The sequence below is a fragment of the Thalassolituus marinus genome (genome assembly GCF_020320395.1).
Classification (GTDB): domain Bacteria; phylum Pseudomonadota; class Gammaproteobacteria; order Pseudomonadales; family Oceanobacteraceae; genus Venatoribacter; species Venatoribacter marinus.
The window spans coordinates 1-57225 of record NZ_JAEDAH010000104.1; the positions used below are offsets into that span (position 1 = coordinate 1).

Below are 57225 nucleotides of genomic sequence, written 5' to 3' on the forward strand. Positions count from 1 at the left end.
GTTCCCCTGGGAGGCAGCAGGCATTGCGGATTTAAAAGTCGTTTATAGAAAACCGATATCTTTAAAACTGTGGGACAGCAGTGGAGCATCAGCTCCGTTTTTTTATTGCACTACAGGACGTTCCATATACACCGCATCTGTGCCATAACTATCACAGATGCGCGCCGTCTCATCTTCGATAAATCCCTGACGCCGCCAGAAAGAATCCGCCCCCTGCACTGCTACCAGACTGATCTTCTTTACGCCCATGGACTTCGCTGACGTCAGCACCGCGTTAAATAATTTAAGCCCCAGTCCTTTGCCCTGCGCACGCTGATCTACTGCAAGGTCGTGCAGATACAAAGTATCAGCACTGGAGTGCGAACTGACATCATCGATAACCTCAGACAGCGAAGGTGGATTACGGCCCGCCCAGCGGTGCGCCAGTACGTAGGCCTCAATAGCACCCTGCTCCGACACACTGACGAAGCAGCTTTGTGGAGTAATTGAGCGTTTGCAACGCAGAACTTCAAGAGGTTCAGGTGTTACTTCGGAGTAGGCACTCTCCTGCACCGACATAATGCCGGACCAATGATCATCAATAATGCGCGAAACAGACACAATACCCTGCAGCAGACTGAAAAATGGCCGGCAATACTAGCACACCCTTATTCAGCCGCTGTTGTTGTTTGGTATCTTCAGGCAGCAACCTGGGTTTTAAGGGCTTGTCTGAGCAGCATCTGACTGCTCTGGGCTTGCTGCGGGAACTGACTGCGGCCAAGTTTCCAGCGAATGCCACGAATACCCCGGTCAGTGGCATGCGTGCGCACCAGCGCGAGTAATGCTGAGTCTTCCATTTCATGCTCGTCGCGCACAACAAACGCAAAGGTTGAGTGAGAATAGCGCCCGACATAAGCATTCTCTGGCGCAATGGAACGAATGATATCGCCAAGCTGTTTCATCATATGCTGTTGCGCCCAGCCAGTCTGCTCACTGTTCAGCTCACGCGCATTGGATACCTCAAGCATCAGCACAGTAAATGGACTCGCCACCCCCGGTCCGCCGACCAGTGACTCCAGCATAAAGCGTTCAATCCCCGAGCGATTAGGCAGACCTGTCGATTCATCAATAAAAGCTTTGGTTTACACCCACTCTTCTTCCTGACGCATGCGCTTTTCTTCGACCAGACGCTCAGTTACATCGGCATACACTGTGAGCATGGCAATTAGACTGAAAACAACGGTAACCAGAACCACCGGAATGCCCAGTGCCATGCCTGACAACTCATTGTCCATTGCAGGCATAGACCCGGCCGGTACCACGACAGCTTCCATTCCGGAGTAACGCATACCACACACCGCAGCACCCATAACCAATGCAGCTGCGATCTGCAACCATGCCGCACGACGTCCACGTACCGTTTGAATAAATCGGCAGATCGCTAACGCTGCCGCCGACGCTCCAACTGCGATGGCGATGGATACTGAAAACCACAGTGGATCATAGCTGACTGCAGGCGTCATCTTCATCGCTGCCATGCCCAGATAGTGCATCAGACCGATACCTCCGCCCATCACCAGGCTACCAGAGGCCAGCGTGAGCACACCCACCGCCTGATGGCTGATCAGATACAATGCCAGTCCGGATGACAGCACAGCGGCGATGGCAGAAATAACCGTCATCGTCAGGTCATAACTCATTGGCATGCCCATTTTATAGGCGCCCATACCGGTAAAGTGCATGCTCCAGATACCCATGCCCATGGATATCGCGCCAAGTAACAGCCAGACTCGGCGTTTACTGCCAGAAACGCGGGTTAACTGAGTGCCGAAATACAGCGCACAATAAGAGGCCAGAATCGCAATCAGGTAAGAGACGCCTACCAGGGTCAGGTCGTAACCAGCATTCATATCCACATCAAAAGTAGTTGATTAATTTACTCAGGTATCATGACGTAACAAGCCATATCGGAGAATGTGACCTTACATAACTTATCGATTTAGTCAGGTATTTTGCGTCGATCTGAACAAAGTCTGATCAATTCGTGGAATAACGGCGGCGCAAAAACATTCGCAGAACGGATGCCCGAGAGCAGACAAGCCACCAGGAAAGAAAGAATAACGAGAGGAACAAAGCGTAAATTGGTCGGGATGAGAGGATTCGAACCTCCGACATCCAACACCCCATGCTGGCGCGCTACCAGGCTGCGCTACATCCCGACAAAGACTTCAGACGCGCGTCTGAACGAAGCTGAGTATACCTAAGACACTGAAAAGATAAAGATTTTCAGTCGCGACCATCAGGGCCCAGAAGATCGGCAAGCTCTTTCAGTTCGTTGATCATATTCTTGATCAGCGCCTGATCCATCGCTACCGCATTGGAGTCGCCTTCTTCCGACAGGCGTTGTCGGGCTCCACCAATGGTGTAGCCCTCGTGATAAAGCAATGCACGGATTTCACGCACCAGGATCACATCCTGACGCTGATAATAACGGCGATTACCACGGCGCTTGACCGGGCTGAGCTGAGGAAACTCCTGCTCCCAGTAGCGCAGAACGTGCGGCTTAACATCGCACAGCTCACTCACCTCACCAATGGTGAAGTAGCGCTTGGCTGGAATAGGAGGAAGCTCGTTATTGTGGCTGGGTTCCAGCATAAGCTTCCACACGCACCTTGAGTTTCTGTCCTGGCTTGAACGTCACAACCCGGCGGGCAGAGATGGGAATCTCTTCACCGGTTTTCGGATTGCGACCTGGTCTCTGGCGCTTATCACGCAGATCAAAGTTGCCGAAACCCGACAACTTCACCTGCTCATTGCGACTCAGGCTATCGCGAATCTCATCAAAAAAGAGATCCACCATATCTTTCGCCTCGCGCTTATTCAGACCAAGATCTTCAAACAGTTTTTCTGCCAGTTCAGCTTTGGTCAAAGCGGACATGCTAACCCCTTAGCGTTGCTCCCAGGCTATCTTCAAGATGAGCCAGTACTGATGATACAGAATCGTTCACTTCTTCATCAGTCAATGTGCGGGAAGGATGCTGCCAGGTCAACCCCAATGCGAGACTTTTTCTATCAGGATCAATGCCTTTGCCGACATACACATCAAACAGGTTGAGCTTTATCAGGTACTCCCCTGCTTTTGCACGAATTCCTGAAAGAACCGCATCAACCGGTACATCCTGAGCAACAACCAGAGCCAGATCACGACGCATTTCCGGGAACTTGGAGATGTCTTCATACGATGGCACGGCGATATCACGAATGGCTTCCAGATCCAGTTCGGCAACGAACAGTGCCTGTTTTACGCCAACTTTCTTCTGTGTCGCAGGATGCAGCGCACCAATCCAACCTATTGGCTGGCCGTTTTTCAGAATACGAGCGCTCTGTCCTGGGTGCAGTGCCGGATGCTGAGCAACCTCAAAGCGATAGGCAGAGGCGTCACCACCACGAGCCAGCAATGCTTCTACATCGCCTTTCAGGTCGAAGAAGTCGACCGGAGCTTCCTGTTCACTCCAGCTCTGAGTCAGACGATTACCACAAACCAGCATCGCCAGGGTCGGGATCTGCTTCAGGCCATCAGCCTCAGGTACAAAACGCAGGCCGGTCTCGAACAGGCGCACACGTGGCTGCTGACGCTTGAGGTTGTAGCTGGCTGCTGACACCAGACCAGTGAGCAGCGTGGTACGCATCACGCTCATTTCCGCCGAAATCGGATTGAGCAACGCCAGTGCTTCGCGCTCCGGGTCGAGGGCTTTCTGCAATTCTGGTTCTACGAAGCTGTAGGTAATAGCTTCCTGGAAACCACGAGCAATCATCTGACGACGCAAGTCGCGGATGGCCATGCGGGATTCCGGCGCTTTTGCCAGCGGTGTTGCTGCCGCAGGAGTACGTACTGGCAGACGGTTATAACCGTAAATACGCGCCAGTTCTTCGATCAGATCGGCTTCGATCGCCATATCGAAACGGTAAGACGGTGCAGTCACTGCCCAACCTTCTTCGCTGGCTTCGGTGTTCATACCAAGGCGAACCAGAATATCGGTCACTTCGTCGTCGGCCATGGTCAGGCTCAGTACCTGCTCAATGCGCTTACGACGCAGAGTGATATCTGCTGCTTTTGGCAGGTCCGCTTCGGAAGCGACTTCAGTCACTGGGCCTGGCTGACCGCCACAGATGTCGAGTACCAGTTGAGTGGCACGTTCCATCGCGGTACGGGCAATGTTGTAGTCCACGCCGCGCTCGAAGCGATGCGAAGAATCGGTGTGCAGACCGTAGTTACGGGCACGACCAGCAATAGAGATAGGGTTAAAGAACGCAGCTTCCAGCAGCAGATCCTGAGTTTCTTCGTTCACGCCTGAGTGTTCGCCACCCATGACACCGGCCATAGCCAGTGGTTTAGCGTGATCGGCAATCACCAGCGTGTCGGCAGTCAGTTCAACTTCCTGACCGTCGAGCAGAGTGAGCTTCTCGCCCTGCTCTGCCATGCGAACGCGGATACCACCTTCAATGCGGTTCAGGTCGAACGCGTGCATTGGCTGGCCCAGTTCGAGCAGTACGAAGTTGGTGATATCAACCACCGGGTCGATGGAGCGGATACCGCTACGACGCAGTTTCTCTACCATCCACAGCGGCGTTTCGGCCTTAACGTTAACGCCCTTAACAACACGGCCCAGGTAACGAGGACACGCATCAGATGCTGATACTTCGATGCTGGCAACGTCGTCGATGGCTGGAGCAACAGGAGCAAACTCTGGAGCCGTGACAGCAGTACGGCTCAGTACGCCGACTTCACGGGCCAGGCCTGCGATGCTCAAACAGTCTGCGCGGTTAGGCGTCAGATCCACTTCAATCACAGTGTCGTCGAGGTTCAGGTATTCGCGAAAGTCCATGCCGACAGTCGCGGAGTCAGGCAGCTCCATCAGGCCGTCAGAGCTTTCTGCCATACCGAGTTCAGCTTCGGCACACAGCATGCCGAATGACTCGACACCACGCAGCTTGGCTTTTTTGATTTTGAAATCACCCGGAAGCACCGCACCAATTTTGGCGAACGGAATCTTCAGGCCTTCACGTACATTGGCCGCGCCACATACGATCTGGAATGTTTCGGTGCCGTCAGTCACCTGACACAGACTCAGTTTGTCGGCATCCGGGTGCTGTTCGCGGGTAACCACCTGACCCACAACAATACCTGAGAACTTACCGGCAACCGCTTCGGCGCCATCGACTTCGAGGCCGGCCAGGGTCAGCTGATCGACCAGTTCCTGAGTATCAATCTCAGGGTTTACCCATTCGCGTAACCACTGTTCGCTGAATTTCATTTCTTATATCCCCTGAATTACTTGAACTGCTGCAGGAAGCGCAGGTCGTTTTCGAAGAACAGACGCAGGTCATTTACGCCGTAGCGGAGCATCGCCAGACGCTCAACGCCCATACCGAAGGCGAAGCCTGTGTATTCTTCAGGGTCAATGTTTACGTGCTTGAACACTTCCGGGTGAACCATGCCGCAACCGCCGACTTCGAGCCAACGACGCTTGGTGCCCTCTGGAGTTTCAATCACCCATTCAATGTCGATCTCGGCAGATGGCTCAGTGAACGGGAAGTAAGATGGACGCAGACGGATCACCAGATCACGCTCGAAGAACACACTCAGGAACTCCTGAATAGTGCCCTTCAGATCGGCGAAGCTGATGCCTTTATCAACCAGCAGGCCTTCAACCTGGTGGAACATTGGCGAGTGAGTCTGATCGTAGTCGCAACGGTATACGCGACCCGGACAGATAATGCGGATCGGCGGTTGCTGTGACTCCATGGTACGCACCTGTACCGGCGAGGTATGGGTACGCAGCAGCGTCGACGCATCAAAGTAAAAGGTATCGTGCATCGCACGCGCTGGGTGGTGCGATGGAATGTTCAGAGCTTCAAAGTTGTGGAAGTCGTCTTCCACTTCCGGGCCTTCAGCAACCTGATAACCCGCATTGGCGAAGAAACCTTCAATGCGCTCAAGTGTGCGGGTAACCGGGTGCAGGCTGCCTTCCTGAACGCCACGACCAGGCAGAGTCACGTCGACAGTTTCAGAAGCCAGCTTGGCATTCAGTGCTTCTGTCTCGAGGGCCGTTTTGCGCTCGTTCAGTGCATTCTGAACCTGATCACGGGCCTCGTTGATGACGGCACCGATTTTCGGGCGGTCTTCCGGCGCGACGTTACCAAGATTTTTCATCAGGGCTGAGATTTCACCCTTTTTACCCAGATACTGAACACGTACCTGATCCAGTGCGGCAATATCGCCTGCTGCGGCGACTGCGGCCAACGCCTGTTGCGTCAGGGCCTCTAAGTTTTCCATCGTTTATGATCCTGAAAGGTCATCTTTTGAATTAGCTCTTACCGCAACGGCTTCATACACAACCAGCGGTAGAAAGGCGCTCTGGTAAGAACTAACGGCTCTAATATAAATCGGCAAAAAAATAGGGGAGGTCTTTCAAAGAAAGCCACTCCCCTATCCTCGATCAGACACTAGCGTATCTGATCAGCGCTGTATTCCCCTCAGGGAATCAGTGAATTACAGGCTGGTCTTGGCTTTTTCAACCAGAGCCGCAAATGCTGCCTTTTCATTCACTGCCAGATCAGCCAGAACCTTACGGTCGATTTCAACAGCGGCTTTTTTCAGGCCGTTGATGAACTTGCTGTAAGACAGACCGTTCTGACGTGCACCGGCGTTGATACGCGCGATCCACAGCTGACGGAACTGACGCTTACGCTGACGACGGTCACGGTATGCGTACTGACCAGCTTTGATCACAGCCTGTTTAGCTACACGGAATACACGGCTACGAGCACCGTAGTAACCTTTAGCCTGCTTCAGAATTTTTTTGTGACGACGACGAGCGATCACACCACGTTTTACACGAGCCATAATTTATCTCCTGAACAGTACCAATTAAAGGTTAGGCAGCATGCGTACTACCAGCTTCACATCTGAGGCATTGAGCTGAGTCATGCCGCGCAGATGACGCTTACGCTTGGTGCTTTTCTTAGTCAGGATGTGGCTACGGAAAGCTTTGCGGTGTTTAAAGCCGTTCGCAGTCTTCTTGAAGCGCTTAGCTGCGCCGCTCTTAGTTTTGATTTTAGGCATTTTGTTACTCCAAAAGTTAATGGCGCGTACAGAAACTAAGACCCTGTACAACACCTGCCGCTTCAAACAGAAGCTTAATGCTCCTGTAGTGCCTGGCAGAACGTATAAACCCCGGACCAGGTCCGGGGTCTGGGCGTCCGTTTGAAAGCCAGACTACTTCTTCTTGGAAGGGGCGATTACCATCACCATCTGACGACCTTCCAGTTTTGGACGCTGTTCAACGCTGCCGAGTTCTTCAAGATCTTTCTCGACACGCATCATCAGTTCCATACCAATGTTCTGGTGCGCCATTTCACGGCCACGGAAGCGAAGAGAAATCTTCGCCTTGTCGCCCGCTTCCAGGAAACGTTTCAGATTACGCAATTTAATCTGATAGTCCCCTTCCTCAGTGCCCGGACGGAATTTGATTTCCTTAATCTGGACCTGATGTTGTCTTTTCTTGGCTTCGGCCTTTTGCTTTTTCTCTTCGTAAAGCTTCTTACCGAAGTCCATCACCTTACAGACGATTGGATCGCCGTCTGAAATCTGTACCAGATCCAGCTCAGCTTCGGCTGCCGCTTCAAGTGCCTCTTCCAACGAGACGACGCCAATCTGGCTGCCGTCTGCGCCAATCAAACGAACTTCGCTTGCACGAATGTTATCGTTGATAGCGGCTCGGTTGTCTGGGCGGCCGCCTTTTCTGTTATCGCGTCTGATGATCAGTTCTCCATTCCAAACCGGCCGCGCTGTGCGATGGCGCCTTCAAGCAGTTCTTCGAAGGCTTCTACGCTCATAGTCCCCAGGTCTTCACCTTTACGGGTACGCACTGCGACGGTGTTTGTTTCTACTTCTTTATCCCCTACCACCAACTGGAAGGGTACCTTGTGCAAAGTGTGCTCGCGGATTTTAAAGCCGATCTTCTCGTTTCTCAAGTCCGCCTCTGCCCTGAAGCCCTTAGATTTCAGGCTTTTGGCAAGATTTTCGCAATACTCGGCCTGATTGTCGGTAATATTCAGTACAGAAACCTGCTGTGGAGCCAACCATGGCGGCATCGCACCCGCATAGTGTTCAATCAGAATACCGACAAAACGTTCGAAAGAACCCAGAATCGCACGGTGCAGCATCACTGGTGTTTTACGCTCGCCATCTTCATCGACAAACTGTGCACCAAGGCGCCCTGGCAGCATGAAGTCCAGCTGCAGCGTACCGCACTGCCACACACGATTCAGACAGTCACGCAGTGAGAACTCGATCTTAGGGCCGTAGAATGCACCTTCACCCGGCTGCAGATCCCAATCCAGGCCTGCTTCATTCAACGCGTCTTCCAGTGCCGCTTCTGCCAGATCCCATTGAGAGTCATCACCGATACGACCTTCCGGACGAGTCGACAGCTTCATTTCAACCGCGTCAAAGCCGAAATCTTTGTATACATCCAGCGTCAGCTTGATGAAATCCGAGGCTTCCTTACGAATCTGCTTCTCAGTAACGAAAATGTGCGCGTCATCCTGAGTAAAACCACGCACACGCATAATGCCGTGCAGTGCACCTGATGGCTCGTTACGGTGACAGGAGCCGAACTCCGCCAGACGCATTGGCAGGTCACGGTAGCTCTTCAGCCCCTGATTGAACACCTGAATATGACACGGGCAGTTCATTGGCTTAACAGCATAGTGGCGTTTTTCAGACTCAGTGGTGAACATCGCATCGGCGTAATGTTCCCAGTGGCCTGATTTCTCCCACAGAGTACGGTCAACCACCTGCGGAGTCTTGATCTCCAGGTAGCCAGCATCGCGCTGCACCTTACGCATGTACTGTTCCAGCACCTGATACATGGTCCAGCCATTCGGATGCCAGAACACCATACCCGGCGCTTCTTCCTGCAGGTGGAACAGATCCAGCTGCTTAGCCAGTTTACGGTGGTCACGCTTTTCCGCTTCTTCGATGCGTGTGATGTAAGCTTTCAGGTCTTTCTTGTCGTTCCAGGCAGTACCATAGATACGCTGCAACTGTTTGTTCTGCGAATCACCGCGCCAGTAGGCGCCCGACACACGCTGCAACTTAAATACGCGCATCACGCGGGTGTTCGGTACGTGCGGACCGATACACATATCGGTGTATTCTTCGTGGTGATACAAGCCGACTTCGGTTTCGCCCTTCTCAATCAGACCATCAACCAGTTCGACTTTGTAATCTTCCTGACGATCAACGAAAACGCGACGCGCTTCTTTAATAGGCGTCATCTTCTTGATGACGTCGTAATCTTTCTTGATCAGTTCTTTGATACGCGTTTCGATCGCCGTAACGTCTTCCGGAGTGAAAGGACGCTCATAGTCGATGTCGTAATAGAAGCCGTCCTCAATCACCGGACCAATCGCCATCTTCGCAGTCGGGTACAGCTGTTTAACGGCATGACCGACCAGGTGAGCAAAGGAGTGACGGATTACTTCCAGACCTTCCTGATCACGACCGGTGATCAGAGAAACTTCGGCGTCTTCCGTAATGATTTCACAGGCATCAACCAGCTTGCCATTGATACGACCGCAAACCGTCGCTTTCGCCAGACCAGGGCCGATATCTTCAGCGACCTGCATCAGGGTTACGGGTTGGTCGAATTCGCGCTTGGAACCATCAGGAAGGGTAATAACAGGCATATCAGATCCTTGTCAGTGGTGGCCCCCACGACAGGCCACATGAATTTAAAAGAGGACGTACTCTACAGACCCTCGCGGTGACTGTAAACCTCTGTACTGCCGCTGTTTTTCTGCTCGCGCAGCCAGCGCGCAGGCGGCAGACCAGTTACTTTACGGAAGGCTCTATTAAATGCACTCTGCTCGGAATAACCCAGCAGTAAGGCAATTTCGCTCTGCGTTAAGCGCCCTTCCAGCAAGTATTCCCTGGCCAGCTGCATACGCACGCTGGTGAGTACATCGGCAAAGCGCAGGCCTATCGTACTCAGGCGACGAAACAGCGTCCGTACCGACATGCACAGATACGACGCAACAACATCAGCCTCCGGCTGACCCTGCTGTATGGACGCCAGCAGCGCCTGACGCAAACGAACAGTGAACGGATCTTCCTGCGGCAAAACCGACACCAGCGCCTGCGCTTGCTGTTCAAGCAAGGAATGCAGCCCTGAATCATGGGTGCTGACCGGCAGGTTCAGTTGCCAGGGCTGCAGATAAACAGCCGTACGTGCCTGAGCGAAACTCACAGGACAACCAAGATCAGCGACCAAAGCATCCGCTTCAACCGGTTGCGCAAAGGTAAAGTGCACTTCCGCCGGAGCCAGCAAGGGGTTAGTTACCATACGGCGCACGAAAGCTATTAATCCCACCAGCAGCACTTCATCCGACAGTCTTGATGATGGACCAAAATCCGTGGTCCAGCTCAGACACACCAGGCCGCGCTCAAAGCTGGCTTCCGCCCGATCACCATCGTGCAGCAAACGCTGATAGCGCTGAAAGCCCTGCAAAGCGTCGGCAAGGGTGCGCGAAGACAACAACAGATGTCCCAGCACGCCGACATACTCGGGGCCAACTAACCGCCCCAACTCAACCGCCACAGCCTCCTCCGGATAGCGGTCATCAAGCGCCTGCAACAGATCCCACCACTGGCGAAAACTGATACGCGAATTCGGTTGAAACGACTGCAGGTAGCGATACAGCTCATTATCGGTATCCGCCCGATCTTCCATAAAGCGTCGCGCCAACCCGGCAAGGTCGCCACTCACCTGCAGATTCGCCAGCAATCCCATTGATCATCTCCATCTGAATGGCAGTTATTGTCAAAATGATGGCAGATATTGTCAATCAGAACCACAACTGCAGGCGTAGCCTGTATGTAATCCAAACGATCAGAATAATAACGAAGGAGATCACCATGCAGGACGTCATTCACGCTCTGTTCTTTATTGCCGCCTTCGGCGCACTGTTTATCGGCATTATGGTTGCCGAAAACCTGTATGCACGCTCTAAGGGACGAACCATTTATCGTATGAAGGAAACCATTGCCAATCTTGCAACCGGTGCTTCCTACAAAATCGTCGACGGCATCGCTATCGCCCTGTTTATCCAGACCTTCTATCTGTGGGTATACGACTATGGCTTCCAATGGAATCCGGAACTGTCCTGGTGGAGCGTGCTGGCCCTGATCCTGTTTATTGATCTGTGCTTTTTCATTGCACACATTCTGATGCACAAGGTGCGCTGGTTCTGGAACGTGCATGTAACGCATCATTCTTCAGAGCACATGAACTTCTCCACTGCCCTGCGTCAGAATTTCACCTTCGCCTTATCCGGCACCTGGTTAGTTTGGTGGATTCCGGCCGCCATCGTCGGTTTTGATAAAGACTGGGTATTAATCGCGATCGAAGGCAATCTGGTGTATCAGTTCTTCCTGCATACCGAACAGGTTGGGCGTCTGGGCTGGCTGGAGAAAATCTTTAACACGCCATCCCATCATCGCGTACACCACGGCAGCAACCCTGAACAGATTGACCGTAATTTCGGCGGCATATTTATTTTCTGGGACTATCTGGCCGGTACTTTCACCGATGAAAAAGATGCAGGGGTTATTAAGTACGGCGTCAGCCGCATGCCAGAGCAGCCGTTTAACCCATGGCACCTGCAGGTACACGACTGGATCGCGATGTTCCGGGACGTATGGCGCTACAAAGACCTGCGCATCATGGTGAAACACCCGGATTGGGTACTGGAAAAATACGGGGATCAGATGGCCCAGCAGAATCTAAATCGCCAGGCCGAGCAGAGCTGACCAGCGTCAGCCCTGCGCCAGGAAAAATCAGATGTTGGCCAGCATGCCCTGGCCAACTTTGCGAGCCGTTTCCGGACCCATTAATTTGCCCACCAGCACCAGAGCAAAACGCAACGCCGTTGCTGGCCCGCGACTGGTAATCACCTGACCATCGACGATAACGTCCTGGGTCATACAGAAACCTGCCGACTCAAGTAATTCCGCCTCAAAGCCCGGATAACAGGTCGCCTGCTTACCATCCAGCAAGTCATGCTTAGCCAGAACAATTGCCGGTGCCGCACAGATAGCGGCGATAACACCGTCTTTTTCCTGTTGCTGCTTCAGCAAGCGGGTGAAGGTTTCACTGGCCGCAATATGTTCCGAACCAGGCATGCCGCCGGGTGAAATAACGGCATCCCAGGACTCGCCGGTACATTCGTCAATTAACGCATCAGCTACGATCCGGGTACCGTGTGCACAGGTTACCTGAGCCGTTGGCATCACCGACGCCAGGGTGACGTCCACTCCACCACGACGCAGAGTATCGACGATGGTCACGGTTTCAATATCTTCACTGCCATCGGCAATGGCTACCAGGGCTTTGGCCATGTTGTTTTCCTCAGTGTCATTATTGCGGCAAGTTTGCCACCTGCCCGACACGGAAAAAAGCGTCAGCTGGCTTTTTCCAATACGACCTCCCGACATCGGGCCGCCACAGCCACCATAGCCTCAAGTGCCGGAACCACCTCTTCCCAGCGCCGGGTTTTCAGACCGCAATCCGGGTTTACCCATAAATCCTCCGCCCTGACCAGCGCCAGTGAGCGTAGCAGGATATCTTCCATCGCCTCAGCTGAAGGCACATTCGGACTATGAATATCGTAAACACCAGGACCAATACCGTTGGCATAGGGTGTCTGCGCCAGTGTCTTCAGCAGTCCTGATGCTGAACGCGCGGTTTCCAGCGTGATCACATCGGCATCCATCGCTTCAATAGCAGGAAGAATGTCGTCAAAATCGGCATAGCACATGTGCGTATGAATCTGAGTACTATCCGCCACACCACTGACGCAATAACGGAAACTGTTTACCGCCCAGTTCAGATAGGCCTGATGCTCTGCACGTCGCAGTGGCAAAGCTTCCCGCAGTGCCGGCTCGTCGACCTGAATAACAGAAATGCCGCTGGCCTCTAACTCACTGACCTCATCACGCAAGACAGCAGCGAGCTGATAAGCGGTCGCGGACCAGGGCTGATCATCACGCACAAATGACCATTTCAGAATCGTTACCGGGCCAGTCAGCATGCCTTTCACCGGGCGTTCAGTCAGCGACTGCGCGTAGCGACTCCACGCAACGGTCATGCTGTTCGGACGTTCAATATCGCCATAAATAACCGGTGGTTTAACACAGCGGGAGCCATAGCTCTGTACCCAGCCATTGGCCGTTGATGCAATCCCCTGCAGTTGCTCGCCGAAGTATTCCACCATGTCGTTGCGTTCGGCTTCACCATGAACCAGTACATCCAGACCGATCTGCTCCTGCACGCGAATACAACGGGCAATTTCGCTCGCCAGCCCGGCACCGTACTCCTCCGGCGTCACCCTGCCATTGCGATAGTCGCGGCGCAGCGTACGAATCTCCTGAGTTTGCGGAAACGAACCGATGGTTGTCGTTGGTAGCAGTGGCAAACGTAACACCTCCTGCTGCAGCTTTAAGCGCTCACGATACGGCGTATTTCGCCCCCAGGTGACAGCCGCTGCCTCTGTTGCCCGCTGCTTTGCCTGCTGACGATTAACCGCCGTCGACTGACGACGATGTTGAATGAGCGCTGCCTGTTCGCGCCAGCGAGCGGACGCGACAACCTCCCCATCGGCCAGGGCATTGCGCAGCAGAGCACATTCATCCAGTTTCTGAATGGCGAAGGCCAGCCACTGCTGCACCCCATCAGTTAATACAGGCTCAGTGCTGGCATCGACCGGCACGTGCAGCAACGAGCACGAAGGCGCAAGCCACAAACGCTGGTCCAACTGCTGAGCCAGCGGTTTAAGAACGGCAAGACAGGCATCCAGATCGGAGCGCCAGATATTGCGCCCATCAACAACACCAAGCGAAAGAACCTTATACGGGCCAAGCAAATCCAGTGCGCGTGACAACTGCCCTGCGCCACTGACCAGATCCAGATGCACACCATCCACCGGCAAGCTGAATGCCAGACTCAGATTTTCATTGAGGTCGCCGAAATAGGTGGCCAGCAATACGCTCAAACCGCTCTTACGCAGCGCGAAATAAGCTGGCTCGAAAGCAAAGCGCCAGGCCTCTGGTAAATCGAGAGCAAGCACCGGCTCATCCAGCTGCACCCAATCCACACCTTCCTGACTGAGTTGTTCGAACAACTCGCTGTAGAGCGGCAGCAGACGCGGCAACAGATCCAGGCGATCACTACCATCCACACTGCGTCCGAGGTAGAGGTAGGTCAACGGCCCCGGCAGCACAACTTTAAGACGCTTACCGGTTTTTCGCGCCGCACGCACTTCTTCCAGCAGCAACTCTGGTTGTAAGTGGAACTCGTCTGCAGCGCTGCATTCCGGTACCAGGTAGTGATAATTGGTATCGAACCACTTGGTCATTTCACCGGCAGCAACACCACAGCCACACTGACTGCGTCCGCGACCCGCCAGAAACAGCTGATCATAAACCGGCAGCGAAGAATCCACCCGTTGTGGCAGATGGCCGAACAGGTAACTCGCGTTCAGCATATGATCGTAGAGGGCAAAGTCACCGACCGTAAGTAAATCTGCACCATGGTCGATTTGCTGCTGCCAGTTATCAACACGCACCTGAGCAGCGGTATCCAGCAACTCATCGAGTGACGAATCGCCACGCCAGTAGGATTCCAGCGCCCACTTCAGCTGTCGCTGAGCGCCAATACGAGGAAAACCAAGAATATGAAAATAACTCACCGTAAATACTCATCATTTGAAATCAGCTCACATACTGACAGCTCTCAAAGATGAATAAAAACGATGTTTTTTAATATTAGATTGAGAATTTCTAATGAATGTCAGCCGGAGACGGACGCAGCACGACACTGAGATTCGTCTGCCACCTTCTGAATCGTCAATAACACCTGACCAACCTCGACACCCCACTTGATCATACGGGTCTCATTTACCAGCAGGTTTTCCGTCACCAGAAACATACGGTCATCCATGGTCAGCGCAATGGTATCGTCACCCGTGGCGTATTCCAGCTGGTAGCGCATGGCGATTTCATTACCGGAGAAGTTCATTGGCACCGCTTCAGGTACATCGGTTGCCGATGCCATATACCCGCCATTCTGCCGTTTAATCGTCCAGACCCGGGTTTCCGTCACCACCGAATCTCCCGGCTCATCAACGAAGTAGAAAACCTCGTCCAGTGTACCAACGCCGGCATCGGTCCATGATGCCCTGATCAGTGCATTGAACTGACGTATCTGATCGCCGGTATAGTCGCGAACAACCCCATCAGCGCACAACACTCCATCGAAAAAGCGCTCGGGTTCGAGTGCCGGCGTCCTGCCAGCCGACTGGCGGATATCCGCCGCAGAGCATCCCAACAGAATCACCGAACTTACGCACAGCAACAGACTACGCATAACCCACCATTTACTTATACAAAACCTATACAAACAAATATCACGCCTGACAGAGTGGATCAACTGTGTATTGCCGGATTTCAAACTGGCGGTAAACTGAAGCCTTTATTTTTACAGTGAATAAGCCTCATGCCTCGTCTGGAAGTGTTTTCTCAGGATCACATGAAACTCGCCTATGGCATTTACCTGTTCACCAGCAAACATCCGCTGGTACGGAAGTTAAAGCGCATTGCCCAACCCAGCGTGCATGGCCACAAAACCTGGTCGTCGAGCTATCTGATCATGGACTACCTGACAGAACAGCCGTTGCCGGAAGGCTCAAGGGTGCTAGAACTGGGCTGTGGCTGGGGACCAGCGTCCGTTTACTGCGCCAGCCAGCAAAAGGCCAGAGTTACCGGGCTTGATGTGGACGACAGCGTCTTCCCTTACCTCGACATGATGGCGGCGGCCAACGACTGCAAGGTCAAGGCGCTGCACGCGTCCTTTAACGATATGAAAGTCGCACAACTGGAAAAGTTCGACTGCATCATCGGTGCCGATATCTGCTTCTGGGAATCACTGACGGATGATCTGTTTCGTTTATTCAAGCGCGCGAAAAAAGCCGGGGTGAAAAAAATCATTCTGGCTGACCCGGGCCGCTCAACCTATGAAGAGTTATTGCAGCGCTGTGAAAAAACCTGGCCAGGTGCGTTCTCCCACAACTACTGGTACGCTCTCGAGCCCAAACGCTTCGAAGGCCAGCTGATGGTATTGAACTTCCAGTAATTACTGTGCTGAATAAGGCATTTCAGTTCACACAAAAAAGCCGCGCCAATGCGCGGCTTTTTTACATCTGCGTCAATCAGACACCAGCGATATTCATCAGCCAGCCAATTAACAGCACCTGTGGCACCGTAATCAGCGGCAGGAACAAAGCAATTTTCCAGCTTTTGGTTGTGTCTTTCAGCGACATGATTTCCGTGTAATCGGTTGCCGCCCCCGCCATCAGAAAGGTAAAGGCATTACCCGGTGCTGCGGCACGATTAAACAGGTCTGCAGCAATCGGACTGGAGCCCTCTGAGCACACTTCAATCACGGTGGTGGCCAGCAGAGTCAGTATCAGACCGCCAAACGAAGCACCAAACCATACGCCAAAGCTGTCTTCCGGCACGAAAGCGCGAATCAACGCCACCAGCACGACGCCGAAGAACACCCAGCGCAGTACCATTTTTGACTCTTTCAGGCCTTGCCAGAACATACGCAGCAACGATGGCAGCGACCAGTCCTGCTGGCGCCAGGTGTCTTTCAGCGCCGGCAGAAAGGCGACCTCTGTAATCTCGGTGGCATACGGATTAGCCGGCAGCGAGCCTGTCGCCACCAGACGATCGAAAATCATGCCACTGATCCAGGCAATCACCAGAGATGCCAGAATAAACAATAAGGTCCACTTCAGACCAATCAGGCCGACCAGAATCAACGTCAGCGTCAGCGAATTCCACGGACTGGCGATCAGGAACGCCATCACCTGGCCGATACTGGCGCCACGCTCATACAGCTTCATTCCGACCATCAGAATGCCGTGATTGCACAGATCCAGCAGCAAGCCAGCGAGGGTGGCGCGAAAGACACCACGTTTACTTCCTCCCTGCCCCAGAACCGACATAACCAACTCGCGGGGAATACGGCCCAGCAGGCCAACAAAAAACGCTGCACTCAGAATCCCCCACCACATGGCGTTCACCATTTCATGGGCGGTATGCACCATGGTCGACAACCATGGCAAGGTAATGCTGTGCCCCTGACCACTGATCCAGTACCCCAGATAGCCGAGCACCACGGCGCTGCCGCAACCCCACAGAATCCAGTCGGTGCGCTGCTTTGATTCGCTACCGCAGCAACCACCCGCCGAGGATTCCTGAACCGCCGCACCACCACAGCAGGAGGCCGTGGAAGCAGTCACTGGCGTTGAACCACAGCAGCCGGCGGAGCTATCGGCAACCGCCTCTGAAGCACAATATGACGACTCGTTTTTCTTCTCACTGCTTTCTCCGCAGCAGGATGTTTGCTTCTCGCTGGCTACTGACTCAGCAGAGCAGCAACTTGCTTTTGCTGGCTCAGACTTTCCACCACAGCACGATTTTTCCTGATCACTCACAGCATGCTCCCCCTTTATCGAATAATTGCTCACTGTCACCTTCAATCAGGTGACAGATATGATCTCCGCATGGTTCACAATCTGGCAGAGAACTCCACAGAGTGACCGCAGACTCCATACGTTCAACCAGCGCCTGCATATCCGCCAGGCGCTTACGGGCCTCACACAGACGCGGTTCAATCAGCTCACGAACCACCGGACAAGGTGATTTCCCTTTACCAGCTTCATCCAGAATCAGACGTATATCCTCCAGCGTAAAACCCAGATCACGCGCATGAAGGATAAAACGAAGGCGGCTGACATCGTGGCGATTGAAGGTGTGATAACCACTGCCATCCTTCTCCGGCACAAGCAGCCCTACACGGACATAATGTCGGATAGTATCGGCACTGACCGATTCCAATCTGGCAAGCTCTGCAACTTTCATAACCTTCTCTCCTCGACCTTTGAAACAAGGTTAAACCTGCGAGCTACTCACAGGTCAAGCAGCACAGTCCATTTAATTTTCCGGGCATACAGAAACCGGCACAGCCACCACTGGCAGAATCATCATCAACAGTTCTTAACACTGCCAATTGACACCGTTTATGGCGCAAAAAGAGGTATAAATAGCTTAACGTTTAAAACAAAACGTCTGATCTGAACTAGTCTTTATACAGGCAAGTCTATATCCCGGAGTGGGGCCGATGTTCACAATCCGCCAGCTATATACAGTGATTGCAGTGATTTACACTCTGCTGTTGCTGGTTGGCATTATAACCATGCGAGTGTTGTGGTTTTTTCCTGCAGAATACGATGACGCTCTGGCCGTGCAGCAAAGCGAAGTGAACGGCCTGATTTCGGCATTGGCGCTCAAGCGTAATCAGCTCGAAGCCGTTACCCAGGACTACGCCGCCTGGGACGACACATTTGAATACGCTGCTGGCGACAATCCGGAATACACCGATGAAAACTTCATTACGGACACCTTCGATGCCCAGTCTCTCAACGCCGTTGTCATTGTTAATCCGGACAGCGACATTCTCTATGGTGGCTTTTATGCAGGCGAAGATATTCACGCCCTGCCCGATGAGCTTGCCGAATGGACTCGCCTTGCCAGCAACGAGTTCTTTTCAAATCAGGTGACCAGTGGCTTTCAGACCATCAACGAGCGCATTTACCTGATCGCATCCAGTCCGATCACACCCACCGGTGAGAGCAATCCTATTGGTGGCTGGTTACTGTTCATGCAGGCAATTGATAACAATTACCTGACAGTCCTGGCTGAGGTTGCGCGTCTGAACATGACATTAAAAATACCACCCTACTCTGTTGATAGCGTGAACCTTAAAATGCCAATCAACGAAGTGATGGCCATTCGTCAGGGGTGTTTATTCGATGACATGAAGCATCCTTCGCTGTGCGTTAACCTGCGCCATTCCAATGGCAGTGGGCCACAAATGTTCAGCTCCAGATTGTTACTAACACTGTTGATTTTCAGCCTGATTCCCGCAGCCCTGTTCCTGACGCTGCTGAACTTATTGATAGATCCGATCAGCAAAGCAACCAAACTGCTGGAGCGCAGCAACTCCGACCATACGCTGCACCCTATTCTGTACACCACGCCGGTTCGCATTCTGGAACTGCGCCAGTTGCGGAATGCCTACAACGAACTGGTTCACACCATTCGCCAGCAGCAGGCGCGGCTTGAGCAGCTTTCCAATACCGACCGCCTGACCAACATTCCCAATCGGCGCGCGTTCGATGAAGCGCTGGAAACTTCCTGGCGCCGAATGCTGCGCCACTCGCATTCTGTTGCACTGGTGCTGGTCGATATCGACTACTTTAAACGCTTCAATGACCATTATGGTCATCAGACTGGCGATATGGCCTTGCATCAGGTCGCTCAGGCCTTGCATGCGTGCGCGCGCAGAGCCGACGAAATGGCCAGCCGCTTTGGCGGTGAAGAGTTCGCCCTGATCCTGCTGGCCGATGATGCGCGCTCTCTGGATGCAATCCGCACACGCCTGCACACTGCCATAAGTAATCTGCACATTCCCCATGGCTACTCCGCGGCAGGAAAAGAGCTGACCGTCAGTATTGGTATTGCATGGGTAAAGGACTCTGGCCAATGGCTGGAAAGCATTGGCAAGGAAGAATGGCTGAGGGCAGCGGATACCGCCCTCTACGAGGCCAAAGCAGCGGGTCGTAACACCAGCATGCTGCAGGTTCTGAGCGAAGAAATACCGCTTACAGAGTCACCTGTATTGAGCCGATTACCCGATTCGCTTTAGCCCGGGCCTGATCAATATTTTCATCACGTGCCAGAGCAACACCGAGACGACGCTTACCACTCACTTCTGGCTTACCGAACAGGCGCAGCTGAGTGTTTATCTCTGCCAGCGCTTTATCCAGCCCGGCAAACTGCATCTGACGTGATTCACCTGCCACCAGCAAGACACTGGAAGCAGACGGGCCATGCTGCACAATATTAGGAATTGGCAGTCCAAGAATCGCCCGCGCATGCAAGGCAAATTCAGATAAATCCTGAGAGATCAGCGTTACCAGGCCAGTATCGTGTGGACGCGGTGACACTTCGCTGAAAATAACGTCGTCACCTTTTACGAACAGCTCAACACCAAACAGCCCCAACCCGCCAAGGTCTGTGGTCACTGCTTTTGCGATATTCTGTGCCTTCGCCAGTGCATCATCTGTCATCACCTGCGGCTGCCAGGACTCCTGATAATCTCCGTCTTCCTGTCGATGGCCAATGGGGGCACAAAAACTGGTGGTGATATCACCATTAGCATCTTTATGGCGAATAGTCAGCAAGGTGATTTCAAAGTCGAAATCAACAAAGCCTTCAACAATAACCTTCCCTTTCCCCGCACGCCCGCCTTCCTGCGCATAATCCCACGCAGCTTTCAATTGGGACGCTTCACGCACAAAACTCTGGCCTTTGCCGGAAGAGCTCATAATCGGCTTCACCAGACACGGCAACCCGATTTCGTCAGCAGCCTGCATAAAGGCCTCTTCGCTGTCGGCAAAGCAGTAGCTTGATGTTGGCAAGCCCAGTGTTTCTGCGGCCAGACGACGGATTCCCTCACGGTTCATGGTCAGCTGCGTAGCGCGCGCCGTTGGAATAATATTGACGCCTTCCTGCTCCAGCGCAGCCAGCGTGTCGGTGGCAATGGCTTCAATTTCAGGAACAACCAGCGCGGGCTTCTCTTGCTCTATCACCGCCCGCAACGCATCGCCATCCAGCATGCTGATAACATGGCTACGATCCGCCACCTGCATAGCCGGTGCATTTTCGTAGCGATCCACCGCAATGACTTCACAGCCAAGACGCTGCAGTTCGATTACAACTTCTTTACCCAGCTCACCGGAGCCGCAAAGCAGCACACGGGTGGCAACCGGGGAAAACGGAGTACCCAGAGTGGTCATATCAGATTCCATTAACATGGCTTCAGGAAGGAAGCCGGATAAAATTGCTGGCCGCCTGCTCTCGCTCAGCAACCTTTTTTAAAACTTCGCGGCGCTCGTCATCGCTGAAACGCCCCCAGGAAGAGATTTCCTGGCCGGTGCGATAGCAGCCAACGCAAACGTCATTATCATCGAGAGCACAAATACTTACGCAGGGAGAACGTACCGGCGTGGTCACAACGTAATCTCCTCAAGCTCGGTCATATAACGACTCGCGTTGTGCACGTAATGTGCGGCACTGGCTTCCAGCATACGACACTGCTGTTCACTGAGCTGGCGTTTGATAACCGCCGGAGAACCGACCACCAGTGAGCCGTCCGGAATTTCCATTCCCTCAGGAATCAGTGCATTGGCACCGATAATACAATGACGACCAATTTTTGCTTTATTCAGTACCACGGCGCCAATGCCAATCAGTGAATAGTCGCCGATATCACAGCCATGCAGCATCGCCTGATGACCTACCGTTACACCCTTACCAATAGTCAGCGGAATACCGCCATCGGTATGCAGCACGGAGTTATCCTGAATATTTGAGGACTCACCAACAGTAATCTGATCGTTATCTCCGCGGATCACCACGCCGAACCAGACACTGCTGTTAGCACACAGTTCAACACTACCGATGACTCTGGCGCCATCCGCGACAAACACGTTTTCGCCCTTAACCGGCACACGCTTCCCTAACTTATAAAACATACACATCTCCGGATATGCGTGGCTGACAGCCTTATATGGAATACGAGATATCGCAATCCCAAAGATCATTCATCATTTCGGTAATCATCATCGAGGTAAGCCCCCAGATGTGAAAACCCTCGTAGTCGTAGCTGGGCACACGAATAGTACCGCGCTCGAAGTAGCCGCTTGGTTTACTGCGAAAGTGATCGAGTGGCACTGAAAAAACGGCATCCAGCTCATCGGGATTAGCAACAAAGGTTACATCCGGTGGAATAATGGCCAGTACCGGCGTGACCAGGTAACCAAAGCGTGACACTACCTGACTCAACTGACCAACCACCCGCACCTGAGCGGAGGTCAGAGCAACCTCTTCTTCAGCCTCGCGTAATGCGGTTGCGATAATTGACTCATCCTCAGGGTCGCGCTTGCCTCCGGGAAATGCGACTTCCCCCTGATGCGACGACAGATTTGACGAGCGCAGCGTCAGCAGTATCCTTGGCTCGGCTTCATCAGTAATAGCAACCAGAACACCGGCTTCCGCCAGACCTGGTTGACTGATCTGGCGCGCCTGATAACCCTGCAGGCGCGCACTGAGGTATTCGTAAAGAGGTGGTTTTGTCATAACGCCATTGTACTGATCCATTCTGCAGCGTGCTATTAACAATGGCTGAAGAAAGCGTGGCGCAGAGTCTGCAAAGAGGCACCAACTCTTAGACTTTTTTCTTATAAGAAACAGTGATTATCCGTTCCGGCCACAAATCCAGAGCTTTATCGTTCACTTAACACTTTGTTTTCAAACGGTTTTTTCATGACCGGGCACGGCCCGAAAAATCAAAAGCCCTTCGTTTTCAGTAAGTTACAGAACCTGACAAAGCTGACCGGGGGAATTCGTCAAAGCAAAGTCATGAAGTAGACTAGTTTCCAGAAATTGCAAACCAACTCGCGAGTTTTTTTATGGAACTACCCAGCTTTGATGAAATGATGCGCCTGGCCGCCGAAGATCCGGCAAGTCTGGAATCGATCCGGGCTCAGGCTATTGAAAGCTTCATCGGCAACGCGCCGCTGGACCTGCAGCGTCGCCTGCGTGGATTGCAATTCCGTATTGATGCAACGCGAACCTGCTCATCGAACCCAATGGCAGCCTGCCTGAAAATCTCCCAGATGATGCATGACCAGCTGCACCACCTGCTGGACACTATCAATGGCAACGAGTCACCAGCCAAACCTGTTGATCATCATGCGGATGCCGACAGCAAGATTATTCCCTTCCCGTTACTGGCAACCATCTGAAGCCGTTATACTGGGCGCAAAGGATTACAGAGTACCTCCATGAAGTACTGCAGCCATTGCGCCACCGAACTCGAATTCCGCATTCCCGCTGGCGATAACCGCCAGCGCTTCATTTGCCCCGCATGCGATACCATTTTTTATCAGAATCCGCGCATCGTTGCCGGTACCCTGCCCGTTTTCGAAAACAAAATACTGCTTTGCCGACGGGCGATTGAACCGCGCAAAGGCTTCTGGACCCTGCCAGCTGGCTTTATGGAGAATGGTGAAAGCACAGAAGAAGCTGCTCTGCGCGAAACAATGGAAGAAGCCGGAGCACAGGTGGAACTGGTATCACTGTTTTCTGCTGTGACGGTGCCCATGATTGATCAGGTACACATTTTCTTTCTGGCCAGCATGCCAACGGCAGACTTCAGCGCCGGCGAGGAAAGCCTGGAAGTCGCCCTGTTTGATGAGCACAGCATTCCCTGGCGCGAGCTGGCGTTCCCAACCGTCAGCCAGACGTTGCGGCGGTACTTTGCCAATCCGTCGCCGACGCAACCAACCCACGTATTTGATATTCGCCCGCCATTCGCAGATGCCTTCTGAACAACAGAACGCTTAAAACGACTCCAGCCGCCACACATCGTATGCCGGCTCTTCATATGGGTGAGCCTTACGCAGGGCGGCCACCGCTGCGCGGATGAGGTCGTCCTCACAAACCATCTCAATTCTCAGCTCACTCACCCTTTCTGTTTCGCCACAACGGCCGATAAAAGGATCAGAGCCTGCCAGCGGCCGGAATTGTCCGCTGCCAGACGTTTGCCAGCAGCAGTCGGCGTAATTACCTATCTGACCTGCACCAGTGGCAAAAATGGCTTCTTTTACTCGCTCGGCAAATTCATCCGGAACGAAAAAAACGAGTTTATACATACACTTAGTTCACTCTTTGTAGCGACTCGGTGGAATTGGTCTATGCTTTTACCAACGGGTCCATATTTAAGACGTTATCAGGGACATTGCATGAAACTCAGCAACCTGTCGATTCAGCACAAAGTTTACCTGGCACTAGGCACCATATTCCTGTCTGTGCTGATCGTTGTCATCAGTGTTGCTGTGTCAGCTGAAAAGAAAATGAGCAGTGATATGGTGCACAGCCAGTTAAAGGACAAGGCATCAGGCTACCTTGATACCATGAACATGCTGATGATCTCGGGTGCCATTGGCAACCGGGAAATGGTTCGCACCAAAATTCTGTCAGACAACAATATCGTCGAAGCACGAATGCTGCGCAGCCCCAAAATTGATGCTCTGTACGGCAAGGGCCTGCCTCATGAGTACCCCCAGGATGATCTCGACAAACGAGCTCTGGCCGGCGAAGAAATTCTGCTCGACGAACATACCAGCGACGGTCACATGATGACGCTGCTGACGCCTGTTTACGCCCACGAGAACTACCGTGGTACCAACTGTCTGGGGTGTCATCAGGCTAAAGAAGGCGACGTGCTGGGTGCCATCCGTATCAGTTACTCACTGGATGAACTGGACTCCGGCATCATGGCCAACATGATACGCATGGGCGCTATTCAGGCTGCAATGTTTGTCGCCGCTCTGGTGGTCCTCTCCCTGCTGCTGCGCCGCGTCATTGTTTCACCCGTTCGTCGCATGCAGCGAACACTGGAAAACATGGAAAAAGACTCCGACCTGACGCAAATGGTGGCTGTCAGCAACGAAGATGAGATTGGCCGCGCAGGCTCTGCACTTAATCGAATGATCGAACGCTTTTCAGACTCCCTGCGCCATGTAGTCGATTCAGCCAGCGAACTTGAAAAAGCCGCACAAAACATTGACAGCTCATCACGTAAATCACTTGATGCCGCACAGGCACAGAAAAAAGAAACCACAGGCATTCATCGAGCCATTGAGGAGTTGCATGAAAGTATTCAGCTGGTGATGGCTAATGCAGAACAAAGCAGTCAGGCTTCCGGAGAAGCTCGCACTGCTGCCCGCGACGGCGTTAAGAAAACCAATGAAGCAACGGCCAGTATCGAGTCGATGAACACCGCCATTCAGTCGACTGCGGAAGTTATCGCAACACTGGACAACCGCAGCAACAACGTCGGCAGCGTGCTGGAAGTGATCAAAGGCATCGCAGAACAAACCAACCTGCTGGCACTGAACGCCGCCATCGAAGCAGCCCGGGCCGGCGAATCAGGGCGTGGCTTCGCCGTGGTAGCCGATGAAGTTCGCACCCTGTCGCAACGGACGCACGAATCCACGCAGGAAATCGAAAAAATGATCGAGCAGTTGCAGTCGGAAGCACGCCGCGCGGTGGATTCGATGCATACCGCTCAGAGTGTGGCAGAAGAAGGCCTGAACCGTGTCAACGATGCTGCTAACGCACTGCATCGCATGACCGAACAGGTCGACCGCATGAGCACCCTCAATGACGAAACACTGAAACGTATGCACGAGCAGGTTGAAGTTGGTCGCAATGTTTCTGGTGGGATAGAAAGCATCAGTGAGCATTCATACAACACATCACTGAATGCGGAGCGTACCGCCCAGGTATCAGACCGCCTGGTCAACATGGCCCATCACCTGAGTACACTGGTGCGTAAGTTTAAACTCTGATTCAGTTACTGACGGGCAATAATGCCCGTCAGCCCTTCCAGTTCAGCGATGGTTTGCAGCGCAAAATCGTTGGAGTCTCCGCACACAGCCTCATCCGCTTTGAATTCATGACAAACCCTGGGTCGGGATGGCTGACCGAATATCCTGCAGAGGTTATTGTCGTCCAGCTGAATACAGCGAACGCCGGCCGGCTTGCCCTGAGGCATGCCCGGAATCGGTGATGAGATAGACGGCGCTATGCAGCAGGCTCCGCAGCCCAGTCGGCATTCCACATTAACTCCAGTGAATACGAATTCAGTAACGGTAACGAAACGCCTCATCGCGACGTTTCTTTTCCAGCGCCTGCCACAAGGTCAGATTGTAACGAATACAATAACTGCGCAAACGCTGCAGTTTTGCCGGATCATGTTCAACGTTAGCAAAGGTTTGCCAGTGCCGGTTCAAGGGGCGAATGCGGTACTTCGCCTCCACCTCACGAATCTGAGCTTCTTTAAGACCCGGCAATTCTAACGTATCTGCCAGCTGAATCCCTACAAACTCATAATGTCCCTGAGCGAAGTCAGCCCGCGCATCCTCCACCGGGTAAGACAGCGTCGGGTCCGCACTGACTGCAGCCACAGGGACCAGCACCAACGCTGCTGCTGCCAGTAAGATTCTGCCTGATCGATTGAGCACACTCACCTCCGGTTAATAGAGTTCTGCTCAACAGTGTAGTTGTCATCTTGCCATCCCCCAAGGGCTGGGATAGCCTTGCCCGGCTGATATTCGTAAAAAGGACAAGTGGATGTCTCTGACCAGCAGAGCTCTGATTAGCCTCGTCGCAGGACTGGCATTAATCCAGCCGGCACAGGCCGAACCAACCAATTTCCGCGTAGGCACCGGCCTGTTTCAGACAAGCTTTGATAATGCTGCAGCGTGGATGCCTGAATCCTCCGATCAGGGCTTTACTCTGTTCGCGGAGTTTCCGCAAAGTGCCCATGCCGGTTCGCGTTTCATGCTTTACCGTATTAACGGTGAGGATGGACGACGCATCGAAGGTGGAGAAACTCAGTTGATGTGGGGCCTTGGACTCGACGCGCCTGGATTGCGCCTTTACACGGGCCCCGCCTGGCACTACGAGAACATCCGCGTTGCCCGTGCCAGTGGCAGCAACACCCGCCGTTTCAATGGCTGGGGATGGCATGCTGGAACCGGCTTTCAGTACAAAGCGGTGACGATCGATCTGACAACAACCTGGCGTGTTGCTGACGATTACACCAGCGAAGCCGAGCGTGACGGCAAAGATGGCGGCGACGTCTTCACCTACAGCCTGCTCGCCAGTTACCGTTTCTGAGGATTGACCATGACCACTACCGTTGCCGTGCGTTACATGTCCCGGGCGGAAATCGAGCGTCTGATGTACAGCCTGAATGCATCTGCAGACAACCCGGAAGCCCAGTTGTTTGAAGCACTGGTAAGACGCCTGCTGGAACTGCTGGAGCAGGAAAGCCGCTGAGTGACATCCATACTGTCTGTTATTGCCCGCCATCCGGACTGGCTGGCGATTTATAAGCCCGAAGGACTGGGCATGCACAGCGAAGGCGACGAACAAGGTATTGTCGTAATTGCCGCTGAGCAGTTTGGCTGCCGGTTATGGCCGGTTCACCGTCTCGATAAAGTCACCTCAGGTGTTTTGCTGCTGGCCACCTCAGCCGAGGCAGCGGCACGCCTGTCAGCCCTGTTTGCAGAGCACCAGATTCAGAAATACTACCTCGCCAGCGCTGCCGGCAAACCGGCGAAGAAACAGGGCTGGATCAAAGGCGATATGCTTAAAACACGAAACGGCAGCTGGAAGCTTGCACGCAGTCAGAACAACCCGGCCATCACTCGTTTTATCAGCCATTTTGATGCTCAGCACGGCGATCGTCTGTACCTGCTGAAGCCTCTGACCGGCAAAACCCACCAGTTACGTGTTGCTCTGAAAAGCCTGGGCTGCGCCATTCGCGGCGACCAGCGTTATGGCGGCGACGATGCTGACCGTACCTACCTGCACGCGATGACTCTGCGCTGGAGCGACGACGACGGAGCACACATCATCAGTGCCCTGCCACGTTCTGGCCACTGGCCGGAGATGCCTGCTGACTGGACTGATCCCGATCAGATTATTCCGGATTAACCCGTCGTTTTCCGGCTTCCGTCCTCTATACTGAAAAGATCATTTGCCAGGAAGCGATGGCCTTATGTCCCGGGCTTGCAATTCAAATATTAGTATATTCTAATACAGTAATATTTGAACTCAGCCACGGGTCCGTTCGGCCTGTTTAAGAGAGGAAGCACCCATGTCCCGCCAGTCACCATTCAATCACCTGCAGATTCTGCGTCAGTCACTGCGTGTTGCTGTATTGAGTGCATTGCTGCCTGCTACTGCAATGGCCCTCGATGCAGAGCCGCTGAACGCGGTCAGCGTGCCGGTGTACTTTGATCTCGAAGCCACGCTGGAAGCTGTTCATCAGAGTACAATCTCGGCGCAGACCAGCGGTGCGATCAAGGCGGTCCATTACGATGTGAACGACCAGGTTGAAGCCGGTGCTCTGCTGCTGGAAATTGATGACACTCAGCAACAGGCTGCACTGCAACAGGCTCGCGCAAATCTGGCTCAGGCTCAGGCGCAGAACGAAGATGCTCAGGTACTGCTGCAGCGTAACGAACGTCTCTACAAACAGGGCACACTTTCCAAAGGTGAAATGGACAGCACTACCGCTCGCGCCAAAAGCGCAGCCGCCGCGGTGAAAGCTGCGGAAGCCGCTCTGACTCAGGCGAAAGAACAACTGACTTACACCAAAGTACGCGCCCCTTATGGCGGTCTGGTCAAAGCCCGTCATGTAGAGATGGGTGAACTGGTTAATCCGGGGCAGCCTTTGATGACTGGCCTGTCTCTCGACAAACTGCGCGCCGTCGCCGATGCACCACAACGCATTGCCAGCCAGTACCGTGACGCCAGCCAGATCAGTGTACAGCTGGAAAACAGCAGCATCATCCCTGATAGCGTTGTGCTCTACCCCTATGCCGATGCCAGCCACCACAGCGTACGCCTGCGTGCCAACCTGCCAGCGGGTGCTACCGCCGCTGACAACCGTCCGCTGTACCCGGGCCAGTGGACCAAGATCCGCGTTCAGACCGGTGAGCGCCAGGCACTGCTGGTGCCGGCGTCCGCCATTCTGCGTCGTTCAGAGCTGACCTCGGTATACGTTATGGACGAAGGCCAGCCAGAGCTGCGTCAGGTGCGTACCGGATCAACCTATAACGGCATGATTGAAATCCTGTCCGGTGTTCGCGCTGGTGACCAGGTAGTTAATGACGCGCTGGCGCAACTGGCCGCCATCAGCAAACAGGGAGAGTAATTCATGTCTCTGGGTATTTCCGGTCTCACTGCCAGGGCCTTTCAGAACTCAGCCATCACGCCACTGCTGGCGCTGGTTGGTTTGTTGCTGGGCTTCTTTGCCATTGTGGTAACGCCGAAAGAGGAAGAGCCTCAGATCGACGTCACCTTCGCCAACGTATTTATCGGTTTCCCCGGTGCCAGCGCCCGTGAAGTCGAGCAACTGGTCGCCGTTCCGGCCGAACAGATCCTGTCCGAAATCAAAGGCGTGGATGACATCTTCTCCATCAGCCAGCCGGGTCAGGCGGTACTGACGGTTGCCTTCGAGGTGGGTATTCCGCGCGAAGAAGCCATTCTCAACCTGTACAACCAGGTGCACATGCACAATGACTGGTTTCCGCAGAATCTCGGCGTAATGGCTCCGGTGATCAAGCCCATGGGCATTGATGACGTGCCGATTATGGCCATCACCCTGTCATCAGCATCTGCAGATGTTACAGCCGCGCAACTGACCCAGATCGCCCATGCACTGGAAGTCGAGCTCAAGCGCATTCCCGGTACCCGCGATATCTACACCATTGGTGGCCACAATCAGGTGGTTGAAGTGGAACTGGATCCGGCACGCATGAATGGCCACAACCTGGCTTTTGACGATGTACGCAATGCCCTGCTGAGTGCAAATGCCGGTGGCTATCGCCAGTCACTGGTACAGAATAATCAGGTGATTCAGATCGAGGCAGGTAACTTCCTCAAAGACATCAATGAAGTCGGTCAGCTGATCGTCGGAAAAAGTGATGGTGGCCTGGTCTATCTGGCCGATGTCGCCGAACTGCGTCTGCAACCGGATACACCAGAGAAAGCGGTATTTACCCGCAAACTGGGTGACAGCGTCAGTGTTCCGGCGGTTACCCTGGCGGTCGCCAAGCAACCAGGGATGAATGCCATCGACATCACTCTGGCCATCAGTGAACGTATTGAGAAACTGCATAACCGCCTGATTCCGGCCAATGTTGATGCCGATATCACCCGTGACTATGGCGTCACCGCCAAAGCCAAGTCTGACAAGCTGATCGGTAAGCTGTTGTTTGCTACTGCGGCTGTTGTTGTGCTGGTACTGGCGACCATGAGCTGGCGCGAAGCGGTGATTGTCGGCAGCGCCATCATCATTACCCTGGCTATTACCCTGTTTGCCAGCTGGGCGTGGGGCTTCACCCTCAACCGGGTGTCTTTGTTCGCTCTGATTTTCTCGATTGGTATTCTGGTCGACGATGCCATCGTGGTGGTTGAGAACATCCACCGCCATATGCACATGGGCAGTAAGAAACTGCTGGAAATTATTCCGGTGGCGGTTGATGAAGTCGGGAGCCCTACCATTCTGGCGACCTTCACAGTAATCGCAGCACTGATGCCAATGGCGTTCGTATCCGGCCTGATGGGGCCATACATGAGCCCGATTCCGATCAACGCCTCTACCGGTATGCTGATCTCTCTGATCGTTGCTTTCGTGGTGACGCCATGGCTGTCATATAAGCTGCTGAAGCACCACGAGCCTCACGGTGCTCAGGCACACGATGAAGAGAACCCAACGTCCGGAAAACTCTACGACTTCTTTAACCGTGTGATGCGTCCATTCATAGAAGGCGCCGATGCCGGCAAGAAACGCATTCTGCTGTTCGCTGGCGTTAGCGGGCTGATTATGTTTGCCGTCGCTCTGCCGGTGTTCGAGCTGGTAGTACTGAAAATGCTGCCGTTCGACAACAAGTCCGAGTTCCAGATTGTGGTCGACATGCCAGAAGGTACACCGGTTGAACAAACCCTGTCGGTACTGGAAGAGCTGTCCGATGAGCTGATGAAAGTGCCTGAAATCAAGGACATTCAGCTCTACGCAGGTACGGCAGCACCGATCAACTTTAACGGTCTGGTGCGCCAGTATTACTTGCGCGGTCTGCCAAATCAGGGCGACATTCAGGTTAATCTGGTGGACAAGCATGAGCGTGATCGCCAGAGCCACGACATTGCCCTGTCGGTACGCGAACCGTTACAGGCAATCGGCAAAGCAATGAACGCCAACGTTAAAATCGTCGAAGTGCCACCGGGTCCACCGGTAATGGCTCCTATCGTTGCCGAGATCTACGGCCCGGATTACGACCGTCAGGTTGAAGCGGCTAAACAGCTGCGGGCGTTGTTCGAGAACACTGCCGATATCGTCGATACGGACGACTGGGTAGAAGCCGATCAGGAGAAATGGTTGCTGGATATTGATCGTCAGCGTGCGGCCATGCTGGGTATTGCTCAGGCCAGCATCGTACAGGCCATAAACACGGCGCTGGGTGGCGAAGATGTCAGCTACCTGCACACCGAACACAACAAATACCCGCTGCCTATTCGTCTGGAGCTGAATGAAGGCGACAAGGTGGATCTGAATCAGCTGCTGGTCATGAAAGTACGTGCCGCCGATGGACGTTTTATCGCTCTGTCGGATCTCGTGCGTATTCGCAAAAGCACTACTGAGAAAAACATCTACCACAAGAATCTGCAGCCAGTGGTCTTTGTTACTGCCGATATGGCTGGCGAGCTGGACAGCCCGTTGTACGGTCTGTTTTCCATTGCCTTTGGTATGGCTGATGCGGGTCTGAACTGGGAGCAATGGTTTATCCAGCAACCGGCACTGGCAGACGACATCAGCATGAAATGGGACGGCGAGTGGCAGATCACCTACGAAACCTTCCGCGACATGGGCATCGCCTATGGGGTTGGCATGATTCTGATCTACCTGCTGGTGGTTGCTCAGTTCCGTTCGTATCTGGTACCGCTGATCATCATGGCGCCTATTCCACTGACCATTATCGGTGTAATGCCGGGTCATACGCTGTTTGGCGCACAATTCACGGCTACCTCGATGATCGGCATGATTGCGCTGGCCGGGATTATCGTGCGTAACTCCATTCTGCTGGTCGACTTTATCAATCAGCAGACGGCAGCGGGCATGCGCTTTGCTGACGCGGTGATAGTGTCAGCCGCGGTGCGGGCTCGCCCGATTGCACTGACGGCAGTTGCCGCCATGATCGGTGCTTTCTTCATTCTGGATGACCCGATTTTTAACGGTCTGGCGATCTCACTGATCTTTGGTATTTTCGTCTCCACCGTCCTGACACTGGTAATCATTCCCTTGCTGTACTTTGCGGCCTTCCGTAAGCAGCACGAGCACTAAGACAAAAGCCCGCTTCCTGCGGGCTTTTTTATGTCTTCCTCTTCCGGCGAGCCCGGTCTCTGCTAAACTGATAAAACTTCCACGCTTCAGATCAGGGTACCCCGAAGACTCATGGATCAGAACAACACCGAACAGGGATTTCAGCAGAGTAGCCCGGTACACCACTCCATTCTGTGGCGCATCATTCTTTACTTCGCTCTGGCTTCCATCGCCCTTTCCATCGCCGCGTCCATCATCACTGTACTCTGGCATTACGAACAGCAAACCGAATCATTCCAGCAACGGCTGGAAGATATCCGTCTGAGCTATTCCGAATCGTTAGGCTCCAGCCTGTGGTTTTATGATGAAATTCAGATTCGCAGCCAGGTCAAAGGCATCATGAACCTGCAGGCTATCAGCTATGTGCGGGTGACTGACAACCTCAACATCAATATCGAAAACGGCAAACGTCCCCATCACTCCGATATCGATACCCTGCCAATTTCCTTCAACGGGAAAGACATTGGCGTACTGGAAATTGCCTTTGACCGTGATGCCGTTATTGCTGAGGCATCACGCGCCGCCATCACCACCCTGATTGCCTTACTGGTCAGCCTGGCGTTACTGGCCACCATGCTGGGAATTATTGTTCACCGCCTGATTAACCGTCGAATCAGTGAAATGGCCGGCCAGGTAAACGAACGGGTCACAGCCAATCGCTATGCCCCATTGTCCATCGACAGCGACGGTAAGCACGATGAAATCGATATTCTGATCTCCGCTTTCAATGAACTGAGCCAGCAAATGAACGATCAGCTGCAGCAGAAAACCGCCGCGCAGCAGCAACTGAAGACCATCAACATTGAACTGGAAGACCGGGTTAAAGAGCGCACCCAGAATCTGCAGAAAACCGTAGATGAGCTGAACCAGACACTGGAAGAACTGCACTCTGCGCAGAACAAGCTGATCGAAGCCGAGAAGCTGTCATCACTGGGGGGGATGGTTGCCGGTATCGCCCACGAAATTAATACGCCACTGGGCCTGTGCATTACTATCCATTCGTACATCAACGACCACTATGTCGCTGTACGTAAGACCTTTGAACAAGGGGAAATGCGTAATCAGGACTTCGTTGAATTTATCGGCATGATGGAAGAAAGTCTGGCGATTCTGGATAAAAACCTGCAGCGCGCTGCGCATCTGATCAAGAGCTTCAAACAGGTTTCCGAGGATCAGACCGGCGAGCACATCCGTCGCTTTAATCTGCTCGACTACATCAACGAAATTCTTGAAACCCTGTCGCCTAAGTTCAAACAAAACAAGCACCGGGTGGAAGTCGACTGTTCAGATAATCTGTGGATGGAAACCTTCGCCGGCTCCATCAGTCAGGTGATTACCAACCTGATCATGAACTCGCTGCTGCACGGCTTTGAGCACATCGAAGAAGGTATTATCCGTATTCAGGCGGCAGAAGAGCGCGGCAATATCGTGATCCGTTACAGCGATACCGGTTGCGGCCTGTCAGCAGAAGCAAAAGCCAAAATTTTCGAGCCGTTCTACACCACCAAACGCGGTCAGGGCGGCACCGGACTGGGCATGCATCTGGTATACAACATCGTCAGCCAGCGCCTGAACGGTGAAATTCAGATTGATAACAGCGAATCCGGAGCGGCCTTCCGCATGGTGCTACCGAAGGTGACTGAAGAAAAACCCGAGCACGCCTGACGCACAAACAGTCCCATAAAAAACGGCTCCCGTGGGAGCCGTTTTTTTTTATGACTGCATCAAGAACCGCCTCAGGCCAGCTCATCCAGCGCCATGCGATATTTCGGATCTTCGATCACATTTACATCACACAGATTGCCAGCCTTTTTCAGCATCCCCCGGCACTCTTCGCTCAGGTGCAACAGGTGCAGCTCTTTGCCGGCCGCCAGGTAGCGCTCGGCGATGGTATCAATGGCTTCCAGTGCCGAATGGTCGGCAACGCGGGATTCCTTAAAGTCGATATAAACCCGGGCAGGATCATTCTCAGGATCAAACAGATCTTTGAAGTTCGCTACCGAACCGAAGAACAGAGGGCCGATGATGTCATATACCTTACGGTCTTCGTCTTCACGGGTACGCGCAGTGATGTGCTTGGCATGCTCCCAGGCGAACACCAGCGCAGCCACAATCACCCCCACCACGACGGCAATTGCCAGGTCGGTTACCACAGTCACCGCTGACACCAGTACCAGAACGAAGGCGTCATGCTTTGGTACTTTGCGCAGGATACGGAAGCTCGACCACTCGAAGGTACCGATCACCACCATAAACATCACACCCACCAGCGCAGCAATCGGAATCTGTTCGATCAATGGTGAGGCAAACAGAATAAAGCTGAGCAGGAAAAGTGCAGCAGCAATACCTGACAGACGACCGCGACCACCGGAGCTGACGTTAATCATGCTCTGACCGATCATCGCGCAACCACCCATACCGCCGAAGAAACCGGTAACAACGTTGGCAGTACCCTGAGCAACACATTCCTTGTTACCGCGACCACGAGTACCCGTCATTTCGTCAATCACGGTGACCGTCAGCAGGGATTCAATCAGGCCGATAGCCGCAAAGATGATGGAGTAAGGCAGAATGAACCACAGGGTATCCAGCGTGAATGGAATCGCCGGTACATTGAACTGCGGCAGACCACCGGCAATATTAGCCAGATCACCCACCGTTTTGGTATCCAGCTGCAGGCCCCAGGCTGCCAGACTAACCACCAGAATAGCCGCCAGCGCCGATGGAATGGCCTTGGTCAGCTTCGGCAGATAGTGAGTAATAAACATGGTGGTAGCAATGAGCCCCAGCATAATGAACAGCGCAGCGCCGTTCAGCCAGTCACCTTCGGTCCAGCCCCACTTACCTACCGGGGTAAAGCTTTGCAGCTGCGGTAACTGAGCCAGGAAGATCACAATCGCCAGACCGTTTACAAAGCCAAGCATCACCGGGTACGGCACAATACGGATGAATTTACCCAGTTTCAGGGCACCCGCGGTAATCTGAATTGCCCCCATCAGAATCACCGCCGCAAACAGATACTGCGGACCTGTTCCTGCCCCCAGATTGCGCTCGGCTTCGGCCACCAGTGACACCATGACCACTGCCAGCGCTCCAGCAGCACCTGAAATCATACCCGGGCGACCACCAATCACAGCGGTAATCAGACCAACCATGAAGGCAGCGTACAGACCAGTCAGCGGGTGAACACCAGCAACAAAAGCAAAAGCGACCGCTTCCGGCACCAACGCCAACGCCACAGTCAGACCCGACAGCGTGTCGTTTTTAATATTCGGGGAAAAAGTTTGCATGAACTCGCGCAGCAACAGCATAAGGCGCAACTCTCCGAGGCTTGAAAAGAAAGCTGCGCACTATACCAGCGAGTGCCGACAATTTCAGGTTTTATGCCCGCTCTGTCAGCACAGTCTCTGCTGAATTCGTTTCTGCCGCTGCCAATCCCAGCACCCGATGCGCTTTATCCAGCAGCACATACAGCGCCGGCAGTACCAGCAGGCAGATAAAGGTGGTGAACAGGATACCGAAGCCCAGCGACACTGCCATTGGCGTAATAAACTGCGCCTGACGGGACGTTTCGAACACCATCGGCGATAAGCCACCGAAAGTAGTCAGCGTGGTCAGCAAAATCGGGCGGAAACGACGAATACCTGCTTCACGTACCGCCTGCAACGCCGTCAGACCACTGTCGGCACGACGACGGTTGGCATAGTCAATCATGATCAGACTATCGTTCACCACCACCCCCGCCAGCGCTACGATGCCCATAATCGACATAATCGACAGGCTGTAGCCCAGCATCAGGTGGCCGATAATCGCCCCCACCGCGCCGAAAGGAATCACCATCATAATCAGCAACGGCTGACTGTAACTGCGGAACGGAATCGCCAGCAGCACATAAATCAGCAGCATGGAGAAGAAGCCGTATAACTGCAGCGAACTCATGCTTTCCTGGGTATCCGCCTGACGCCCGCGAAAACCGAAGTCGATGCTCGGATAGCGTGCCTGCATATCGGCGAATACTTCTTCACGCAGCAGGCTCATCACTGCCGGAATCTGTTCACGCGGCTCCACTTCGGCGGTGACCTGTACTACCTGACGGCCATCGCGACGGGTAATCACTGCCGGCGACAGGCCGCGATCCATATCAGCAATATCACCCAGCGGCACATAGCCGCCTGCCGCCGTGCGAATCAGCATGTTGCTGATATCGGCGCTGAAACGACGCTCTTCTTCCGGCAGACGCACCAGCACGGTCACTTCATTGCGTTCACGCTGCTGGCGCAGTGCACGGGAACCATACAGGGCTGCTCGCATCTGCGCCGCCACATCCCCGGCATCGAGTCCCAGGCTGCGGCCGTATTCATTAAGGGTGACATCCCACTGCGGCTTACCATTGGTAAAGCTTGAGGCCACATCCTTTACACCACCCAGCTCCGCCATGCTAGCGGCCAGGCTGGCACTGGCTTCGGCCAGTAATTCGGTATTGCTGCCACTGAGCTCAACCGTCAGACCCGCACCACCGGACGGACCGCCGCCGCGCTCGGCATCAAAAGACAGACTGCGAATACCCGGGATTTCACCAATGGCTTCACGCCAGCGCTTCACCACTTCATTGGCCGACACCGGACGAATTTCGGTATCCACCAGACGCGCCTCGACCTCAACGCTGGTGCCTTCGATATCCCCTTCAACGCTGATAACCAGCTTGTCGCCTGCCGCTTCAATGTCGTTGGTCACTTCACGCAGTCGGGTTTCGATCAGCTGCCGGACTTCGCGCGCCTGAGATAACGGCGCATTGGGCGGCAGTTCGGCAGTGGCCACTGCAAACTCGCCTTCCAGACGCGGGAACATACTGAATCCCATGCGGCCACTGATTGGCCACGCCAGAACCATCATGGCTATGGCTATCGCCACCGCCAGAGTCAGCCCCGGGGCGCGCAACGCACGATCCAGTGTCGACAGATATGGGCCCTGAATAAAATTGTGCAGGCGCTTATCCACGCGCTGCTGCAAACGATCCAGTGCATTCACCGAGGTGCGTTTGCTTAATTTTCCCAGGTGCGTCGGCAGAATAAACAGCGCTTCCAGCCAGGAAATCAGGAAGCAGCACACCACCACAATCGGAATGGCAATAAACAGCTTACCCATCATGCCCGGCAGAGCCAGTAACGGCAGGAACGCCGCCACGTTGGTCAGAATGGCGAAGGCCAGCGGTACTGCCACCTCTTTCGCGCCATAGATAGCGGCATCCATAAATGGCATGCCTTTCTGCATATGCTCGTAGATGTTTTCGCCGGCAATAATGGCGTCATCGACCACAATCCCCAGCGCCACAATAAAGGCAAACATCGAGATCATATTGATGGACACATCCATCGCCGGCAGCAATAGCAGAGAGCCCATAAAAGCTGTCGGAATCCCCATGGTTACCCAGAAGGCAAGGCGATATTCGAGAAACAGACTGAGCAGAACCATCACCAGAATCAGACCGATAATGGCATTCTTCATCAGCAGACCAACCCGCTGACGATAGGTTTCGCCATCATCGTCAGTGACGATCAGTTCAACCCCCGGTGGCAGCTGCGGAATAATATCCTCCAGCCGGTCGTAAACCGCTTCAACCACGGTAATTGGCGTCTGCTCCTCCGCCCGATAAATCTTCAGCCGCATGGCCGTTTTACCGTCGTAGGTCACTTCGTCATAGCTGTCGCTGAAACCTTCCCGCACCCGTGCCACGTCGCCCAGCCGCAGCTGCACACCAGAGTCATCGGTCAGCAACGGAATATCACGAAATTCGTGCGCCCAGTACATCCGGTCATCGAGGGTAACCAGAATATCGCCACCTTCGGTTTTGACACTGCCAGCACTCTGTTCAATGGCGTTACTGCCAATCACGTCGGCCACCTGAGCCAGTGTCAGGCCATAACGCTGCATATCCTGCTGACGAATTTCGATATGAATCTCTTCATCCGGGGCACCGCGTAAGGTCACCTTGGTAACCTGCGACGATTCCATCAGCTGGTCTTTGATCTGTTCTGCCAGACGTTTCAGCGCAAACTTATCCAGCGGACCGAACAAAGCCAGTTCAATCACATCAATGGAGCGACTGGAAACACTGACCCGTGGCGTTTCCATCTGTGCCGGAAAGGTCGACACCCGATCAACCGCCTGCTGAATATCCTGATACGCCTGCTGGCGATCAGTACCGGTTTCCAGTTCCGCCACCAGCGAGGCAGAACCCTGTACTGCCCGTACCGACACTTCCTTAATGCCATCGACGTCGGTTAGTTCATTTTCAATAGGCAGCACCACCCCCTGCACCATCTCCGTTGGCGTAGCCCCGGGATAGCTGACAGAAACCGACACACTGTCAGCCTCGTAGGTCGGGATAAATTCTTTGCGGATACTCAGCGACATCAGAAAGCCGCCGACAATCAGAAACGCCATCAACAGGTTGGGCGCCACACCGTGACGCGCCATCCAGGCAACCGGGCCGGTATAACGCAGGCTCATTGGCCGTTCTCCGCACGGCGAACACGTACCGGCGTGCCGGAGGTGGCGCTGTCGATACGATTCATCAGCAGTTCATCGCCGCGTTCAAAACCTGTGCCCAGCCAGATTTTCTCGCGCCCCTGAAAAATAATCTGTGGCTGGCGACGATAGAGCTTATTGTCGTTCACCACCCACACACTGCCGTCGTCATTCAGCATGCGGCTCTCAATCACCGCGGAGGTGATTTCCCGCCCCGGCAGTACCACGTCGACAAAGTCGTTCACCAGTACCGGCGGCACACCCGCTTGCAGCGGCTCACTCAGCTCCAGTACCACTCGTGCCTGACGATCACTGTCAGCCACCGCCGGCAGAATATTCAGCACCCGTGCCTCACGGCTCACCGACTGCCAGCCCGGCATGCTGATCTGAGCGGTGCCTTCGTTGTCGATCCAGTTGAGGAAAGTACGCGGGACTGCCACCTCAATCCACACCTTCTCCGTACCCACCAGCTCAAACATCACCGTGCTGGCCGACGCATAACTACCAACACTGACACTGCGACTGCTGATGCGCCCGGCAAAAGGCATACGCACTTCGCTACGCGCCAGATCCAGACGCGCCTGACGCAAAGACGCCTCCGCCACAGCGACGGCCGCTTCGGCGGCAGCCAGTTGCGGCTTGCGCAGCACCAGAGCACGCTCGTCTTCCGTCAGCTGACTGGCGGCAATGGCGTACTCCTCTTGTGCCAGTTTGCCCTGTCCCTGTTCTACTGCGAGATCGGCCTTCGCCTGAGTCAGTGCCGCCTGTGCCTGAGTAACCTGCAAACGGAAATCTGCCAGCTCCAGACGCGCCAGCACCGCGCCCTGCTTAAGCTGTGCACCTGGTACCGCCTGCGGATTGACCCATTCCACGCGCCCACTGACCTGTGGCATCAGGCTCACGGCATCAGCCGCACTGACCACACCGCCGGTAGTCCACATCGGGCGAGAAGTTTCTTCCGCCAGCGACACCACATCCACCAGACGGGTCTGCACCTCAGGCTTAACCCGCTTTGGCTTGGGTGCGCTACTGACAATCTGGTACGCAATAACAGCACCGGCCAGCAGAGTCACGGTGGCCCAGAACCAGCTCGCTTTCCACCACGGAGTTGGGGTGAAGGCCTCATTCATACAGAGGTTTCCTTATGCAAAAAATCGCCGTGACTCACGGCACGATAAAGTTCGATACGTTTCTGAATCTGCGTCCAGCGGGCGTTCAGCACCTGCTGTTCCAGAGTGATCAAATCTTCGCGGGTATTCAGCAACGAGAGAAAATCGCCCACGCCTTTGCGGTAGCGATTACTTTGAAAGGCTTCGGTTTTACGCGCCAGTTCCAGTCGTCGCTGCAGGCTGAGCAGGGTGGCAGCAGCTTCCCGCTCATCAATCAGCGCCTGCTGTACTTCCAGCGCCGCCTCCAGCAAGGTCTGCTGATAATCAGCCAGCGCGGCTTTCACTTCCGCTTCGCTTTGTGCCACCGCAGCACGACGATTGCCGCCGTCAATCAAGGGCATCACCAGACCTGCTGCGAGGTTAGCAACCCAGTTATCCATGACATCTGCCAGTTCCGGCGCACTGCCAGTGTAGGAGGCAGTCAGGGTCAGTCGCGGATAACGATTGGCAACGGCCGCTGCCAGTCCGGCATTAGCGGATTGCACCGCCAGCCAGGCCTGCTGTACATCGGGACGGCTCTGCAACTGGTTCAGACCAACACCGGCATCGACACCATCCACCGCAGGCAGAATATCGCTGGCGCTGTATGCCCTTGGGTTATTCAGATCCAGACCGGCGGCATCCCCGGTCCATAACGCCAGCTGCTGATGATAGGCATCGCGCTGAGCATGAGCGGAAATCAGGTCGGTGTTGATTGACTCCAGCAACTGCTGCTGTTGCCAGACATCGCTGATAGCGGCCTGACCACGCTGAAAGCGACCTTCCGTCACTTTCAGAGCATCGGTAATTCGTTGTTTCTGTTGTTCCAGCAAGCGCAGCAATTCATGCTGTTTAATCAGCCCGTACCAGTTCAGTGCAATCTGTGCGGCGACGGTATTCGCCTGAGTACGCACGGCGGCTTCACCGGACATGGCGGTGAAGCGCGCTTTGTCATCCAGTGCCGACACCCTGCCCCAGAAATCCACTTCATAACTGGCAGACAAGCCCGCACTCCAGCTGGTTGTAGTGGTGTCGTCTTCCTGCCACTGGCGGGATTTTTTTACATTCAGATCCAGCTGAGGAAACTGGTCCGCGCCCGCCTGCCGCCAGACCGCACGGCTGCTCTCCAGACTGGCCCAGGCTGCCTGCAAGGCAAAGTTCTGCTTAAGCCCTTGCTGCACCAGCTGATTGAGATTGTCATCAGAAAAATCCTGCCACCAGGACGGGGCAGTTGTCAGCGCTCCACTGCTATCACCCAGCTGCTCAGGCAGGGGCATGTCCGGCTGAGCGACCGGGCTGACGGTTGAACAACCACCCAGCAGCAGGCCAGCCAGCACGACCGGGAGAGAAATTCGGGCGTAATGCACGCGGCTTCTCCGCAAAATAAAACCGCATCATAGGGTGCACAAGGCGGTAAGGAAACCGCCTTTTACCCATCTTTACGCCCTGGCGCAGAGGCCTTTCGCGTTAAAAATACAGAGTCCAGCTCAGTTCAGCATAATCCTCCTGACGCAGAGACCACGCCAGCGCGTCGTCTTCGTCATCTGCCGTAAACAGCCAGACGTTCAGGTTAACGACTGACTGCGCAGTAACGCGTGTACTGGCTTCGACTTTCAGCGCGCGGCTTCCGCCATAAGTCATATCCTGAACCAGTCCGGCAAGTAACTCGCTGGAGTCCATATCATTGAACGCCCAGCGGGTGCCAATAAACACATCATTCTGCGCGTTGCTCGCCTGTTTACCACGCTCGTCGTACTGATATTCCAGAATCAGTCCGAGATCCAGTGGCAGTTCACAGCAGTCATAAAAAGGCCCTGTCAGGGTATATTCAAACCCTGCTACTGCTGCCCAATGGTCGTCACCACTGTCATTGCCGGCAGCCACCAGAGCCTGCTGTGCTTCACGCTCATAGTCGCGATGAACAGCTTCCACCTTCCATAACCAACTATCGACGGTGCTCTGCAAGGTCATCCCGGCCTGTTGCAACTGCGGGTAATAAGCCTGCAAGCCAACCACTGCTGGCTCTCCCGCCACCAGAGCGACCTGTGGCAGCAGGAACGGATCACGGGATGTACCCTTAAACAGCGAAAGCGATGCATCCAGCGGCCACCCGGCCACCTCGTAGGAGCGGCTCCAGCGTAGCGCCAGGTCGACATGAGACTGCTCATCATCAGACTGATACAGCGCCTCATCATCAATCGCCAGCGGCAGACTTAAGCGTCCCTCCTCGCCAGCAAAGGTGCGCTCCCGAAACCCCGGCAGCACAAAACCTTCCAGCGTACCTGCATCGTTAAGCCAGATAGCGTGGATCATTGGCTGGCCGAGTTTGTCTTCGCCGTCCGGTGCTTCCACCTGGTCGGTCTGGTTTATCACATCGACCAGATGCAGGGATTCCGTCACACCCCAGAATACTTTGCCAACACCGGCGCGAACTTCCCAGCTGGTACCCCAGGTTTGCCACAGCAGTTCGCGAATATCGCCATGCGTACGCTCTTCATCAGCGCTGTCGTAGCGATAGAAAGGACGGAAGGTTAAACGCTGGGCAGCGCCCCACTCCCACACCATTTCCGGCTCCAGCCAGACTGAGGCACTGCGCTCAGCCTGATCATCACTCACGGCCTGCTGGAAAAATTCGCGATATTCCAAACCCAGCTGAGTTGTCGTTTCCGGCAGCCATTCACCGGCGGATGCCACCGCCGGGAATAAAAGCACAGGTAACAGACGTTTCATCAGCGCGCCCTCTGCAGCGTAGTCTGATTAAAATCGTCGTCGGTCAGACCGGTATCAAAGCGGATATCTTCCGTTTGCAGCACCGTGCTTTTACCGGTCTGGTGATTCACCATGGTCGCCGTATGCGCGCGCCAGTAGCGCTCTTTATAGAGCTGATGGTCTGTCAGGGTCAGTGTTTTCAGCAGGCTTTTCTTGCGGTCATAAAAATCGATTTTATGTACGCGCAGCTCGTCTTTATCCAGCCACACAACCTGACGGGTATAACCAGAGAACTTATCCAGCGGTGTCTGCTCGACCTTATAGCAATCATGGCCTGCAACTGTTTCATCGCCGAGATAACGGAAGCTGTATTTATCCAGCTCGAACGAGCTCATATCTTCATACGCAAATTCACTGCCCATAAATGGGCCGGATTTATTACGGGAAGCAATACGCTTAACGCGCTTCAGGGCCGGCAGGTACAGCCACTGATCATCCGGTTTACCAATGTGCGAAAAGTTAAGAAAAGCGGTGCCTTTTACGTCGCGCGGTTCATCGAAAATGGTCAGGCCTTTATCGCCATCGTCGGCCACTTCCAGCGATTTCGAGCGGATTTTCCGCACGCTTTCTTCACCCTGGGCATTGCGCAGGGTCATAGTGACGGCCGACTCACTGTTGTTCCAGCCAGCATCCCGCTGCTTACGATCGGTAGCAATGGCCAGACCACGATCCGCCGCCTCATCAGCGTTTGCAACGTGTGTTAACGGTGTCACCAGAGCCAGGCCCAGCATCAGACTGAGGAAGGATTTCATACGGATTCTCCTGTTAAAGTATTCGTGGTGATCGGCTTTGGTGATTCTACCGCGGCCTTTTCTTTTTTATCGAGTAACAGCAGGAAGGCTGGCAGGAAGAAGAAATCCACCAGCAGTGCAATAAAGATAATCAGCGCCGTCGCCAGCCCCATATCCGAGTTCAGGCGGAACGCCGAGAACGCCAGCATCGAGAAACCGATTACCAGTACCAGCGTCGTAATCATCAGTGCGCGACCAACACTGGAAAACGCATATTTCACTGCCGCTTCTGCGTCTTTGCCATTATCACGGGCACGTTTGTATTTCGCCAGAAAATGCACGGTATCGTCGACAATAATACCCAACGTCATGGACGCAACAATCGACAGACCCAGATTAATTTCACCGGAGATAACGCCCCAGACACCAAAGCCTACCAGAGCTGGTCCGAGGTTCGGAATAAGACTGATTAAACCAAGATGCAGTGAGCGCAATGCGAATACCAGCAAACCGGAAATCAGAATCAGTGCCGCGATCATGCTGATGATCATGCTATCCATATTGGTTTCGCCGATATGCGAGAACATCAACCCCGGACTGGCGCCCGTCATACGGTATTGCGGTGCATTTTCTGCAAACCAGGCACGAGCACGTTGCTCCAGCTCGACGGTTTCACGACTACCGATATTCTTCAGCGTCGACGTCAGGCGGGTTGAAGATTTATCCACGTTTAACTGGTTATTCAGATCCAGACCATACGGCAGTGACATTTCGTACAACAGCAGATACTGCGCCGCCAGTTCACGATCCATCGGCGTGCGGTAGAAAGTCTCATCATCGCCATGCATGTTTTTATTCAGACGCTTAAAGGTGTCTGACAATGTGGTGACATGATCCACTTCCGGCTGCAGTCGCAGCCATTTCGCAAAACCATCAATGGTGGCAATAAACTGCGGATCGTTCACACCCTGTGAAGTACCAGAGTAAATAGCCCAGTCGATGGTCTGAGTACCGGAAATATGTTCTTCCAGTGCATCCACAGAATCGCGGAAATGTGTGCCCGGTGCGAAATACTTGGTCGCTTCATCATTAATTTCATTCAGCGTAATCAGAGAACCGAGGGCGATCATAATCACACTGCTCACCGGCAACAGAATCTTATGACGCTTCACTACCCAGCGTCCCAGACGCTCCATAGAGCCATCATGTTCCGGCGCCGCTTTGACTTTAATCGGCAGAATCGCCAGCAGTACCGGCAGCAGAGTCACCGAGAAAGCAAAGGCTATCATCACACCGATTGCGCTCAGCTCACCGAAGTCCGCCAGCACGGGGGATTCCGACAGCATCAGCGTCATAAAGCCAATCGCCGTTGTCGCACTGGTAATAAAAATCGGCATCAGATTCAGGTCAATGGCGAAACGCAACGCTTCCTTACGTTCTTTGCCTTCACGCATAGCGAACTGCATCGAAGCAATCAGGTGCACGCAATCGGCTACCGCCAGCGTCATCACCACGATCGGCACATTGATGGTACCTGTCGACAGGAAGTAGCCCAGCCAGCCGCCAGTACCCATGGTGACGGTAATAGTCACCACCAGTACAAATACCGTCGCCAGCATGGCCAGCAAACTGCGCATCAGAACCGCCAGCATCAGTACGATCAGCCCCAGCATAGCGGGTACCAGCGTATTCATATCCTTCTGCCCTTCAGTGGCGAAGGCATAGTTCATCGGTACCACACCCGTGTGGTAAAAGCTGTATCCCGGATAGGCTTGCGCAAGTCGGTCGGTCAGAGCATTGACCGAGCTGATAACTTCAGCCACCTGCGGAGTATTATCGGCGCTGTCCGGAATCTGCACGGTGATATTCACCGCCGCAGCACTACCGTCTTCAGCCACCAGACCGCCAGCAAGATTCGGCTCATTCAGAGCAACCTCTCGCACCCGGGCGATGTCTTCCGCGGTTAGCGCCTCGGCATCCAGCACTAAATCTTCGACGATCATATCGTCGCCTTCTGCCCAGGTGTGCTGAAAGTTGGTAACCGAGTCAACGCGACTGGAATACGGCGTCTGCCATGCTTCAATCGTCAGCTCTGCCAGTAAAGTAAGGGTTTTCTGGTTAAACACCGTCCCTTCATCCGGTACAACCAGAACAGAGACGTTGTCGTTTTTATTAAAAATGCGCTGCATTTCTTCAAAATCAGCCAGAGGCTGATAATGCTTGTCGAAAAAGACTTTGTAATCACCACGAAAATACAGATTTCCTGCACCTGCGGACGCCAGCATAATCAGCGCCAGCAACACAACAAGCATCTTCCATGGATGTTTTAACACTGAGACGAGCCATAAGTTTTTCATAGCGACTCCCGGGCCGTGTGTACGTTAATAGTGGTTATTGTTGTTATTTAAAAGTTGAATTTCGTCACTGAAACATTCGCGACCAACCCGTTCCCAGGTGGCCTGATAATCCCAGTCACGACTTAAAGGCTGAAACCCCAGCCCATCGAGCAAAACATTGGCACTGAGCAGTTGTACGTTGACACCGTCCAGTCGACTGACGGCTGTCAGATCCGGTGCCGTACCGGTGAGTGCGTTAATACCGAAAGCCTGCGACCAGCACAGCAACGACATCAACGGCACAGGAATATTAATTGCCGGATCAAGGTCACCCTGCTCTATTGCATCACGAAACACCTCGTCCACTTTCAGAGTGATGGCGTGATCTTTTTCAAGCATCAGAGCCGAGCGTTGTTCAGATGTTTTTTCGGCAAAAGCCGGAGTACGAGCGGTCAGAACTGCCAGCGATAAAGTTGGTTGCCACTGGGTATAAAGCTGGTATGCATAATTCAGTGCCACCATTTTTTCCCGCGGACGCCCGTCAAAGGCCAGTGCTTTGTCAAACAGGCAACCGATCACATCGATGCCACGAATACACAAAGCCGCGAGGCAGTCTTCCTTGCTGCTGAAATGGTTGTAGATGGTGCCTTTTGAATAGCCGGATAACGCGACCAGCTTATCCATGGTGAAACTGGCAAAGCCTTCGCGTTCAATAAGATCAGCGGCGATATCCAGTAACTCTGTTTCACGTTCAGCCAGTTTTTGCTCTTTGCTCTTACGCAGCGGGCAGTTGGCAGACGACAAAGAAAGGCCAAGGATACTGCGCCCTTTATCGGAATCGTGGCTGGCCATTGCCATCGGCGTGGCCGATGGCAGCTGAGGGCTGAGTTGCCAGTTGGGAGCTGCCAGCGCGCGGCGCAGCAGATCCATTACAGATGAAATATCAAACATTTTTGACGATCCGTCACTTTTTGACGAATCGTCATATTACAGACAATAAAAAACCCCACAAGGGGCAAAATCGTGCATTGGCCTGAATTGAGCCATGGGTATGAGTCAGTGTGCGACTTCCGCCAGCTTAAGCTTGTGCGTCAGTGCCACTTCAATAAAGAAAGGGCCTGCTTTGGTTTCAAACGGAATGACAATGACCGGACCACCGGCGATATGGGCAATATCCACTTCACCCAGAATATCCGGCTTGGCCATGGCAAAGTCGTAGCCCTTTTCCCACAGAATACGACGTGCCCCACCCGATAACATATTGGTCAGCTCGCCTGTCAGGTCATGGCAGACATCGTCTACCTTAGCGATCTCTTCACCCAGCATGGCACTGCTGATCTGAAGGATGGCACCAGCCGAAAAACTGATCGCCAGCGAACCATGCACCGTTTCGCCCGTCATCGGAATCATGCCCGTGACAACCCCCAGCGGCTGACAGTGATCTTTCACATAAGGCTGGCCGTACTCACAACTCAGAGAAGCCATGGTTGCGAGGATATGATTGATCGTCTCGACGAAGGGGTTTATGAAGTCGACATTCATAGCATCCACATCAAAACAAGTGTGTTACCTGAGTGTAGCTCCCCCCGCTCCGGCGCATTAGACGAAAAAGGCACCCGAAGGTGCCTCTTTATAACAAACCTGACTGTAAGCGCTTGTAATTAAAGGCCTTTTACAGCGTAAATACCCGCTGCATTACGCCAGTAACCACGGTAATCCATACCACAGCCGAATACGTAACGGTCTTCCACTTCCAGACCGATAAAGTCAATTTTCAGCTCGGTATTCTTACGGTCGTGAATCTTGTTGACCAGCACAGCGGTCAGCACTTCTTTCGCACCCTGTGCTTCACACGACTTAACCACTTCGGCCAGGGTGTTACCCTCATCAAAGATATCATCCAGAATCAGCACGGTACGGCCTTCCATCGGCACCGATGGCGGCGCCTGCCACTGCAAATCCGTTGAGCCGGTGGTTTCACCACGGTAACGCGTGGCGTGCATATAACCCTGCTCCAGCGGAAAGTTAAGCTTGGTCAGCAGACGGCCAGCCATCACCAGACCACCGTTCATAATGCTGTAAACCACAGGCATAGAATCCGCCAGACGGTCAGTAATATCGCTGGCCAGTCGGTTCAGCGCGTCTTCTACGTCAGCTTCGGATTTCAGCAGATCAGCTTCCGCCATTACCTGCTTCAGTTCTTCCAGTGTCAGTGGCTGGGTCATCAATCGTACCTTCTGTGTCGTCAGGGAGCGGCCCTGATGGCTCTGTAAAAAAGCCGCTAATGGTAGCCACCGACCTTGCGCTGTGCAATGAAATTGTCATGCTGAAGCTGGCGATAACGGCTGTGAATTCTGGCAACCTATCCTTAATAACGCTGTCAGAGGAATAATATTTACCGGAGGTACACATGAAGCGACTAATTGCTCCCGCCCTGCTCGGCGTTTTACTCAGCGCCTGCGCTTCCCTGCCCAGCGAAGTCAGCGTGGCCGAATACGATCTGCAACCCGCTTACTCCGAACTGGCTGCCAACGCGGACGTTTACAACGGCCAGCATGTCGCCCTCGGCGGCATGATCATCGCCGTCACTAATCAGAAAGACAGCTCAACGGTGGAAGTGCTGCAGCTGCCGATTTATGACTCCGGCCGACCGAATCCGGATACCGATAAAGCCGGTGGCCGCTTTCTGATCCGCTTCGAGCGCTTCCTCGATCCGGAAATCTACAGTCGCGGCAAAATGATCACCGTGCGCGGCAACATCAGTGGTCAGACCACCAGTAGCATTGGCGAACATCCTTACACCTACCTCAGTCTGCAGGGCGACGGCCTGCATCTGTGGCCGGAACAGCCGGATGAAGTTCAGGTGCAGTACTATATGGGCATTCATGCCTATCCGTATTACCTGCGCCCGGTACAACCTCCGCGTCACTGACACTCGGCATCTGCGGCGTCATTTTGCTATGATATGCGGCTTTTCAAACCTCAGCCCCATAGCTACCCGATCAGGAATCCATGATGACGCCTACACTGCAACTGGCTTTTGACCTTATTGCCCGCCGTTCTGTAACACCCGACGACGATGGCTGCCAGCAGCTGATGATGGACCGTCTGGCCGCAGCGGGCTTTAACAATGAGCCACTGCGCTTTGAAGAAGTCGATAACTTCTGGTCGCGCCGCGGTAACGAAGCACCAGTTGTGTGCTTTGCCGGCCACACCGATGTTGTCCCTACCGGCCCGGAAGCCAACTGGAACCATGCGCCCTTTATTCCCCAGATCGTCGATGGCCTTCTGTATGGTCGTGGTGCCGCGGACATGAAAGGCTCTCTTGCCGCCATGGTCGTTGCCGTTGAAAACTTCGTTGCCAAACACCCGGACCACAAGGGTTCTATCGCGTTCCTGATCACCTCGGACGAAGAAGGTCCGGCAAAAAACGGTACCGTGAAAGTGGTCGAAACACTGGAAGCGCGTAACGAAAAGATCGATATGTGCATCGTTGGCGAGCCATCCAGCACCAACCAGACCGGTGACGTGGTGAAAAACGGTCGCCGTGGCTCGCTCGGTTGCGTACTGAAAGTAAAAGGCATTCAGGGGCACGTTGCATATCCGCATCTGGCGAAAAACCCGGTACATCTGGCTGCGCCTGCACTGGCTGAACTGGCAGCCGAAGAATGGGATCAGGGCAACGAATTCTTCCCAGCCACCAGCTTCCAGATTTCCAACATTAACGCCGGCACCGGTGCCACCAACGTGATTCCGGGCGAATGCGAAGTGGTGTTTAACTTCCGTTTCTCGACCGAACTGACCGCCGAGATTCTGCAGGAACGCACCGAAGCCATCCTCAACAAACACGGCCTGGAATACGATATCGACTGGAACCTGAGCGGCCAGCCGTTCCTGACCTCGCGTGGTGCGCTGGTAGAAGCCAGCGTGCAGGCGATTAAAGAAGTCACCGGTATCGACACCGAACTGTCTACCGCGGGCGGCACCTCCGATGGTCGCTTTATCGCTCCGACCGGCGCTCAGGTTCTGGAACTGGGTCCGTGCAACGCCACCATTCACAAAGTGGACGAGCACATCAAGGCCGACGACCTCGATATTCTGACCACCATTTACGAACGTACTCTTGAGCTGCTGCTGGCCTGAGGACAACGCGTGAATAAAGTAATCGCCTGCCCGGTTTGCGGGCAGTCTTTACTTGCCGATGGCAAGCGCTGGGCCTGTGATAACGGCCATACCTTTGACGAAGCCCGTCAGGGGTACCTTAACCTGTTGGTTGCCCAGCACAAAAAATCCAAAGCACCCGGCGATACGCTGGATATGGTCGACGCGCGCAAACGCCTGCTCGACAGCCAGCTGTACCGCCCGATTTCCGACATGCTCAATCAGTGGGTACTGGAGTGGGCGCTGAACCGCCAGCAGCCTGTGCAGATCGCCGACGTAGGTTGTGGTGAAGGCTATTACACCCAGCGCCTGCAGGAAGTGCTGCACGATCATCAGCTTGAACACGCCCTGTATGGCGTCGATATTTCCAAGGATGCCGTACGCCGTGCTGCTGCCCGCAGTAAGGATATCGACTGGCTGGTTGCCTCCGGCGGCCGCCTGCCGTTTGTTGGCCACAGTATCGATCTGATTACCTGCCTGTTCACTAACCTGATGCCGGAAGGATTTGCACGCGCGTTAACGGATCAGGGCAGTATTGTGCTGCTCAATACCGGTGGTCATCACCTGTTTGAGCTGCGCGACCTGATATACGACGAAGTGAAGATCAATCCGCTGGACCCTAGGCCAACAATGGCTGAACACGGCTACCAGTGCAGCGGCGAGCAAACCCTGAAGTATCAGGCCAAGCTGACCAGCAATCAGCAGATTATGGACTTACTGATGATGACGCCGCACCGCTGGAAGGTACGCAACGAGGTACTCGAACGTTTGCAGCAACTGACCGAGCTGACGGTTACCATCGAAATTGTGCTGCATCAGTTCCAGCGCGCAGGCGCAGTGATTGCCAGCCACGATGACGACCGTTAGCATATCGGCACTTCGCGCAGGATACGCCCATGACCCAGGTTGATTTCTACATTCTCGCTGCCCAGACCCTGGAAGAACGGGCGCTGTTTGCCTGCCGTCTGGCCGAGAAAGCGTTCAGCCGTGGTAACCGGGTGCTGATTCAGACTGATACTGAAGCCAGTGCACGTGCACTGGATGATCTGCTCTGGACCTTCCGCGACGACGCCTTCATTCCACACGCACTGCTGAATGCCAGTGACGCCCCGGCAGAGTGTCCGGTAAGCATCAGCTGGCATGACGATCCTGGCCACCACCATGATGTAATCGTCAACCTGAGCAGCGGGCTACCATCATTTGTGGGACGCTTTCGACGTTTTGTCAGTATTGTTGTCCAGCATGATCAGGTACTGGACTACACTCGTAATCACTACAAATATCTGAAAGACCGGGGTTACCCGATCAACAACCATGATATGAGATTGCGTTAATGAATCCCGAAGACCGTAACGACGAACCCACAGACCTGTTGCGCGAGCTGGAAAACCTGCAGCGCGTCCTCGACGACGCTGCCGGAGAGCACGGTGCCGACATTCCGGTACTGGAGCCGATGGACGACATTCCGGTGCTGGACGATCTGTTCAACGCCGATGAAGTACCAACTCTGAGAGCGGTAAACGCAGCCGTCTCCAATGTGACCCCGCTGCGACCACAGACGCCTGCCGTCGAAGCAGAGCCAACAGCTGACGCTGACACAGCGTTGGAAGAGGCCCCGCAGCTCAAAGAAGCAGAAGCAGTGGTCGACACAGACCTTGCGGTGCCCGCAATAGCAGAAACACCAGCAGAGCCGGTTTCACCTGCTGTCAGCACGCAAGCGCCAAAAGCGAGTATTTCCGCCAACCCGTTCCTGCCGCAATCCGTGCTCGATCGTCTGGCACAGGAGCGCGAGGCAGCTCAGCACAGTGCCGAAGAAGCACACCGCACCATGCAGCGCGTGATGGAACAGAAGCAGCAACGTGCACAAACCGGCATCAGTGATCTAGGCAACCGTCTGAGCCCTGCACAGAAAGAACGTATGATCGAGCAACTGGTGGCTGAAATGCTGCCGGAGATCACCGAAAAACTGAAAGACCGCCTGCGTAATATGCTGCGCTGAGCGCCGCTCTGAATAAAAAAAGCCACGGCATGCCGTGGCTTTTTTTATGCTGTGCAGTGCATACAACAGCCGGATTACTGAGTGCTGCGCACCTCATCCGCCAGCACCAGCGTGGCGGTTTCGGCAGACGCAATTTGCTGTGGCATCAGCGACTGCCACCACAAGCTGAAGGCCTGCTCGCGTCCCATAACCACTGGTTCACCGATGATCGGCGTCACCAGCTCTACGCCACGCTGACTGGCAATATCGCTGACCCGTTGCAGAGGCTCGAACCAGGCATGAATCGACAAATCGAACGTGCTGTTATGAATAGGCAACATACGCTGACCGCCAAGGTCCAGATGCGCCTGGACACTCTCTTCCGGCATCATATGAATATGCCCCCAGCGTTCGTTGTAGGCACCGTTTTCCATCATGGTCAGATCGAATGGCCCGTAGCGCTCGCCGATTTGCTTGAAACCTGCAAAGTAGCCGCTGTCGCCACTGAAAAAGTAACGACGACCGTCGCGTTCAATAACCCACGAAGCCCACAGGGTGGAATCGCGACTGAACAAGCCACGACCAGAAAAGTGCTGGGTTGGCGTGGCGGCCAGCAGAGTGTCCCCCACCCGCGTCTCCTGCCACCAGTCATGTTCGACAATACGGTCAGCAGCAACGCCCCACTGTTGCAGGTAACGACCAAGCCCCAGCGGTACGTAAAAGCCCTCGGCCTTGTCCGCCAGCTGGCGAATGCTGCCTTCATCCAGATGATCGTAATGGTCGTGGGAGATCACAATGCCTTTCAGTGGTGGCAAATCCTGCGGATTCAGTGGCAGTGGATGAAAACGCTCCGGCCCCGCCCACTGTACCGGCGACGCTCGCTCAGAAAACACCGGGTCGAGCAGCCACACTTCGCCATTCAGCGACAACAGCATGGTTGAATGACCAAGACGATACACCCGGTGTTCATCGGTCGGCAGACTGGCCAGCTGCGCAGCCGTTAACGGCTGGGTAGGTACCACGATGTCCGGTGCCGACTGTGGGTCTTTAGCCGTCGACATCTCCCACATGATACCCAGCAAATCGCCCAGCCCCTGTTCCGGGGTAGGTACCGGGTTGGCAAAACGCTGATGGTCCTGCTGATACTGAGCCGATTGCGCAAAGCGCTCCTGCTGATCGGCCTGTACGCGGCGGGCAGAACAGGCGCCCAGAAACAGAGGTATAGCAATAGCGGCCACCAGCACCGCTGTGGTTATCAATGTCCAGTTCACCCGGGCATCCTCACTGATTTCGTATTTGTCCTCATAGTAGGGAAGCCGCGCAAGCAGATAAAGGTTCGATAAGGATCAAACTGTTCACATCAACGGCACAATAACCCCGCTGTCGGCATAACAGAAAAGCGCTACAAAGGCGCGCCTCGGTTGAAATCACCCCTGCCCCCACGGCGCTGCATCCGCTATAATCTGCACCATTTTTCCGAACCCATACTACCCCGGCAGCCAACAATCTGCCGTTGTGGGGTACAAACGCAGATACGAGCAACAGCGATACTATGGATAAGACGTACAAACCCGGCGCGATCGAACAAACCTGGTACAAAGAGTGGGAAGAAAAAGGCTACTTCAAGCCTTATCAGGATGGCTTAACCGGCGAAGGTTACTCCATCATGATTCCACCGCCGAACGTCACCGGTTCGCTGCATATGGGTCACGCCTTCCAGCACACCATTCAGGATGCTCTGATCCGCTACAACCGTATGCTGGGTAAGAAAGCCCTGTGGCAGGTAGGTACCGACCACGCCGGTATCGCCACGCAGATGGTGGTTGAGCGTAAACTGGCCGCCGAAGGCCAGCCAGACCGCCACGAACTGGGCCGTGAGAAGTTCCTGGAAAAAGTCTGGGAATGGAAAGAACACTCCGGCGGCACCATTACCCGCCAGATGCGTCGTCTGGGTAACTCCGTAGACTGGGAAACCGAGCGTTTCACCATGGACGAAGGTTTCTACAAAGCCGTTCAGGAAGTGTTTATCCGCCTGTACGAAGACGGCCTGATCTACCGCGGCAAGCGCCTGGTGAACTGGGACCCGAAACTGCACACCGCCATTTCTGACCTCGAAGTTGAAAACAAAGAGGTTAAAGGCAAGATGTGGCACCTGCGCTACCCGCTGGCCGACGGCTTAACCTACAAAGACGAAGACGGCAACGAGCTGGACTACATCGTGGTCGCTACCACTCGTCCGGAAACAATGCTGGGGGATACCGGTGTTGCCGTTAACCCGGAAGATCCGCGTTACAAACACCTGATTGGCAAAGACGTTGTTCTGCCATTTGTTGAGCGTCGTATTCCGATTGTTGGCGACGAACACGCCGACATGGAAAAAGGCACCGGCTGTGTGAAAATCACCCCGGCCCACGATTTCAACGACTATGAAGTCGGTAAGCGTTGCGGCCTGCCAATGATCAATGTACTGACCTTTAACGCGGATATCCGCGAAGAAGCTCAGACCTTCAACACCGACGGCAGCGTTAACAGCGAAATTTCTGGTTTTATTCCGGAAAAATACCGTGGCATGGAACGCTTCGCGGCGCGTAAAGCCATTGTTGCCGATTTCGAAGAAGCCGGCCTGCTGGTACAGATCGTTGAAAACGACATGGTGATTCCGTACGGCGACCGTGGTGGCGTAGTTATTGAGCCTATGCTGACCGACCAATGGTACGTCGATGCCAAGACCCTGGCCAAGCCAGCCATTGAAGCCGTCGAAAACGGCGACATTCAGTTTGTGCCGAAATCCTACGAGAACATGTACTTCAGCTGGATGCGCGACATTCAGGACTGGTGTATTTCCCGTCAGCTGTGGTGGGGTCACCGTATTCCGGCCTGGTACGACGAAGAAGGTAACGTTTACGTTGCCCGTACCGAAGAAGAAGTACGCGCCAAAAACAACCTGGCTGCTGACGTTGAACTGAAACAGGACGAAGACGTTCTGGATACCTGGTTCTCTTCTGGTCTGTGGACCTTCGGCACTCTGGGCTGGCCAAACGTTGATATTGAAGAAGTCGCTCAGCGCATGAAAGACTTCCACCCGACCGACGTGCTGGTCACCGGTTTCGATATTATTTTCTTCTGGGTTGCGCGCATGATCATGATGACCATGCACATGATCAAAGATGAAGACGGCAAGCCGCAGGTACCGTTTAAAACCGTGTACGTGACCGGCCTGATCCGTGACGAAGTGGGCCAGAAAATGTCCAAGTCCAAGGGTAACGTACTTGACCCGCTGGACATGATCGACGGCATTTCCCTTGACGCCCTGCTGGAAAAACGTACCGGCAACATGATGCAGCCGCAGCTGGCTGAGAAAATCGGCAAGCGTACCCAGAAAGAATTCCCGGACGGTATTGCACCACACGGCACCGATGCCCTGCGCTTTACCCTGGCGGCAATGGCCTCTACCGGTCGTGACATCAACTGGGATATGAAGCGTCTGGAAGGTTACCGTAACTTCTGCAACAAGCTGTGGAACGCCTCACGCTATGTGATGCTGTCGATTGCCGGTGAAGAAGCCGTTGATGCTGCCGCAGCCAACAACACCAACATCACCATTACCGATGACATGAAAGCGGCCTGTGGCGCCAATGGCGAGCCAGCAGCTCTGTCACTGGCGGACCGCTGGATCATCACCCGCCTGCAGCGTGCAGAAGGTGAAGTTCGTCGCCATATGGACCAGTACCGTTTCGATATGGCGGCACAGTCGCTGTACGAATTTATCTGGAACGAATTCTGCGACTGGTACCTGGAACTGTCCAAGCCAGTGCTGTGGGATGCTAACGCACCGGAAGAAGCCAAGCGCGGCACCCGTGGCACCCTGGTGCGCGTACTGGAAGCCACCCTGCGTCTGGCTCACCCGATCATTCCGTTTATCACAGAATCCATCTGGCATCAGGTGAAAGAACTGGCAGGCAAATCCGGCGACACCATCATGATGACCCAGTATCCGGAACCACAAGAAGCACTGATCGACGCCGCAGCAGAAGCCGATATCGAATGGCTGCAAGGTGTGATTACTGCCGTACGTAACATCCGTGGCGAACAGAATATTCCACCAAGCAAAGAGCTGGAACTGCTGTTTAAAAACGGTGACGACGAAGACTTCCGCCGCGCTGACGAAAACCAGGCCTTCCTGATGAAACTGGCGAAGCTGGAAAAAGTTACCTGGCTGAACGAAGACGACGAAGAACCAATGTCGGTCACTCAGCTGGTTGGCGATATGGAAATTCTGATTCCAATGGCTGGCTTTATCGATAAGGACGCCGAAGTTGCGCGTCTGAACAAAGCCATCGAAAAGCTGGAAAAAGAACAGGAACGTGTAAACAACAAACTGGGCAACCCAGGCTTTGTTGATAAAGCACCGGCCGACGTTATCGCCAAAGAACAGGAAAAAGCCGCAGGCTTTGCCCGTGACGTGGTGAAACTGAAAGAGCAGATCGAGAAGATTAAAGCGCTGTAAGAGGCGTTAAAGTCGGACGTCTGTCGCCGGACGTCTGACGGCAGATGCTCTGAAGCGGGAATTTCAATCACGGCTGCACTTAGCACCGAAGATCAGAAATCCCCATAAAAAAAGGTTCATCGCATTTAAGCGTGAAAAATGAGAACGGCAGTAAAATCGGTTAAGTTTGCATTCGCCAAAACCCAAACAAAACCGACCACTGCCGATCCATGAATCCTAATCCGCTTACCCTTCTCTGGGAAGGCTTTGAGATCCAAAGCTACCAACAGATTTCCTCCGATTCGCTCGTCATCCAGCTCCAACCTTCACCGAACCGTCAGTACCACTGCCGCCACTGCCTCCAACCGGCTTATCAAATGCATGACTGCTCCATTCGGCGCATTCGTGAACGCGATATCGGCCCCTTCAAAGTCTGGCTTGATGTCCCCGTTGCCAGAGTCGCTTGCTCCCGTTGCGGCCCCAGGACAGAGCGTATTTCATGGCTTCCGGACAGATTACGCATGACCCGCAGTTTCATGCTCTGGATCGAAGTGCTGGTGCAGACGATGCCGGTTGCTCATGTCGCACGGCTAACCGGTGTTCACTGGCATACCGTCAAGGCCATCGACTATCAGCGCCTGAAACGCGAGCAGCGGGAGCCAGACCGGCAAGGCCTGAAGCGCCTGATCATGGATGAGTTTGCTTTGTTCAAGGGCCACCGCTACGCCACCGTCGTAGTAAATGCCGATAATCAGCAACTGCTCTGGGTCGGAGAAGGACGCAGCCGGGCGGCTGTGCGGCCCTTTTTTGAATGGCTCGGAGTGGAGGCC

At 54.1% G+C, this 57225-nt stretch carries 55 protein-coding genes and 1 tRNA gene; 20 read left to right on the forward strand and 36 right to left on the reverse strand.

Features of this window, described 5'->3' with window-relative positions; all coding sequences use genetic code 11:
• Positions 1 to 102 precede the first annotated feature (102 nt).
• The 13 genes from I9W95_RS17040 to I9W95_RS17100 all read right to left on the reverse strand — a co-directional run bounded on the left by I9W95_RS17040 (position 103) and on the right by I9W95_RS17100 (position 10838).
• Positions 103 to 600, reverse strand: coding sequence for a GNAT family N-acetyltransferase (locus tag I9W95_RS17040; RefSeq protein WP_225677083.1), 498 nt, complete (start codon positions 598 to 600; stop codon positions 103 to 105).
• Positions 601 to 677: 77 nt separating this feature from the next.
• On the reverse strand, positions 678 to 1109 hold the full coding sequence (locus I9W95_RS17045) for a diguanylate cyclase domain-containing protein (protein ID WP_225677186.1): 432 nt from the start codon (positions 1107 to 1109) through the stop codon (positions 678 to 680).
• Positions 1110 to 1121: 12 nt separating this feature from the next.
• Positions 1122 to 1889 carry an MHYT domain-containing protein gene (locus I9W95_RS17050; RefSeq protein WP_225677085.1) on the reverse strand — a complete coding sequence of 256 codons (768 nt, stop codon included), beginning with the start codon at positions 1887 to 1889 and terminating at the stop codon, positions 1122 to 1124.
• A 232-nt stretch (positions 1890 to 2121) separates the two neighbouring features.
• A tRNA-Pro gene (locus tag I9W95_RS17055) sits at positions 2122 to 2198 on the reverse strand.
• 67 nt (positions 2199 to 2265) lie between these two features.
• Positions 2266 to 2634: a MerR family transcriptional regulator gene (locus I9W95_RS17060; RefSeq protein ID WP_225677087.1), complete on the reverse strand. Its 369-nt coding sequence runs from the start codon at positions 2632 to 2634 to the stop codon at positions 2266 to 2268.
• Entirely contained in the window at positions 2612 to 2917 is a 306-nt protein-coding gene (gene ihfA, locus I9W95_RS17065) for an integration host factor subunit alpha (protein ID WP_225677089.1), read from the reverse strand. The genes I9W95_RS17060 and ihfA overlap by 23 nt, the downstream gene beginning before the upstream one ends.
• A 1-nt stretch (position 2918) precedes the next feature.
• Positions 2919 to 5294: a phenylalanine--tRNA ligase subunit beta gene (gene pheT / locus I9W95_RS17070; protein WP_225677091.1), complete on the reverse strand. Its 2376-nt coding sequence runs from the start codon at positions 5292 to 5294 to the stop codon at positions 2919 to 2921.
• A 17-nt stretch (positions 5295 to 5311) separates the two neighbouring features.
• Positions 5312 to 6316, reverse strand: coding sequence for a phenylalanine--tRNA ligase subunit alpha (gene pheS, locus I9W95_RS17075; RefSeq protein ID WP_225677093.1), 1005 nt, complete (start codon positions 6314 to 6316; stop codon positions 5312 to 5314).
• Positions 6317 to 6532: 216 nt separating this feature from the next.
• On the reverse strand, positions 6533 to 6886 hold the full coding sequence (gene rplT / locus I9W95_RS17080; protein ID WP_225677095.1) for a 50S ribosomal protein L20: 354 nt from the start codon (positions 6884 to 6886) through the stop codon (positions 6533 to 6535).
• Between the two features lie 24 nt (positions 6887 to 6910).
• Complete coding sequence (gene rpmI, locus I9W95_RS17085) at positions 6911 to 7105, reverse strand: 50S ribosomal protein L35 (RefSeq protein ID WP_225677097.1); 195 nt, start codon at positions 7103 to 7105, stop codon at positions 6911 to 6913.
• Positions 7106 to 7258: 153 nt separating this feature from the next.
• A complete protein-coding gene (gene infC, locus I9W95_RS17090; protein WP_263866259.1) occupies positions 7259 to 7807 on the reverse strand; it encodes a translation initiation factor IF-3 in 549 nt (182 codons plus the stop codon).
• Entirely contained in the window at positions 7804 to 9735 is a 1932-nt protein-coding gene (gene thrS / locus I9W95_RS17095; protein ID WP_225677099.1) for a threonine--tRNA ligase, read from the reverse strand. The genes infC and thrS overlap by 4 nt, the downstream gene beginning before the upstream one ends.
• A 62-nt stretch (positions 9736 to 9797) precedes the next feature.
• Positions 9798 to 10838, reverse strand: a complete 1041-nt coding sequence (locus I9W95_RS17100) for an AraC family transcriptional regulator (RefSeq protein WP_225677101.1) — start codon at positions 10836 to 10838, stop codon at positions 9798 to 9800.
• A 125-nt stretch (positions 10839 to 10963) separates the two neighbouring features.
• Here I9W95_RS17100 and I9W95_RS17105 point away from each other — a divergent pair, with 125 nt between their 5' ends.
• Complete coding sequence (locus tag I9W95_RS17105; RefSeq protein ID WP_225677103.1) at positions 10964 to 11857, forward strand: sterol desaturase family protein; 894 nt, start codon at positions 10964 to 10966, stop codon at positions 11855 to 11857.
• A 27-nt stretch (positions 11858 to 11884) separates the two neighbouring features.
• Here the strand turns inward: I9W95_RS17105 and I9W95_RS17110 are convergent, their stop codons facing one another.
• The 3 genes from I9W95_RS17110 to I9W95_RS17120 form a co-directional block, all read right to left on the reverse strand.
• Positions 11885 to 12445 (reverse strand): DJ-1 family glyoxalase III, encoded by a 561-nt coding sequence (locus tag I9W95_RS17110; RefSeq protein WP_225677105.1) that lies wholly within the window; start codon positions 12443 to 12445, stop codon positions 11885 to 11887.
• A gap of 62 nt (positions 12446 to 12507) precedes the next feature.
• Positions 12508 to 14793 carry a 5-methyltetrahydropteroyltriglutamate--homocysteine S-methyltransferase gene (gene metE, locus I9W95_RS17115; RefSeq protein ID WP_225677107.1) on the reverse strand — a complete coding sequence of 762 codons (2286 nt, stop codon included), beginning with the start codon at positions 14791 to 14793 and terminating at the stop codon, positions 12508 to 12510.
• A gap of 101 nt (positions 14794 to 14894) precedes the next feature.
• Positions 14895 to 15470 carry a DUF3833 family protein gene (locus tag I9W95_RS17120; RefSeq protein ID WP_225677109.1) on the reverse strand — a complete coding sequence of 192 codons (576 nt, stop codon included), beginning with the start codon at positions 15468 to 15470 and terminating at the stop codon, positions 14895 to 14897.
• Positions 15471 to 15599: 129 nt separating this feature from the next.
• Between I9W95_RS17120 and I9W95_RS17125 the strand changes: the two genes are divergently transcribed.
• Positions 15600 to 16235 (forward strand): class I SAM-dependent methyltransferase, encoded by a 636-nt coding sequence (locus tag I9W95_RS17125; protein ID WP_225677111.1) that lies wholly within the window; start codon positions 15600 to 15602, stop codon positions 16233 to 16235.
• A 76-nt stretch (positions 16236 to 16311) separates the two neighbouring features.
• Here I9W95_RS17125 and I9W95_RS17130 read toward each other — a convergent pair whose 3' ends face one another.
• On the reverse strand, positions 16312 to 17409 hold the full coding sequence (locus I9W95_RS17130; protein WP_225677112.1) for a permease: 1098 nt from the start codon (positions 17407 to 17409) through the stop codon (positions 16312 to 16314).
• Here I9W95_RS17130 and I9W95_RS17135 point away from each other — a divergent pair.
• Positions 17396 to 17596 (forward strand): hypothetical protein, encoded by a 201-nt coding sequence (locus tag I9W95_RS17135; protein WP_225677114.1) that lies wholly within the window; start codon positions 17396 to 17398, stop codon positions 17594 to 17596. The two genes, I9W95_RS17130 and I9W95_RS17135, sit on opposite strands and share 14 nt — an antisense overlap.
• On the opposite strand, the gene I9W95_RS17140 is transcribed toward I9W95_RS17135, so the two are convergent.
• Positions 17597 to 18031, reverse strand: a complete 435-nt coding sequence (locus I9W95_RS17140) for a MerR family transcriptional regulator (protein WP_225677116.1) — start codon at positions 18029 to 18031, stop codon at positions 17597 to 17599. It abuts the gene before it with no gap.
• Between the two features lie 259 nt (positions 18032 to 18290).
• On the opposite strand from I9W95_RS17140, the gene I9W95_RS17145 reads away from it, so the two are divergent.
• Positions 18291 to 19877 (forward strand): sensor domain-containing diguanylate cyclase, encoded by a 1587-nt coding sequence (locus I9W95_RS17145; RefSeq protein WP_225677118.1) that lies wholly within the window; start codon positions 18291 to 18293, stop codon positions 19875 to 19877.
• Here the strand turns inward: I9W95_RS17145 and purT are convergent.
• From purT to I9W95_RS17165, 4 genes are read right to left on the reverse strand one after another with little or no spacing between them, the layout of a single operon-like run.
• Complete coding sequence (gene purT / locus I9W95_RS17150; RefSeq protein ID WP_225677120.1) at positions 19834 to 21030, reverse strand: formate-dependent phosphoribosylglycinamide formyltransferase; 1197 nt, start codon at positions 21028 to 21030, stop codon at positions 19834 to 19836. The two genes, I9W95_RS17145 and purT, sit on opposite strands and share 44 nt — an antisense overlap.
• Positions 21031 to 21052: 22 nt before the next feature.
• Positions 21053 to 21247: a DUF1289 domain-containing protein gene (locus I9W95_RS17155; protein ID WP_225677122.1), complete on the reverse strand. Its 195-nt coding sequence runs from the start codon at positions 21245 to 21247 to the stop codon at positions 21053 to 21055.
• A complete protein-coding gene (locus tag I9W95_RS17160; protein WP_225677124.1) occupies positions 21244 to 21768 on the reverse strand; it encodes a gamma carbonic anhydrase family protein in 525 nt (174 codons plus the stop codon). The genes I9W95_RS17155 and I9W95_RS17160 overlap by 4 nt, the downstream gene beginning before the upstream one ends.
• A gap of 31 nt (positions 21769 to 21799) precedes the next feature.
• On the reverse strand, positions 21800 to 22372 hold the full coding sequence (locus I9W95_RS17165) for a CoA pyrophosphatase (RefSeq protein ID WP_225677126.1): 573 nt from the start codon (positions 22370 to 22372) through the stop codon (positions 21800 to 21802).
• Between the two features lie 332 nt (positions 22373 to 22704).
• Here I9W95_RS17165 and I9W95_RS17170 point away from each other — a divergent pair, with 332 nt between their 5' ends.
• Both I9W95_RS17170 and I9W95_RS17175 read left to right on the forward strand, forming a co-directional pair.
• Positions 22705 to 23040 (forward strand): DUF3135 domain-containing protein, encoded by a 336-nt coding sequence (locus I9W95_RS17170; RefSeq protein ID WP_225677128.1) that lies wholly within the window; start codon positions 22705 to 22707, stop codon positions 23038 to 23040.
• Between the two features lie 39 nt (positions 23041 to 23079).
• Positions 23080 to 23625 (forward strand): NUDIX hydrolase, encoded by a 546-nt coding sequence (locus I9W95_RS17175; RefSeq protein WP_225677130.1) that lies wholly within the window; start codon positions 23080 to 23082, stop codon positions 23623 to 23625.
• A 12-nt stretch (positions 23626 to 23637) separates the two neighbouring features.
• Here the strand turns inward: I9W95_RS17175 and I9W95_RS17180 are convergent, their stop codons facing one another.
• On the reverse strand, positions 23638 to 23949 hold the full coding sequence (locus I9W95_RS17180) for a Nif3-like dinuclear metal center hexameric protein (protein ID WP_225677133.1): 312 nt from the start codon (positions 23947 to 23949) through the stop codon (positions 23638 to 23640).
• A 90-nt stretch (positions 23950 to 24039) separates the two neighbouring features.
• On the opposite strand from I9W95_RS17180, the gene I9W95_RS17185 reads away from it, so the two are divergent.
• Positions 24040 to 25650, forward strand: coding sequence for a methyl-accepting chemotaxis protein (locus I9W95_RS17185; protein ID WP_225677135.1), 1611 nt, complete (start codon positions 24040 to 24042; stop codon positions 25648 to 25650).
• Positions 25651 to 25655: 5 nt separating this feature from the next.
• Here the strand turns inward: I9W95_RS17185 and I9W95_RS17190 are convergent, their stop codons facing one another.
• Entirely contained in the window at positions 25656 to 25970 is a 315-nt protein-coding gene (locus I9W95_RS17190; protein WP_225677137.1) for a YkgJ family cysteine cluster protein, read from the reverse strand.
• Positions 25945 to 26325, reverse strand: a complete 381-nt coding sequence (locus I9W95_RS17195; protein ID WP_225677139.1) for a hypothetical protein — start codon at positions 26323 to 26325, stop codon at positions 25945 to 25947. The genes I9W95_RS17190 and I9W95_RS17195 overlap by 26 nt, the downstream gene beginning before the upstream one ends.
• A gap of 109 nt (positions 26326 to 26434) precedes the next feature.
• Between I9W95_RS17195 and I9W95_RS17200 the strand changes: the two genes are divergently transcribed.
• The 6 genes from I9W95_RS17200 to I9W95_RS17225 all read left to right on the forward strand — a co-directional run bounded on the left by I9W95_RS17200 (position 26435) and on the right by I9W95_RS17225 (position 33923).
• Positions 26435 to 26983 (forward strand): porin family protein, encoded by a 549-nt coding sequence (locus I9W95_RS17200; protein ID WP_225677141.1) that lies wholly within the window; start codon positions 26435 to 26437, stop codon positions 26981 to 26983.
• Positions 26984 to 26992: 9 nt separating this feature from the next.
• The gene (locus tag I9W95_RS17205; RefSeq protein WP_225677143.1) at positions 26993 to 27145 is read left to right on the forward strand and encodes a cell developmental protein SirA; all 153 of its coding nucleotides are present in this window, start codon (positions 26993 to 26995) and stop codon (positions 27143 to 27145) included.
• On the forward strand, positions 27146 to 27805 hold the full coding sequence (locus tag I9W95_RS17210; protein ID WP_225677145.1) for a TIGR01621 family pseudouridine synthase: 660 nt from the start codon (positions 27146 to 27148) through the stop codon (positions 27803 to 27805).
• 163 nt (positions 27806 to 27968) lie between these two features.
• Positions 27969 to 29030 (forward strand): efflux RND transporter periplasmic adaptor subunit, encoded by a 1062-nt coding sequence (locus tag I9W95_RS17215; protein ID WP_225677147.1) that lies wholly within the window; start codon positions 27969 to 27971, stop codon positions 29028 to 29030.
• A 3-nt stretch (positions 29031 to 29033) separates the two neighbouring features.
• Positions 29034 to 32219, forward strand: coding sequence for an efflux RND transporter permease subunit (locus I9W95_RS17220; RefSeq protein WP_225677149.1), 3186 nt, complete (start codon positions 29034 to 29036; stop codon positions 32217 to 32219).
• A 111-nt stretch (positions 32220 to 32330) separates the two neighbouring features.
• Complete coding sequence (locus tag I9W95_RS17225) at positions 32331 to 33923, forward strand: ATP-binding protein (protein WP_225677151.1); 1593 nt, start codon at positions 32331 to 32333, stop codon at positions 33921 to 33923.
• Between the two features lie 71 nt (positions 33924 to 33994).
• Here I9W95_RS17225 and I9W95_RS17230 read toward each other — a convergent pair whose 3' ends face one another.
• The 10 genes from I9W95_RS17230 to I9W95_RS17275 all read right to left on the reverse strand — a co-directional run bounded on the left by I9W95_RS17230 (position 33995) and on the right by I9W95_RS17275 (position 47995).
• The gene (locus I9W95_RS17230; protein WP_225677153.1) at positions 33995 to 35548 is read right to left on the reverse strand and encodes a SulP family inorganic anion transporter; all 1554 of its coding nucleotides are present in this window, start codon (positions 35546 to 35548) and stop codon (positions 33995 to 33997) included.
• A gap of 91 nt (positions 35549 to 35639) precedes the next feature.
• Positions 35640 to 38768 carry an efflux RND transporter permease subunit gene (locus I9W95_RS17235; RefSeq protein WP_225677155.1) on the reverse strand — a complete coding sequence of 1043 codons (3129 nt, stop codon included), beginning with the start codon at positions 38766 to 38768 and terminating at the stop codon, positions 35640 to 35642.
• The gene (locus tag I9W95_RS17240) at positions 38765 to 39916 is read right to left on the reverse strand and encodes an efflux RND transporter periplasmic adaptor subunit (RefSeq protein ID WP_225677157.1); all 1152 of its coding nucleotides are present in this window, start codon (positions 39914 to 39916) and stop codon (positions 38765 to 38767) included. Before I9W95_RS17240 ends, I9W95_RS17235 begins: the two co-directional genes overlap by 4 nt.
• Positions 39913 to 41301 carry a TolC family protein gene (locus I9W95_RS17245; protein ID WP_225677159.1) on the reverse strand — a complete coding sequence of 463 codons (1389 nt, stop codon included), beginning with the start codon at positions 41299 to 41301 and terminating at the stop codon, positions 39913 to 39915. Before I9W95_RS17245 ends, I9W95_RS17240 begins: the two co-directional genes overlap by 4 nt.
• Before the next feature lie 100 nt (positions 41302 to 41401).
• Positions 41402 to 42664, reverse strand: coding sequence for a hypothetical protein (locus I9W95_RS17250; protein ID WP_225677161.1), 1263 nt, complete (start codon positions 42662 to 42664; stop codon positions 41402 to 41404).
• Complete coding sequence (locus tag I9W95_RS17255; protein ID WP_225677163.1) at positions 42664 to 43455, reverse strand: outer membrane lipoprotein-sorting protein; 792 nt, start codon at positions 43453 to 43455, stop codon at positions 42664 to 42666. The genes I9W95_RS17250 and I9W95_RS17255 overlap by 1 nt, the downstream gene beginning before the upstream one ends.
• Entirely contained in the window at positions 43452 to 45791 is a 2340-nt protein-coding gene (locus tag I9W95_RS17260; protein WP_225677165.1) for an efflux RND transporter permease subunit, read from the reverse strand. Before I9W95_RS17260 ends, I9W95_RS17255 begins: the two co-directional genes overlap by 4 nt.
• 24 nt (positions 45792 to 45815) lie before the next feature.
• Entirely contained in the window at positions 45816 to 46721 is a 906-nt protein-coding gene (locus I9W95_RS17265) for a TetR/AcrR family transcriptional regulator (protein ID WP_225677167.1), read from the reverse strand.
• A gap of 105 nt (positions 46722 to 46826) precedes the next feature.
• The gene (locus I9W95_RS17270) at positions 46827 to 47312 is read right to left on the reverse strand and encodes a chemotaxis protein CheX (RefSeq protein WP_225677169.1); all 486 of its coding nucleotides are present in this window, start codon (positions 47310 to 47312) and stop codon (positions 46827 to 46829) included.
• A gap of 119 nt (positions 47313 to 47431) precedes the next feature.
• The gene (locus I9W95_RS17275) at positions 47432 to 47995 is read right to left on the reverse strand and encodes a hypoxanthine-guanine phosphoribosyltransferase (RefSeq protein WP_225677171.1); all 564 of its coding nucleotides are present in this window, start codon (positions 47993 to 47995) and stop codon (positions 47432 to 47434) included.
• Positions 47996 to 48180: 185 nt separating this feature from the next.
• On the opposite strand from I9W95_RS17275, the gene I9W95_RS17280 reads away from it, so the two are divergent.
• The 5 genes from I9W95_RS17280 (at position 48181) to I9W95_RS17300 (ending at position 51930) form a co-directional block, all read left to right on the forward strand.
• Positions 48181 to 48702 carry a Slp family lipoprotein gene (locus tag I9W95_RS17280; protein WP_225677173.1) on the forward strand — a complete coding sequence of 174 codons (522 nt, stop codon included), beginning with the start codon at positions 48181 to 48183 and terminating at the stop codon, positions 48700 to 48702.
• Between the two features lie 83 nt (positions 48703 to 48785).
• Complete coding sequence (gene dapE, locus I9W95_RS17285; RefSeq protein WP_225677190.1) at positions 48786 to 49913, forward strand: succinyl-diaminopimelate desuccinylase; 1128 nt, start codon at positions 48786 to 48788, stop codon at positions 49911 to 49913.
• Positions 49914 to 49922: 9 nt separating this feature from the next.
• Positions 49923 to 50798: a putative RNA methyltransferase gene (locus tag I9W95_RS17290; protein ID WP_225677175.1), complete on the forward strand. Its 876-nt coding sequence runs from the start codon at positions 49923 to 49925 to the stop codon at positions 50796 to 50798.
• A 29-nt stretch (positions 50799 to 50827) separates the two neighbouring features.
• Positions 50828 to 51265 carry a DNA polymerase III subunit chi gene (locus I9W95_RS17295; RefSeq protein WP_225677177.1) on the forward strand — a complete coding sequence of 146 codons (438 nt, stop codon included), beginning with the start codon at positions 50828 to 50830 and terminating at the stop codon, positions 51263 to 51265.
• Positions 51265 to 51930, forward strand: a complete 666-nt coding sequence (locus I9W95_RS17300; RefSeq protein WP_225677179.1) for a hypothetical protein — start codon at positions 51265 to 51267, stop codon at positions 51928 to 51930. Before I9W95_RS17295 ends, I9W95_RS17300 begins: the two co-directional genes overlap by 1 nt.
• A 74-nt stretch (positions 51931 to 52004) precedes the next feature.
• On the opposite strand, the gene I9W95_RS17305 is transcribed toward I9W95_RS17300, so the two are convergent.
• Entirely contained in the window at positions 52005 to 53180 is a 1176-nt protein-coding gene (locus I9W95_RS17305; RefSeq protein WP_225677181.1) for an MBL fold metallo-hydrolase, read from the reverse strand.
• 281 nt (positions 53181 to 53461) lie between these two features.
• Here I9W95_RS17305 and I9W95_RS17310 point away from each other — a divergent pair, with 281 nt between their 5' ends.
• Positions 53462 to 56416 carry a valine--tRNA ligase gene (locus I9W95_RS17310; protein WP_225677184.1) on the forward strand — a complete coding sequence of 985 codons (2955 nt, stop codon included), beginning with the start codon at positions 53462 to 53464 and terminating at the stop codon, positions 56414 to 56416.
• 356 nt (positions 56417 to 56772) lie between these two features.
• The coding region (locus I9W95_RS17315; RefSeq protein ID WP_225677192.1) for a helix-turn-helix domain-containing protein at positions 56773 to 57225 on the forward strand (453 nt) is incomplete at its 3' end.

Coding starts and splice junctions, on each gene's coding strand:
- I9W95_RS17050 (WP_225677085.1), bottom strand. CDS start 1,889: ATGAATGCTGGTTACGACCTGACCCTGGTAGGCGTCTCTTACCTGATT.
- I9W95_RS17060 (WP_225677087.1), bottom strand. CDS start 2,634: ATGCTGGAACCCAGCCACAATAACGAGCTTCCTCCTATTCCAGCCAAG.
- ihfA (WP_225677089.1), bottom strand. CDS start 2,917: ATGTCCGCTTTGACCAAAGCTGAACTGGCAGAAAAACTGTTTGAAGAT.
- pheT (WP_225677091.1), bottom strand. CDS start 5,294: ATGAAATTCAGCGAACAGTGGTTACGCGAATGGGTAAACCCTGAGATT.
- pheS (WP_225677093.1), bottom strand. CDS start 6,316: ATGGAAAACTTAGAGGCCCTGACGCAACAGGCGTTGGCCGCAGTCGCC.
- rplT (WP_225677095.1), bottom strand. CDS start 6,886: ATGGCTCGTGTAAAACGTGGTGTGATCGCTCGTCGTCGTCACAAAAAA.
- rpmI (WP_225677097.1), bottom strand. CDS start 7,105: ATGCCTAAAATCAAAACTAAGAGCGGCGCAGCTAAGCGCTTCAAGAAG.
- thrS (WP_225677099.1), bottom strand. CDS start 9,735: ATGCCTGTTATTACCCTTCCTGATGGTTCCAAGCGCGAATTCGACCAA.
- I9W95_RS17100 (WP_225677101.1), bottom strand. CDS start 10,838: ATGGGATTGCTGGCGAATCTGCAGGTGAGTGGCGACCTTGCCGGGTTG.
- I9W95_RS17105 (WP_225677103.1), top strand. CDS start 10,964: ATGCAGGACGTCATTCACGCTCTGTTCTTTATTGCCGCCTTCGGCGCA.
- I9W95_RS17110 (WP_225677105.1), bottom strand. CDS start 12,445: ATGGCCAAAGCCCTGGTAGCCATTGCCGATGGCAGTGAAGATATTGAA.
- I9W95_RS17120 (WP_225677109.1), bottom strand. CDS start 15,470: ATGCGTAGTCTGTTGCTGTGCGTAAGTTCGGTGATTCTGTTGGGATGC.
- I9W95_RS17125 (WP_225677111.1), top strand. CDS start 15,600: ATGCCTCGTCTGGAAGTGTTTTCTCAGGATCACATGAAACTCGCCTAT.
- I9W95_RS17140 (WP_225677116.1), bottom strand. CDS start 18,031: ATGAAAGTTGCAGAGCTTGCCAGATTGGAATCGGTCAGTGCCGATACT.
- I9W95_RS17145 (WP_225677118.1), top strand. CDS start 18,291: ATGTTCACAATCCGCCAGCTATATACAGTGATTGCAGTGATTTACACT.
- purT (WP_225677120.1), bottom strand. CDS start 21,030: ATGACCACTCTGGGTACTCCGTTTTCCCCGGTTGCCACCCGTGTGCTG.
- I9W95_RS17160 (WP_225677124.1), bottom strand. CDS start 21,768: ATGTTTTATAAGTTAGGGAAGCGTGTGCCGGTTAAGGGCGAAAACGTG.
- I9W95_RS17165 (WP_225677126.1), bottom strand. CDS start 22,372: ATGACAAAACCACCTCTTTACGAATACCTCAGTGCGCGCCTGCAGGGT.
- I9W95_RS17170 (WP_225677128.1), top strand. CDS start 22,705: ATGGAACTACCCAGCTTTGATGAAATGATGCGCCTGGCCGCCGAAGAT.
- I9W95_RS17175 (WP_225677130.1), top strand. CDS start 23,080: ATGAAGTACTGCAGCCATTGCGCCACCGAACTCGAATTCCGCATTCCC.
- I9W95_RS17180 (WP_225677133.1), bottom strand. CDS start 23,949: ATGTATAAACTCGTTTTTTTCGTTCCGGATGAATTTGCCGAGCGAGTA.
- I9W95_RS17185 (WP_225677135.1), top strand. CDS start 24,040: ATGAAACTCAGCAACCTGTCGATTCAGCACAAAGTTTACCTGGCACTA.
- I9W95_RS17190 (WP_225677137.1), bottom strand. CDS start 25,970: ATGAGGCGTTTCGTTACCGTTACTGAATTCGTATTCACTGGAGTTAAT.
- I9W95_RS17200 (WP_225677141.1), top strand. CDS start 26,435: ATGTCTCTGACCAGCAGAGCTCTGATTAGCCTCGTCGCAGGACTGGCA.
- I9W95_RS17205 (WP_225677143.1), top strand. CDS start 26,993: ATGACCACTACCGTTGCCGTGCGTTACATGTCCCGGGCGGAAATCGAG.
- I9W95_RS17215 (WP_225677147.1), top strand. CDS start 27,969: ATGTCCCGCCAGTCACCATTCAATCACCTGCAGATTCTGCGTCAGTCA.
- I9W95_RS17220 (WP_225677149.1), top strand. CDS start 29,034: ATGTCTCTGGGTATTTCCGGTCTCACTGCCAGGGCCTTTCAGAACTCA.
- I9W95_RS17225 (WP_225677151.1), top strand. CDS start 32,331: ATGGATCAGAACAACACCGAACAGGGATTTCAGCAGAGTAGCCCGGTA.
- I9W95_RS17230 (WP_225677153.1), bottom strand. CDS start 35,548: ATGCAAACTTTTTCCCCGAATATTAAAAACGACACGCTGTCGGGTCTG.
- I9W95_RS17235 (WP_225677155.1), bottom strand. CDS start 38,768: ATGAGCCTGCGTTATACCGGCCCGGTTGCCTGGATGGCGCGTCACGGT.
- I9W95_RS17240 (WP_225677157.1), bottom strand. CDS start 39,916: ATGAATGAGGCCTTCACCCCAACTCCGTGGTGGAAAGCGAGCTGGTTC.
- I9W95_RS17250 (WP_225677161.1), bottom strand. CDS start 42,664: ATGAAACGTCTGTTACCTGTGCTTTTATTCCCGGCGGTGGCATCCGCC.
- I9W95_RS17255 (WP_225677163.1), bottom strand. CDS start 43,455: ATGAAATCCTTCCTCAGTCTGATGCTGGGCCTGGCTCTGGTGACACCG.
- I9W95_RS17260 (WP_225677165.1), bottom strand. CDS start 45,791: ATGAAAAACTTATGGCTCGTCTCAGTGTTAAAACATCCATGGAAGATG.
- I9W95_RS17265 (WP_225677167.1), bottom strand. CDS start 46,721: ATGTTTGATATTTCATCTGTAATGGATCTGCTGCGCCGCGCGCTGGCA.
- I9W95_RS17270 (WP_225677169.1), bottom strand. CDS start 47,312: ATGAATGTCGACTTCATAAACCCCTTCGTCGAGACGATCAATCATATC.
- I9W95_RS17275 (WP_225677171.1), bottom strand. CDS start 47,995: ATGACCCAGCCACTGACACTGGAAGAACTGAAGCAGGTAATGGCGGAA.
- I9W95_RS17280 (WP_225677173.1), top strand. CDS start 48,181: ATGAAGCGACTAATTGCTCCCGCCCTGCTCGGCGTTTTACTCAGCGCC.
- dapE (WP_225677190.1), top strand. CDS start 48,786: ATGACGCCTACACTGCAACTGGCTTTTGACCTTATTGCCCGCCGTTCT.
- I9W95_RS17295 (WP_225677177.1), top strand. CDS start 50,828: ATGACCCAGGTTGATTTCTACATTCTCGCTGCCCAGACCCTGGAAGAA.
- I9W95_RS17300 (WP_225677179.1), top strand. CDS start 51,265: ATGAATCCCGAAGACCGTAACGACGAACCCACAGACCTGTTGCGCGAG.
- I9W95_RS17310 (WP_225677184.1), top strand. CDS start 53,462: ATGGATAAGACGTACAAACCCGGCGCGATCGAACAAACCTGGTACAAA.